This is a genomic window from Streptomyces sp. NPDC006207 (assembly GCF_040613835.1).
In the GTDB taxonomy this organism is placed as follows: Bacteria; Actinomycetota; Actinomycetes; order Streptomycetales; family Streptomycetaceae; genus Actinacidiphila.
Map to the genome: position 1 here is coordinate 169,235 of NZ_JBEXSX010000004.1, position 56,739 is coordinate 225,973.

Here is a 56,739-nt window from a genome sequence, read left to right on the forward strand (position 1 = left end):
ATAACTCCTTCTAAGGGACCGTGGGGGTGCTCACACGGCCCGAAAACGAATGGGTCCCGGTCCAACATCGCGCCCCCTGGTCGAAGGGGGCGTGCCGTCACTTGCCGAGAAGCTTCTTGATCTTCTTGGCGTCGGGCTTGGCCAGGACGACAGTGCCGGTGAGGGCACGGGTCTTCGTCGACGGCTTGTGCTCAAGCAGGTGGCGCTTGCCGGCGCGCTCGCGGATCACCTTGCCGGAGCCGGTGATCTTGAATCGCTTGCTCGCACCGCTGTGGGTCTTGTTCTTCGGCATGCGCCGTAGTCTCCTCGTCGCTGGCCCTCCCGTCCGCCCTGGAGCGGACGGAGAGCGTCAGTCCTTCATTGCGTTACCCGGAGCGGAACTCCGGGTCCTGGCGAACGCCGTCAGACGGCGTCAGCTGGCGTCGGCGGGAGCGTCCTGCACGTGCTCCTCCTCCGACTCCTGCTCCTGATCATCGGGGTCCCTCGGCAGGCGACCGGCCTTGCGGGCGGCCTGCGCCTCGCGGGCTTCGGCCATCGCCTCGGTCTTCTTCTTGTGCGGACCGAGAACCATGATCATGTTGCGGCCGTCCTGCTTCGGCGAGGACTCCACGAAGCCCAGGTCCTGGACGTCGTCGGCGAGCCGCTGCAGCAGTCGGAAGCCCAGTTCCGGGCGCGACTGCTCACGACCGCGGAACATGATCGTGATCTTGACCTTGTCGCCCTGCTTGAGGAACCGGACGACATGACCCTTCTTGGTGTCATAGTCGTGCGGATCGATCTTCGGCCGGAGCTTCATCTCCTTGATGACCGTGTGCGCCTGGTTCTTGCGCGCTTCACGGGCCTTCATGGCCGACTCGTACTTGAACTTGCCGTAGTCCATGAGCTTGCAGACCGGCGGGCGTGCGGTCGCCGCCACCTCGACCAGGTCGAGGTCGTACTCCTGCGCAAGCTCCAGTGCCTTGGCAAGCGGCACGATGCCGACCTGCTCGCCACTGGGACCGACGAGTCGCACCTCGGGGACGCGAATCCGGTCGTTGATGCGGGGCTCGGCGCTGATGGGGCCTCCTCGGTAGCACCACGCGTCTGACTGGATTGACAGCCGCGTAACGTCTGAAACTTGGTCCGGCCCGTGAGGAGACGTCAAAAAACGCCCCATACGGGTCACAGGCGGATGCTCCAACAACCGGGAGCACCGCCGCGGAATTCCCCGCGGGGCGCATCGGGCGCCCTGTCCTCATCCGGGGACACGGCACCTGACCGGTGACCCGCCGCCCTTGAAGAGTCGGCAAGGTGGGAGATCGGAGCCTCCACTTGTGGGCTGGAACGCTCCGTTTCCATGACGTCCACGGGGTGTCCAGCCGGTCGATCGTCAAGCATACCAGCGTCCGACCGCAGACCGTAATCGGCCGACGTGGCCCTATCGTGTGAGGCATGAGTGACGCCAGCCCCCAGCACGAGTCCCCCTCCGCGGACCGCCCCGACTTCGACACGCTGACCCGCGACATCGCGGACGTCCCGGCGGTCGAGGTGATCACCACGGTCGCGGTGCACCTGATGAGCGCGGCGGCGGTGAACCTCGGCCTCGCGGAGGACGGCGAGCGGCACAAGGACCTCGACGAGGCACGCAAGCTGATCACCGCGCTGGCCGGCCTGGTCACCGCCGGCGCGACCGAGATCGGCTCCTACCACGCCGCTCCGCTGCGGGACGGCCTGAAGTCGCTGCAGCTCGCCTTCCGCGAGGAGTCCGTCGTCCCCGACGCGCCGGGCGAGGGCCCGGGCGAGAAGTTCACCGGCCCCGTCCACGGCTAGTCCCCGCACCGCCCCCGCACCCCGCGCTCACGACGGCGTCGCCCCCGGTGGGGCGGCGCCGTCAGCGCGTGAAGAGCGGTTCGCCGGTTAGCCTGGTGTCGGCGGGGAGCAGCGCCAGCTCGATGCCGCGCACGAGCGCGCCGCGGAGCACCTCGTCCGCCGCGAGCGTCGTCGAGACGCGTTGGGCGACCTGACGCACGTCGGCGCCCGGGTCCAGGACCAGTCCCAGCGTGCCGTCGGAACCGGCGGAGGGGACCAGGTGCGCGCGGACCACCTCCGGCGCCGCGCCCACCGCGGCCCGCAGGGCCGCACGGACCGCCGGGTCGGCCAGCGGGTCCGCGCCCGCGCGGCCCGAGGCGACGGCACGCAGCGCGGCACCGGTCAGGGCGTACGGCACGGGCCCGGCCATGTCGATCAGCAGGGTGTCGGCCTTCTCGTGCGCCAGCGCCTGCAGCGCCTGGCCCAGCGGCACGGCCACCGGCCGCGCGTCCGGCCGCCAGCGCGCGAGGGCCTCGGTGGAGGTGAAGGCCGGCAGCGCCCTGCGCCCGTCGGCCGCCTGGATGGTGGGCACCGCCATGTCGCTGGTCTTCTCGCGGCGCAGCCCCCCGGGACCCTCCTCGACCTCCCCGAGCAGTGCCACCACCGGCACCAGGAAGCGCGCGCCCGGGAGGGCGGCGAGCACCTCGGGTTCGGCCGACGGGTCGGCGTCGTATGCGGCGAGCGCCGCCGCGAGCCGGGGGTCGGCGGTGCCGTCGTCGTCGGAGAAACCGGGGTCGGGGATGTTCTTGAGAGCCACCTCCCGAGGGTATCCGGGGTGCCGGGCGGAGATTTCTTACGCCCCCTTCATCCGCCTCTCACGGACCGCGCAGTTTCGGTCCCTAGCTTCCGTGGGCATGGCTTCCGACGAACCCGCCGCACGGCGTCCCGGCCGTGCGGGCGCAACTGCCCGTGTCCCCCGCGCCCCGCGCGGCATCGTGCGCGGTGTGACCGCGACCGCCTTCCTGGCGTGCGCCGTGCTCGGCACGGTGACGTACGGGTCGGCGTCGCCGCCGCGCACGGCGGCGCTCACCGCGGCCGGGACCGGCGGGGCGGCGGCGAACGTGATGATCGTGAAGGCGAGCGTGGAGCCCCAGGTGGTGTGGAGCGAGGTGCTGGAGACGGCGCTGCGGGACGTGTCGGGGGACCCGCGGGCGCACTGCTCCGTGGCGGTCCTGGACACCGCCTCGGGCGCCCGGGCGGTGCACGGGGACGGGCTGTACGACACGGCGAGCATCGTCAAGGTCGACATCCTGGCGGCGCTGCTGCTCCAGGCGCAGGACGCGGGGCGGGACCTGACGGCGCAGGAGGAGGCCCGGGCCGAGGTGATGATCGAGAACAGCGACAACGCCGCGGCCACCGCGCTGTGGCGGGCGATAGGCCAGGGCCCCGGGCTGGACGCCGCCAACCGCCGCCTCGGGCTCACCTCGACCACGGCGGGCAGCGGGCTGCTGTGGGGGCTGACCCAGACCACGGCGGCCGACCAGCTCACCTTGCTGCAGCGGGTGTTCGGCACCGACGGCGCCCTCGACGCGACGTCCCGCGCGTACGTGCGGCGGCTGATGGGCCGCGTCCCGGCCGCGCAGGCCTGGGGCGTGCCGACCGCGGCGGACGGCTCGTTCGAGGTCAAGAACGGCTGGCTGCAACGGAGTACGACCGGGCTGTGGGACATCAACAGCATCGGGCGGGTCCGGGCGGGCGGCCGGACCTACCTGGTCGCCGTGGTCTCCCGCGGCAGTACGACCCAGGCCTCGGGCATCACGCTGGTGGAACGGGCCGCGCGGGCGGCGGTGGACGCGTTCAGCCGCGCCGCCCGCCGTTCCCGGACGTCGTGAGCCGGGGCCGCAGCCACAACAGGGCGGCAGCCGCAACCAGTCCGGTGCCGGCGATCGCGAAGGCCACGGCGATGCCGTCGCCCAGGGCGTCCCCGTCGGCGGCCGCGGCCGCCTTCGCCGCGTCGGGGCCGGCGCCGAAGTACTTGCGCGCGTAGGGGGCGGCGCTCGGCACGGCGCCCTCGGGCTTGAGCTTCGCCGCCGCCTTCAGCGCCGCCGCGGGGTCGACCAGTCCGTACCCGACGGCGTCGTCGCGGCCCTCCGCCGGGGTGTTCCGCGCCGACTCCTCCAGCAGCCGCTTCACCTGGGCGGGGCTGAGCCGGGGGTAGGCGGAGCGGACGAGTGCGGCGGTGCCCGACACATAGGCGGAGGCGGTGCTGGTGCCCCAGCCCTCGTAGTAGCGGCGGTTGGGGTCGGCGATCACGACGTCGACACCGGGTGCGGCGACCGTCGCGTACCAGCGGCGGGTGGAGAAGGCGGCGCGGGAGCCGTAGCGGTCGACGGCGGCCACCGCGATGACGCCCGGGTACGCCGCGGGGTAGGAGGCCCGGTTGCCCTGCTCGCCCCCGTTCCCCGAGGAGGCGACGACGACCACGCCCTTGCGGAGGGCGTACTGGATCGCATCGTCCTCCTGCGCCTCGGGGTGGGCGGTGCGGCTGTCGTCGCCGAGGGAGAGGTTGATGACGTCGGCACCGTGGTCGGCGGCCCACCGGATGCCGTCGGCGAGGGCGCTGCCGCGCGTGGTGCGGGCCTTCTTCCGCTGCGGGTCCTTGTCCTCCAGGATCACCCGGACCGGCAGGATCCTGGCCTCCGGGGCGATGCCCAGCACGCCGTCCGAACCGCCGGGGCCGTGGCCGTGGCCGGCGATGATCCCGGCCATGCCGGTGCCGTGCCGGGCCCAGGCGCTGTCGCCGCGGCGGGCCCCGAAGCCGACCATGTCCTTGCCCTTGAGGACCTGCCCGGTCAGGTCCGGGTGGGTACCGTCCACGCCCGTGTCGAGGACGGCGACGGTGACGCCCGCGCCCTTCGTCCGCTGCCAGGCCTCCTGTGCGTGCAGCGCGTCCAGCGCCCAGTCCGCGTCGCGTACGGCGTCGGCGTGGGCCGGGACGACGGGCATCAGGGCGAGGGCCGCGGCGGCCATCCCGGTGGCCAGTCGCCTCATCCGGAACCTCCCGTCGGGGTGGCGGTCAGCGAGCGTGCGGCACGACGGGCCCGGCCGTCGACGGCATCGGCCAGGGCATCGGCCTCGTGGCCGAGTCCGGCCTGGGCGGGCGCGGCCGTGGCGCCCGCGGTGACGGCCGAGGCGGCGGGCTGCGGGGTCGCGATCTCGCGGTCGTCGGCGAAGCCGCTCACCGCGTACACGACGACGGGGAGGTCGGCGGCGACCATGACCGTCCAGCTGGCGCGCTGGCGGTCGCCGAAGCCGGCCGAGACGGTGCCCGGGAAGGCGACCGGACGGGGCATCAGATCCACGCGGGAGCCCAGGCGTTCGGCGGACCAGCGGTCGCGCAGGCTGCGCATCGCGGGGGCGTCCGCCCTGGTGACGAGCAGTCCGACCGTGGTCACGGCGCTCGACGTCGCGTCGGTGTACGTGGCGCGCAGCAGCTTCACGCAGCCCGCGGGGCGCAGCACCTTCGCCAGCTGCGGGTCGAAGGCCTCCTGGCAGTTGCCGGCGGGCGCCACGCCGATCCGCGTCCAGGTGCGTTCGGCGCCGCCCGGGCCGAGGCCCTTGCCGTGCAGGGTGGGCGGGAAGAGCGTGTCGACGGGCGTGCTGTGCCACAGGCCGCGGGCGAGGGCGAAATCGCGCTTGCTCGCCTCCGCCGCCGTGGGCGTGGGCGCGGCCGGGTCGTGGTTGATCCACATCCCGGCGCCGGCGCCGCCGAGGAGGCCGAGGCCCAGCACCAGGCACAGCGCGGCGGCGGCCGTACGAGGCCGGGCCCGGTCGGCGTGCGAGGGCGCGTGCGGCGGCCGGGGAGGGTGCGGCGGCGGTGCGGAGGGCGGGACGGGCGAGGACCAGGCCGCGGCCGGGGGATGCCCGGGCACGGGCGGCGCACCGGGCACGGCCGGGGGCGGCACGGGGCCGGCCGGGTAGGCAACGCCGACGGGGCCCCGCTCGCCTGCGGGCCACGGGTACGGGGGCGCCGGCGCGGGGGTCGTACCGTACAGCTCCTGGGGCAGCCCGCCCTCCGGCTCGCCGGTCGCGGCGGGGCCCGCGGCGGCCCACGGCGCGGACGCCCGGCCGGCGGCGGCGGAGGCGGCCCAGTGGGCCGGGGCGGAGGTGTGGGGGGCGGTGCCCGGGGACGGCGGTATGGGGCCCGGAGGGGACCAGCTCGGCCGGGGGGTCGCTCCCCCGCTGTCGAAACCGGCGCTCACCCGGTGCCCCCTCACGGCCGCACGGCGGTCGGCCCGTTCACACGATGGACTGCGGCGTCACTCTACTGGGCGCGGCGACGTCACGAGGCGTCAGTACGGATCACTTGCCCCTACCGCTCGGTAGGGGCATTCTGGCAAGCTTCGCGCATGTCTGATCGCGGAGCAGCTCGCGCCCGGTACGACCGGGCCACCGCCCACCTCGACGCGCCGGTGGCGATCGTGGACCTGGAGGCGTTCGACGCCAACGCGGACGACCTGGTCCGCAGGGCGGGCGGCAAGCCGATCCGGGTGGCGTCCAAGTCGGTCCGCTGCCGCGCGCTCCTGGAGCGGGTGCTGGAGCGGGACGGCTTCGAGGGGATCATGTCGTTCACCCTCGCCGAGTCGCTGTGGCTGGCGCGGTCGGGCTTCGACGACGTCCTGCTGGCGTACCCGTCGGCGGATCGTTCCGGCTACGCGGAGCTGGCCGCGGACCCGAAGCTGGCGGCCGCGGTGACCGTCATGGTCGACGACGCGGCGCAGCTCGACCTCATCGACTCCTCGCGCGCGGGCGGCTCCGAGATCGTCCGGGTCTGCCTGGAGCTGGACACCTCGCTGAAGATGCTGGGGGGCCGACTCCGCATCGGGGCGCTGCGCTCCCCGCTCCACCAGCCCGAGCAGATGGCCGCGCTGGCCCGCGAGGTGTCCCGGCGGCCCGGGTTCAGGCTGGTGGGGATCATGGCGTACGAGGGCCATGTGGCCGGCGTCGGCGACTCGGTCAGCGGCCGGCCGCTGCGCTCGCGCGCGGTGCGGCTGATGCAGGCGACGGCACGCCGGGAGCTGGCGGCGCGGCGCGCGGAGGTCGTCCGGGCGGTGCGGGAGGTGGCGCCCGGGCTGGAGTTCGTCAACGGCGGCGGGACGGGCAGCGTGCAGAGCACGGCCGCCGAGGACGCGGTGACGGAGATCGCCGCCGGGTCGGGCCTGTACGTGCCGCGGCTGTTCGACAACTACACCTCCTTCCGGGGACGTCCGGCGGCGCTGTTCGCGCAGCCCGTGGTGCGCCGCCCGGGTGTGGGCGTCGTCACCGTCCTCGGCGGCGGCTACCCGGCATCGGGCGCGGCGGGCCGGGACCGGCTGCCGGTGCCCCACCTGCCGCAGGGGCTGCGCTACGACCCCCAGGAGGGGCCGGGCGAGGTGCAGACGCCGCTGATCGGGACGGCCGCCGACGACCTGCTCATCGGCGACAAGGTGTGGTTCCGGCACGCCAAGGCGGGCGAGCTGTGCGAGCGCTTCGACACGCTGCACCTGGTCGAGGGCGACCGGGTGGTGCGGGCGGTGCCGACCTACCGCGGCGAGGGCAAGACGTTCCTGTGACACCCGGACGCCCGGACGCCCCGGCCGGACGGACCGGACCGGGGCGCCCGCGCCCGGGGGCGGCGGTCAGACGCCGGTGCCGCCGCCGGAGCCCGAAGCCTTGATGCCCTTGGTGATCTCGTCCATCACGGCGAGGCCGGGCGCCTTGGGGTTGACGTCGAAGCCGTAGCGGACCAGGACGAGCCTGTCGGGGTCCGACGGCGAGGGGAACACCAGCGACTGGACGTAGCCGTCGTCGCCCCTCTCGGTCACGACCTTCCAGCGCACCAGGTAGCCCTGCTCGCCGGCGACCGTGACCTTCTTCGACAGCAGCTGCGTGTGCGAGGTGATGTCGCCGTAGACCTTGCCGCCGTAGGCCCCCTCGGCGTTGCCGGCGATGTCCTCCTTGGCCGCGGCCTCGGCGGTGGTGGACTTCAGCTTCACCGACGCGGCGGGCATGGAGAAGACGCCGCCGCGCAGGCAGGTGTTCGAGGCGTCGCCGGGGCAGGCGTACTCGCCCACGGTGAGCTCCGCGAGCCCGTACCGGCTGGTGGAGCCGGTCCAGCCGTCGGGAACGGGCAGGCTGACGCCGTCGACGGCGTCCAGGGCGAAGCCGGGCTCGCTCTTGGGCACGTCCTGCGGGCCGCCGCCGTCCGGACCCCCACCGCCCGGACCGCCGTCGTCGCCCTCCGGGCCCTGCCCGGGGGCCGTGAACGAGGGGGCGGGCCGGGCGGAGTCCGCACCGTCGCCGCCGCTCCTGCCGAGGGCGACGACGCCTCCGATCACCGCGCCGGCCACCACGACCGCGGCGACGACGGCGATCGCTATCAGACCGCCGCGCCGCTTGCGGGGGGCGGCGGGGAACGCGCCGGGGTAGCCGGGGTACTGCGGATGGCCCGGCGCCCCGGCGCCGAACGCCTGGGCGGGGGGCGGGGCCGTGCGGGTGTACTCGGTCCACGCGGTCCCGTCCCACCAGCGCTCCAGAGCGGGCCCGTTGCCTGTCTGCCCGGGCTCTGGGTACCAGCCGGGCGGGGTCGTCATGGTCACGGCGTCACCCTAAGGCCCGGCCCTTAAGATTCCCGTCAGTCACCCGGTCACAGAGGGGTCACGTACGCCCCCGCGATGCCCCCGTCCACCAGGAACTCCGCTCCGGTGATGAAGGACGCGTCGTCGCTGGCGAGGAAGGCCACGGCGGCGGCGATCTCCTCCGCCTCCGCGAAGCGGCCCACCGGGATGTGCACCAGGCGGCGCGCGGCGCGCTCCGGGTCCTTGGCGAACAGCTCCCGCAGCAGTGGGGTGTTGACCGGTCCCGGGCACAGCGCGTTGACACGGATGCCCTCCCGGGCGAACTGCACGCCCAGCTCGCGGGACATCGCCAGCACGCCGCCCTTGGAGGCGGTGTACGAGATCTGCGAGGTCGCCGCACCCATGACGGCGACGAAGCTCGCGGTGTTGATGATCGAGCCCTTGCCCTGGCGCTGCATGTACGGCAGCGCCGCCTTGCAGCACAGGTACACCGACGTGAGGTTGACCTCCTGGACGCGGCGCCACGCGTCGATGCCGGTGGTCAGGATCGAGTCGTCGTCGGGGGGCGAGATGCCGGCGTTGTTGAAGGCGACGTCGACCGAGCCGTAGGTGTCGTACGCCGCCTTGAACAGCGCCTCCACCTGCCCGGCGTCGGTGACGTCGACCTGGACGAACAGCCCGCCGACCTCCTCGGCGGCCGCCTTGCCCGCGGCCTCGTCGATGTCGGCGCACACCACGTGCGCGCCCTCGGAGGCCAGCCGGCGCGCCGAGGCGAGCCCGATGCCGCTGCCGGCGCCGGTGACCACCGCCGTCCGGCCCACCAGGCGGCGGCACACCACTGCTTCTGCTTCCGTCATTGCCGGGATCACTCCTCCGTGCTGATGAAGACGTTCTTGGTCTCGGTGAAGGCGGCCAGCGCGTCCGGGCCGAGCTCGCGGCCGAGCCCCGACTGCTTGAACCCGCCGAACGGTGTCCAGTAGCGCACCGAGCTGTGGGAGTTCACCGACAGGTTGCCGGCGGCGGTGCCCCGGGCCAGCCGCAGGGCGCGGCCGACGTCCCGGGTCCAGATCGAGCCCGACAGTCCGTACGGGGTGGCGTTGGCCAGACGCAGCGCGTCGGTCTCGTCCTCGAAGGGCAGCACGACGGCCACCGGGCCGAAGACCTCCTCCACCGCGACGCGCCCGGCCGGGTGGGCGGGGGTCAGCACGGTCGGCGGGTACCAGAAGCCCTTGCCCTCCGGGGCCGTGCCGCGGATCGCGACGGGCGCGTCGGGGGACACGTACGAGCGGACGCGGTCGCGCTGCACGGCGGAGATGAGCGGGCCCATGCCGGTCGCCGGATCAGCCGGGTCGCCGACCCCCACGGCCAGGACGGCGGGCTCCAGCAGTTCCATGAAGCGGTCGTGCACCTGGCGCTGGACCAGGATCCGGGTGCGGGCGCAGCAGTCCTGCCCGGCGTTGTCGAGGAAGGCCATCGGGGCGGTCGCCGCGGCCTTCTCGAGGTCCGCGTCGGCGAAGACGATGTTCGGCGACTTGCCGCCGAGCTCCAGGGTGACCCGCTTGAGGGTGCCGGCGCACGTGGCCATGATCTGCTTGCCGACGCGGGTCGACCCGGTGAAGACGATCTTCGCGACGCCCGGGTGCTCGACGAGGGCCGCCCCCGCGACCGGGCCCCGGCCGGGCAGCACCTGGAAGAGGTGCTCGGGCAGTCCCGCCTCCAGTGCCAGGTCCGCCAGGCGCAGCGCGGTCAGCGGGGTGGTCTCGGCGGGCTTGAGGATCACCGCGTTGCCCGCCGCGAGCGCCGGGGCGGTCCCCCAGGCGGCGATGGGCATGGGGAAGTTCCAGGGCGCGATGACGCCGACGACGCCGAGCGGCTCCAGGAAGGTGACGTCGATGCCGCCGGGCACCGGGATCTGCCGGCCGCTGAGCCGCTCGACGCCGCCCGCCGCGTAGTCGAGCAGGTCGCGGACGTTGCCGGCCTCCCAGCGGGCGTTGCCCACCGTGTGGCCCGCCTCTCGCACCTCCAGGGCGGCCAGTTCCTCCACGTGCGCGTCGACCACGGCCGCGAAACGCCGCAGCAGCCGCGCGCGGTCGGCCGGGGCCAGGGCCGCCCAGGCGGTCTGGGCGCGGGCCGCGCGGGTGACGGCGGCGTCGACGTCCTCCCGGCGGGCCGCGGGGACAGTGGCGATCACCTCCTCGGTGGCCGGGTTGAGCACGTCCAGCGCTTCGAGCGGTTCGGGTGCTTCGGGCACTCGCTGCCTCACATGCGTTCGAAGGAGCGGTAGCGCTCCCAGTCGGTCACGGCGGTGTCGTACGCGTCCTGCTCGACGCGGGCCATGTTCAGGTAGTGCTCGACGACCTCGTCGCCGAAGGCCGCCCGGGCGATCGGGCTGGACTCCCACAGTTCGGCGGCCTCGCGCAGCGTGGCCGGCACGTGCGCCACGCCGTCGCTGGCGTAGGCGTTGCCCGTGACGGGCTCGGGGAGGGTGAGCTTCTGCTCCACGCCGTGCAGGCCGGCGGCGATCATCCCGGCGACGGCGAGGTAGGGGTTGACGTCACCGCCCGGCACGCGGTTCTCCAGGCGCAGCGCGGACGGGGAGTGCCCGACCACGCGCAGGGCGCAGGTGCGGTTGTCGGGGCCCCAGGCGACGGCGGTGGGGGCGAAGGAGCCGGGCCGGAACCGCTTGTAGGAGTTGATGTTGGGCGCGTACAGCAGGGAGAAGTCGCGGAGCGCGGCGAGCTGCCCGGCCAGGAAGTGGCGCATCGTCTCCGACATGCCGCCCGGCTCGTCGCCCGCGAAGACCGGCCGCCCGTCCTCGTCGCGCAGCGAGAGGTGGATGTGGCAGGAGTTGCCCTCGCGTTCGTTGTACTTCGCCATGAAGGTGAGGGAGTACCCCTCCTGCGCGGCGATCGACTTGGCGCCGGTCTTGTAGACGCTGTGCTGGTCGCAGGTGACCAGGGCCTCGTCGTAGCGGAAGGCGATCTCGTGCTGGCCGAGGTTGCACTCGCCCTTGGCGGACTCCACGCGCATCCCGGCGGCGCCCATCTCGTTGCGGATGCGCCGCAGCAGCGGCTCCACGCGGCCGGTGCCGAGCAGGGAGTAGTCGACGTTGTACTGGTTGGCGGGGGTCAGGTCGCGGTAGCCGTTCGTCCAGGCCTGCTCGTAGGTGTCCTTGAAGACGATGAACTCCAGTTCCGTGCCCGCGTACGCCGACCAGCCGCGCTCGGCGAGCCGCTCGGTCTGGCGGCGCAGGATCTGGCGGGGCGAGGGGGCCACCGGCGTGGAGCCGTGATCCAGCAGCCGCAGGTCGGCGACGACGAGCGCGGTGGCGGCGTCCCAGGGGGTGATCCGCAGGGTGCCGAGGTCGGGGTGCATGGCGAAGTCGCCGTAGCCCCGTTCCCAGGAGGACAGGGCGTAGCCGTCCACGGTGTTCATGTCGGCGTCGACGGCGAGCAGGTAGTTGCACCCCTCGGTGCCGTGCTCCAGGACGTCGTCGAGGAAGTGCCGCGCGGCGAAGCGCTTGCCCTGCAGCCGGCCCTGCATGTCGGTGAAGGCGACGACCACCGTGTCGATCTCTCCGGAGTCGACACGTCGTCGCAGGTCGTCGGTGCTGAGCGGGGCTGTTCGGTGCACCACGGGTGATCACCTCTCCTACCGGCCGACAGGTGATCCAAAAGTACGGGCCCGGGGCCCAGTTGGGTACGGTGCAAGGAGAAATCCGCGCGTCGCAGGGAGGCTCCCGTGGCCCGTCCGCTGATCGGTGTCAGCACCTACTGGGTCGACTCGGCCCGCTGGGGCGGCTGGGACCTGCCCGCCGCCCTGCTCCCCGCCGGGTACCCGCTGCTCGTACGGCGTTCCGGCGGCCTCGCCGCGCTGCTCCCGCCGGACGACCCCGCCCACGCCGCGGACGCCGTGGCCCGGCTGGACGGGTTGGTGATCGCGGGCGGCCCGGACGTCGAGCCCGCGCGGTACGGCGCCGAGCCCGACCCGCGCACCGACCCGCCCGCGCGGGAGCGGGACGCCTGGGAGCTCGCCCTCCTCCACGCCGCCCTCGCCGCCGGGGTGCCCCTGCTGGGCATCTGCCGGGGCATGCAACTGCTCAACGTCGCCCTCGGCGGCACGCTCGTGCAGCACATCGACGGTCACCGCGGCCCCCGGGTGGGCGCGTTCGGCGGCCACACCGTCAAGCCCGTCCCCGGCACGCGCTACGCGGAGGCGGTGCCGGAGGCCATGACGGTGCCCACGTACCACCACCAGGCGGTGGACACCCTGGGCCGGGGCCTGGTGGTCGGCGCCCACGCCGAGGACGGCACGCCGGAGGCCGTGGAGCTGCCGGGCGACCGCTTCGTGCTGGGGGTGCAGTGGCACCCCGAGATGGACGAGGACGAGCGGGTGATGCGGGCGCTGGTCGCCGCGGCGGTCGGAGCTACTGCCTGAAGCGGTCAGAGCTGCCGCTCGAAGGGGTCAGAGCTGCCGCTTGAAGCCGACGTGCGAGGCGGTGAAGCCGAGGCGCTCGTAGAAGCGGTGCGCGTCGGCGCGGGCCCGGTCCGAGGTCAGCTGCACCAGCGTGCACCCCAGGCGGCGGGACTCCTCGACCGCCCACTCGATCATCAGCGTCCCCAGGCCGCCGCCGCGGGCGTCGCGGTGCACGCGGACCGCCTCGATGACGGAGCGCGTCGTGCCGCGCCGTGACAGCCCCGGTATCACCGACAGCTGCAGCACCCCGACGAGCGTGCCGTCCCGCTCGGCGACGACCACGTGCTGGCCGGGGTCGGCGACGACGCGTTCGTACGCCGCGTAGTAGGGCTCCAGGTCGTCCGGGGTCTCGCGGCCGCGGCCGAGGCCGTCGTCGGCGAACATCGCCACGACGGCGGGGATGTCGTGGCGGGTGACGGGGCGGAAGTGGGGGTCGCTCATGCGTGCAGCGTAGATCTTCTGCGGGGGGTGTCCCTTGGGGCCGGTTGTTGTGTGCGGGTTGTTTGCGCCTGCGGGCGGCTGCGCCGGGCTGCCCGCAACCACAACGGCGCCGCACACGAAGGGGCGTTGACAGCGCAACGGCGCCCTGCCTAGGCTCACCCCGGTCACAGGATTGAAACGTATCAATAACATACGCCCGCGGATTGAAACGTTCTAACCCCGCCGAGAGGTGTCCATGAAACGACGTCCGCCCCTCCCCCGCCGCCGCCTCACCCTCCTCGCCCTCTCCCTCGGCCTGACGCTCGCCGCGGCCACGCCCCAGGCCTACGCCGACCACGCACACGCGCCCCGCAACCACGCCCCGGGCGCCCCCGGTGGCCTGACGGTCGACGACCGCACCGAGCCGCTCGCCGTCGACGCCGCGCCGCGCTTCGGCTGGCTGCCCCGCGACAGCGACTCCGACGAGGTCCAGACCGCCTACCAGGTCGTCGTGCGCGTCCCCGGCGGCCGCACCGTCTGGGACAGCGGCAAGGTCCGCAGTTCCGAGCAGTCCTGGGTGCCGTACGGCGGGCCCGCGCTGGCGCCGGGGACGGCGTACCAGTGGAAGGTGCGGACGTGGGACCGTGCGGGGGAGGCCTCCCCCTACTCGGCCGGCGCCTCCTTCGGCACGGGCCTGACGGACCAGGACTGGTCCGGCGCCCAGTGGATCCGCCGTCCCGCCACCGGGAACGACGCGAGCAACGAGTGGACGGCGGCCCGCAAGGTCGTCCGGGTGTCCGCGGGCAGCCCCGTGGTCGGCACCCGGGTGTACGTCGCGGCCTCCGGCGACTGGCAGGTCGACGTCAACGGCAAGACCGTGCAGCGCAGTTCGTCCTACGAGTACGCCGGTGAGGGCTTCTACGACGTCGCCGCCGTCAAGGGCGTCAAGGCGGGCCGGGACCTGGCCGTGGGCGTGCTGACGCACTACTGGTCCTGCAAGTGCCAGGGCCGGGCCAACGGCCCGAACGCCCCCGAGGGCCCCTCCGGGCTGCTGGTCAAGGTGGTGGTCGAGCACGCGGACGGCACCCGCGACGTGGCGGTCTCCGACGGCACCTGGAAGGTCCACCGCTACGAGCCGCAGCGGGTCGACACCCTGACCTACCGCAACGGCGACGCCGGCGACCGCGTCGAGTACTACGACGCCACGGTCGAGCCCGCCGGCTGGAACACCCCCGGCTACGACGACTCCGGCTGGGCCGCGGCCACCGTCATCGGCGCCCACCCGCGGCCGAACCCGGACAACTGCGCTCCCTACGAGGGAAGTTCGTCCCCCTGCGCCTTCACCCACCTGTCGGCGCTGCAGGCCCACCTCACGCAGGAGACCGTCCACCCGGTCTCGCTGCTGCACCTGCCCGACGGCACCGTCCTCGCCGACTTCGGCAAGGTGTACGCCGCGGTGCCCTCGGTGCGGCTGCGTTCCGGCACCGCCGGCCGGCAGCTGACGTTCACCACCAGCTACCGGCGCAGCAACTCCACGCTGACCGCCGCCGTGCGGGCCGGGGACGCCTCCGTGACGCTGGCGAACGCGGCGAACGTCCACGCGGGCGACGAGATCGTGGTGGACCCGCCCGCCACGGGGTACGGCGCCGGGCACCCCGAGACCCGCACCGTGAGCGCGGTGGACGGCACGACGGTGACCCTGGACCGTCCTCTGGGCAAGGACCACGCCGCGGCGAGCTGGGTGGAGAACTCCCGCGCGGGTACGTCGGGTCTGGACACCCAGGGCAGCAACATGCGCTTCCACTACACCGAGAAGGACGGTGCGCAGACCGCCCGGGCCTTCACCTACTGGGGCTGGCGCTACCTGCAGATCAGCGACCCGGGCGAGAAGCTGACCACGCGGGACGTCACCGCCGTCGTCCAGAACACCGACGCGGCCCACCCCGCGACGTTCCGCAGCAGCGACGGCACCTTGGACCAGGTCTTCTCGCTGATGCAGCGTTCGGCGCTGCAATCCGCGCAGAACGTCTTCCTGGACACCCCGACCCGTGAGAAGGGCCAGTTCCTCGGCGACACCGTGGACGAGTCGTTCGCGACGATGGCCGCGTCGGGCGAGCGCAGCCTGACCCGTCAGGCCATCGAGTCCTTCATGAAATCCCAGGCTCGCTATTGGCCCAATGGCGCCCTGAACTCCGTCTACCCCAACGGGGACGCCAAGCGGGACATCCCCGACTACACCGAGATGTTCCCCGAGTGGGTGATGCGCTACTACCGCACGACGGGCGACCGCGAACTGCTCGCCCGGGCCATGCCCGTGATGCGCAACGTCGCGGACTACATCTCCTCGGCGGTGGACGACCGCGGTCTGGTCGCCGACCTGCCCGGCGGCAGCGGCGCCTACCTGCACGGCATCATCGACTGGCCCGCCCCGATGCGGTACGGCTACGTCACCGACGGCAACGTGAACCGCACCGTCGTCAACGCCCTCGGGGTGGGCGCGATGCGGTCGGTGGCCGAGGCCGCCGACGCGCTCGGCGACCACGCCACCCGCGACGTCTACGCCGGCCGCGCGGACGAGCTGACGGCGGCGATGCGGGAGCGGCTGCGGGACGGCGGCACCGGACTGTGGTCGGACGGTCTGTCCTCGGACGGCGCCCTGATCGCGCATCAGGGCGAGCACGCGCAGAGCTTCCCGGTCGCCTACGGCGTCGCGGAACCCTCGGAGTACGCCGCGCTGGGCGCGGAGCTGTCCCGGCAGGGGATGCGGCAGGGGCCGATGACGCTGCGGACCCTGCTGGAGGCGCTGCGGGTCGTCGACCGGCCGGACACGCTGGTGCGGATCCTCACCGATCCCTCCGCCGACGGGCCCGCGCAGGTCCTGGCCGAGGGCGGCACCTTCCTGTGGGAGCAGTGGACTCCGGGGTGTGCGAGCAGTGACTGCGCGCCGGGCCAGGTCTCGCAGAGCAGCAGCGAGAGCATGTCGCACGGCTGGGGCGGCGCGGGTGTCGTCGGGGTGCTGGAGGGTGTGCTCGGGCTCACGGTGACCAGCCCGGGCGGCGCGTCGGTGCGGATCGCCCCGGCGGATTCGGGCGTGAGCCACGCCTCGGGCAGCCAGTGGACCGAGCGCGGCACCGTCGGCGTCGACTGGCGCCGGAACCGGCACGGGGTGGACACGACGGTCGAGGTGCCGGTCAACGTGACGGCGACGGTCGCCCTGCCCGTGGTGGCGGGCGGCCGTTACACCGCCGCCGGGAGCCACGCCACGTACCTGGGTGTCCAGGACGGCCGGGCCGTCTACCGGGTCGGGTCCGGGCGCACGGTCCTCACGGCCGTGGCGCGCGGCTGACCGAGGTCCCTCCCCGGCGCACGCGACGGCCACGGGCCCGCGTACGCCGGGGGGCTTCCACGGCGCGGGCGCCCCGGGTCAGCCGCCGCGCCGGGCGGGGGCGGGGCCGGCGGGGGCCGGCGGGGCGAGGGCGGCGGCGAGCACGGCCGGCGCCTCGGCCAGGGACGGGCCGTACCAGGTGAGGTGACGGCCGCTGACCAGGGCCGCGGGTATGTCCGGGAACGCCTCGGGCCCGTCGTCCGCGGTGAACCGGTACGGCTCGTCCGGGAGCACGACGAGGTCCGCCCCGCTGCCGGTGAGCTCGTCGACCGGCACCCGCGGATACCGCTCCTGGTGGGTCCCGTAAACGTTCTCGACGCCCAGCCGGGCCAGCAGGTCGCCGGCGAAGGTGTCCCGGCCGAGCACCATCCACGGCCGGCGCCAGACGGGCACGACGGCCCTGCGGGGGTGGGCCGCGGGCTGCAGCGACGCCCAGGTCTTCTCCGCGGCGTCGAGCCAGGCCGGGCGCGGCAGGCCGCAGGCCTCGACGACGACGCGGTGCAGTTCCCGGAAGGCCTGCGGAAGGCTGCGCACCTCCGTGACCAGCACCGTCAGCCCCGCCGCGCGCAGCGCCGCGAGGTCGGGCTCGCGGTTCTCCTCCTCGTTGGCGATCACCAGGTCGGGAGCGAGCCGCACGATCTCCGCGATGTCGGGATTCTTCGTGCCCCGTACCCGCGTGACGCGCAGGTCGGCCGGCTGGTTGCACCAGTCGGTCGCGCCCACGAGCAGGGCGGGCGCCGTGGTCGCCACCGCCTCGGTGAGCGAGGGGACGAGGGAGACCACACGCCGTGCGGGGCCGGAGTCGCGACGGGTCATGTCCCCCACCGTATCCATCCCCGCGGGACGGGGAGGGCCGGACGGCGCGGCTCCGGCACGAGGGAGGGGAAGTGCCGGGTGCCGCGCCGTCCGGGGTCGGGGTCCGGTCAGCCGACGGGGGCGAGCCGCTCCGTGAGACCGGGGTGGGCGTCGAGCCAGTCGCGGACGCCGTCCTGCTCGTGGCCCTGGCCGGCCTTGTGGACGGCGCCCTCCAGCCCGGTCAGCTCCTTCTCGCTCAGCTTGAAGTCCTGGAGCCACTTCGCGACCTTCGGCTCCTCGCCGGCGAAGCCGCCTCGGGCGAGGGTGTGGATGCCGTCGCCCTTGCCCCAGGCGCCGAGCGGGTCCTTCAGCTTCTTCAGGCTGTGCTCGTCGTAGGCCCAGTGCGGGGACCACAGGGTGACCACGACGGGCTCCTTCGCCTTGATGGAGCGGTCGAGCTGGGCGAGCATGCTGGCGGTCGAGCCGGTGGTGACCTCGTACTCGCCCTCCAGGCCGTACCGGTCCAGGACGGTGTCGTTGAGCATCTTCATCATCCCGGCGCCCGGCTCGATGCCGATGATCCGGCCGCCGAACTGCTTGCCCTTGCCCTTGAGGTCGGCCAGCGAGTCGATGCCCTTGACGTAGGACGGCACCGTCAGTTCGAGCGAGGTGGGGCCGTACCAGGAGCCGTAGTCGTCCAGCTCGTTCTTGTACTTCTCCCAGTACGACCGGTGCGTCACGGGCAGCCAGGAGTCGGTCTCGAAGTCGACCCGCCCCGCGGACATGCCGGTGTACAGGGCGCCGACGTCGTACTGGGTGACCTTCGGCTCGTACCCGCGGCGTTCCAGCAGCTCCTTCCACAGATAGGTGGAGGCGACGCCCTCGTCCCAGGGGATGTAGCCGATGTCGACCTGACGGCCCTTGCCGACGTCGTCGGCCTCGGGGACGGCGGTCCCCTCGTCGGCGGCGCCGAAGACGTTCACCCCGCCGGCGACCAGGGCGAGGGCGACGATGCCGACGACGGCGACGGAGGTCTGCGGGCGGTACTTCCACAGCTGCAGGCCGCGCGGGGAGGCGGCCGCGGCCATCGCGCGCCGGCCCAGCGGGGAGACCCGGGTGCCGAGGGCGCCGGTGACGCGGTCCAGGTACATGGCGAGGATGACCACGGACAGGCCCGCCTCGAAGCCGAGGCCGATGTCGACCTGGCTGATGGCGGTGAAGACCGAGGCGCCCAGACCGCCGCCGCCGACCATGCCGGAGATGACGACCATGGACAGCGCCAGCATGATCACCTGGTTGACGCCCGCCATGATCGTGGGGAGCGCAAGCGGCAGCTGCACCCGCAGCAGCGTGCTGCGCGGAGCGGTGCCGAAGGCCTCCGCGGCCTCGACGAGCTCGCCGTCGACCTGCCGGATGCCGAGCTCGGTCATGCGCACGCCCGGCGGCAGGGAGAAGACGATGGTGGCGATGATGCCGGGCACCTGGCCGACGCCGAAGAAGAAGATGCCGGGGATCAGGTAGACGAAGGCGGGCATCGTCTGCATGAAGTCCAGCACCGGGCGCAGGGCGGCGGAGACGGTGCGGTTGCGCGCCGACCAGATGCCGAGCGGCACGGCGAGCACGATGGTGATCACGGTGGCGACCAGCACCAGGGACAGGGTGTCCATGGCCTCGTCCCACTGCTGAACGGAGACGACGACTGCCAGGCCCGCGAAGGAGAGCACGCCCGCGGTCAGACCGCGCAGCCACAGCGCGAGGACCGCGAGGATGCCGGCGAGCAGCAGCGGTGCGGGGGCCTGCAGGACGGCGTCCAGGCCGTCGTACATGCCGGAGACGACGGCGCTGATGAGGTCGAAGAGCGGACCGAAGTGGTCGCGCAGGTAGGTGACGGCGCTGTCGGTCCAGTCGCCGAGGGGCAGCCTAGGCACGCGCCGCCTCCTTCCGCGGCCGGCCCGGCACCCTGGGCGCGGCGTTCTGCGGCCCGGCGGCCTCGGCGTGCGGGACGGCCGCCTGCGCCGTGTCGTCGGTGCACGGCGTCACCGGTCCGTCGTGGTCGCCGAGCGCGGCCAGCAGCCGGTCCTTGGCGATCACGCCGACCACGTCGCCGGCCTCGTCGCGGACGGCCACGGGGTGCGGGACCCGCGCGCTGACCGGCAGGACGTCGGCCAGCGCGGTGCGCGGGGTGACCGTCTCGCAGCGGCAGTCGCCCGCGTCGGGGCGGTGCGGAGGCTCCATGACGGTGCCGGCGGTCAGCACGCGGGAGCGGTCGACGTCGTGCACGAAGGAACTGACGTACTCGTCGGCGGGGCGCAGCAGGATGTCCTCGGGGGAACCGATCTGGACGATGCGCCCGTCGCGCATGACGGCGACGCGGTCGCCGAGGCGCATGGCCTCGTTGAGGTCGTGGGTGATGAAGACGATGGTCTTCTTCAGGCTGCGCTGCAGCTCGATCAGCTGGTCCTGCATGTCACGGCGGATCAGCGGGTCCAGGGCGCTGAAGGACTCGTCCATGAGGAGCACGTCGGCGTCGGTGGCCAGGGCGCGGGCCAGGCCCACGCGCTGCTGCATGCCGCCGGACAGTTCGTCGGGCCAGGAGTCGCCCCAGCCGGACAGGCCGGTGAGTTCCAGGGCCCGCGCGGCGCGCTCCTCGCGTTCCTTGCGGCCCACGCCCTGCACCTCAAGGCCGTACGCGGCGTTCTGGAGCACGCTGCGGTGCGGGAAGAGCGCGAAGTGCTGGAAGACCATGCTGATGCCGTGCGAGCGCACGCGGCGCAGTTCGCGGGCGCTGAGTGCGGTGAGGTCCCGGCCGTCGAAGAGCACCCGCCCCGCGGTGGGGGGATTCAGCCCGTTGAGCGTGCGCAGCAGCGTGGACTTGCCCGATCCGGACAGGCCCATGACGACGAAGATCTCGCCCTCGCGGACGTCGAAGCTCGCGTCGATCACCGCGGCGGTCGTACCGCTCCCGCGCAGTTCGTCGCGTCCGGCTCCGGCCTCCAGACGGCGCACGCCGTCCTCGGGGTCGGCACCGAACACCTTGTACAGATGCTCTGCCTGCAGCCTGTACACATACACCTCACGTGTCGTAGGGAGGACGACCGGCTGCCCCCGCACGCAGGTCGCGGAGCGCTCCTGTCCCGCTCCGGGACGGCGGCTGCCCCGACCCAAGCGGAGCAAACCGTTCCGTGACGGAGGTCACGGTGTCGGCGGCGTGCGGCATCATCGGCGTGTGACTCGACGCCTGATGCTCCTGGACACCGCCAGCCTCTACTTCCGCGCGTACTTCGGCGTGCCCGACTCGGTGCGCGCGCCGGACGGCACGCCGGTCAACGCCGTGCGCGGGCTGCTGGACTTCATCGCCCGCCTGGTCGCCGACCACTCCCCCGACGACCTGGTGGCCTGCATGGACGCGGACTGGCGGCCGCAGTGGCGGGTGGACCTGATCCCCTCGTACAAGGCGCACCGCGTCGCCGAGGAGGTCCCCGGCGGCTCGGACGTCGAGGAGGTCCCGGACACCCTGTCGCCGCAGGTCCCGGTGATCGAGGCGGTGCTGGACGCGCTGGGCATCGCCCGGGTGGGTGTCGCCGGCTACGAGGCGGACGACGTGATCGGCACCCTGACGGGCCGGGCACCCGGCCCGGTGGACATCGTGACGGGTGACCGCGACCTGTTCCAGCTGGTGGACGACGCGCGCGGGGTGCGGGTGCTGTACCCGGTCAAGGGCGTCGGCTCGCTGGACGTGGTGGACGAGGCCTGGCTGCGCGCCAAGTACGGCGTGGACGGTCCCGGTTACGCGGACCTGGCGCTGCTGCGCGGCGACCCGAGCGACGGCCTGCCGGGCGTGCCGGGCATCGGCGAGAAGACGGCGGCGAAGCTGCTGGAGGCGTACGGCGACCTGGCCGGGATCATGGCCGCCGCCCACGACCCCGCCTCGAAGGTCACCCCGGCGCAGCGCAAGCGGCTGCAGGAGGCGGGGGACTACGTGGCCGTCGCGCCCAAGGTGGTGCGGGTGGCCTCCGACGTGCCGCTGCCGGAGTTCACCCCGCAGCTGCCGCGGGAGCCGCACCGGCCCCAGGAGCTGGCCGCGCTGGCCGAGCGCTGGGGGCTGGGCGGCTCGCTGCAGCGGCTGCTCAGCGTGCTGGGGCCGGAACGGGCCGGGTGACGGCGAGGACGTCCCGGTCGGGCTGGAGGGTGAGGCCGACGGTGGGGCGGATCTCCTCGTCGCCGGTGTCCAGGTGGAAGCGGCTGCCGAGGGTGGCCAGCACGATCACCGCCTCGACCATCGCGAAGCGCGCCCCGAGGCAGGCCCGGGTGCCCCCGCCGAAGGGGAACCAGGTGTGGTCGGTGACCGGGTCGGGCGCCCCGTCGAGCCAGCGCTCCGGGCGGAACTCCTCGGGCTCCGGCCACCAGCGCGGGTCACGGTGGGTGGCCCAGGGGCTGATCCAGACCTGGGTGCCCGCCGGGACGGGCTCACCGCCCAGGGCGGCGCCCTCCTCGGCGACGGCCAGGTTGAGCCAGACCGTGGGGCGCACGCGCAGGGTCTCCTTCACGACGGCCTCGGTCCAGCGCAGTTCCGCGTAGTCGTCGAAGCCCGGGGTGCGGCCGCCGAGCACCCGCTCCAGTTCCTCGGTGAGCGCCTCACGCGCCTGAGGGTTGCGGGACAGCAGGTGCCAGGCCCAGGTCAAGGTGGTGGCGGTGGTCTCGTGGCCCGCGTTGTAGAGGGTGACGGTCTCGTCCCTGATCTCCCTGTCGGTGAGCCGGACACCGTGTTCGTCGACGGCGGCCAGCAACCGGCTGAGCAGGTCGTCGCGTTCGCCGCCGGCCTCACGGCGGACGGCGACGATCCGGGCGACCTCGGCGTCGAGGGTGTCGACGGCGGTCTTGAAGCGGATCCGCCCCGGGGTGCGGACCCAGTCGGGCAGCATCGCGCCCAGTCCGCGGAACTCGGCGCCCATCTGCTGCTGGGCGGCGTCCATGCAGCGGCCGATGACCTCCTCGCGGACGGCGGCGTCGGTGCCGAACACGGTCCGTACGGCGATGCGCTGGGTCAGCCCGGTCATCTCGCGGCGTACGTCGATCCGTTCGCCCCCGTTCCAGCGGTCGGCGACCTCCCGTGCGCAGTCGGCCATGGTCGCCGCGTACGCGCGCACCTGCTTGGGCCGTACCGAGGGCTGGACGAGGGAGCGCTTGCGGCGCCAGTCGGCGCCCTTGGCCACCACGACCCCCTCGCCCATCAGGTAGCGGAAGGACCAGCCGAGGTCGGGCAGCGAGAAGGTGGACTCGCGGGCCGAGAGCAGTTCCCCGATGAGCGCGGGATCATTGAGGAAGCGCGCGGGGGTGCGGCCCATGGCCCAGGTGACCTGCCCGGACCCGCACTCGCGGAGCGCGGTGAAGAAGGCGAGCGGGTCCTTGGCGAACTGCGGGAGGTTCCCCAGCAGCGGCACCCCGCGCGGTCCTGCGGTGATCGCGGTGGCGGTGTCGGAACCCATGTGCGCCGGCCTCCCGGGTAGCGTCGGATCGCGTCCGTCCCATCAAAATCGGAGAACGGCGGATCGGAACCGGCGTTCGAAGATCTCGTGATCTTTCCGAGACCGGGCTGCACAGGACCGGCCCGATGGGTTAGGCTTGCCTAACTTAGTGCGAGGAGTGTGCTCATGGCAGACCGTCCGGTGCGCAGGAAGCCGCAGCTCAACCGCGCGCGGGTGCAGCACGTGGAACGGCTGACCCCGCACATGATCCGCGTGGTGCTCGGCGGTGAGGGCCTGGCGGGATTCCCCGTGGGCGAGTACAGCGACCACTACATCAAGCTGCTGTTCCCGGTCGAGGGCGTGCGCTACCCCGAGCCGTTCGACATCCAGCGGATCCGCGCCGAGTTCCCCCGCGACCAGTGGCCGCGCATCCGGACGTACACCGTGCGCCGGTGGAACGCGGAGGCGCGCGAGCTGACCGTCGACTTCGTGTACCACGGCGACGAGGGCCTGGCCGGCCCGTGGGCCGCGCGCGTCCAGCCCGGCGAGGAGGTGCTCTTCCTCGGCCCCGGCGGCGCCTACGTTCCCGGCTCCGCGGCCGACTGGCATCTGCTCGTGGGCGACGAGAGCGCGCTGCCGGCGATCGCCGCCTCCCTGGAGCGGCTGCCCGAGGGCGCTCCCGCCCGGGTGTTCGTCGAGGTTTCCGGCCCGGAGGAGGAGCAGAAGCTCGCCACGCCCGGCAACGCCGAGGTCACCTGGGTGCACCGCGGCTCCCGGCCGGTGGGCGAGGCCCTGCTCCACGTCGTGTCCGGGCTGGAGTTCCCGCCGGGTGACGTGCAGGCCTTCGTCCATGGCGAGGCGGGCTTCGTCAAGCAGCTGCGTCGTCTGCTGCGCGTCGAACTGGGCGTGCCGCGTGAGCGGCTGTCGATCTCGGGGTACTGGCGCACCGGCCACGACGAGGACGGCTGGCAGGCCTCCAAGCCCGAGTGGAACCGCCGCATCGAGGAGGAGCAGGAGCCGCCGCGGGCGCTCGCTTCCTGACGTCGCGTACGCACCAGGCGTGACCCCGCCGTGGGGTCACGCCTGGTCGTGGTACCGGCCGGGTCTCAGACCGACTTCTGGTACGAGCGGAAGGTGCGGGTCGACAGCCCGACCGCGGCGACCGCCACCACCAGCAGCGCGCCGCCGCGGGTGAGCACCGCACCCCAGTCGGGGCTGTCGGCCATCGCGGAACGGCTCGCGACGAGCGCCCAGTTCATCGGGTTGACGTCGGCGAGGTGCCGCATCCAGGACGGCATCAGCGCGGGCGCCATGAAGGCGGAGGACAGGAAGGTCAGCGGCAGCAGCAGGAAGGTGTTGATGCCGATGATGCTCTCGCGCTGCCGTACCAGCATGCCCATGGCGTTGGAGAACGCCCCGACCAGCGTGCCGAGCAGCACCGACGCCGCGACGAGCACCAGCAGCCCGACGGCCCCGCCGGGGTAGTCGGCGCCGCCGAGCTTGCCGAGGGCGACGATGACGACGGACTGCAGGGCGGTGCTGAGCCCCTGGGAGACGACGTTGCCGTTGATGAGCGCGGCGCGGCTGACCGGGGTGGTGAGGAAGCGGTTGAGGGTGCCGCGCTCGATCTCCTCCAGCGTGCCCATGCCGGCCCACATGCTGGAGGACAGCGCGCTCATCACGACCACGCCCGGGACGAGGTAGTCCAGGTACGATCCGCCGCCGAAGCCGGGCAGCTCCACCACGCGGCGGAAGAGCGCGCCGAACAGGAAGAGCCAGATCACCGGCTGCACCAGGGTGATGAGCAGGTACGCGGGCTGGCGCCAGAACGCCATGAGATGACGCTGCGTCATGTACCAGGTCTGGGTGAGCGCGACGGTCATCGGGCACCTCCGGCGGGGACGGTCGCGGACCCGGCCGCGGGGGTGGCGGTGTCGGCGTCGGCGAACCGGCGCCCGGCGTAGCGGAGGTACACGTCGTCCAGCGAGGGCCGGGCGACGGTGACGGAGGCGACGGCGGCGCCCTCGCGCTCCAGGACGGCGAGCACGTGCGGCACGGCCGCGGCGCCGTCGTCGGCGCGGGCGCTGAGCCGGCGGCCGTCCAGCCGGGCCTCGCGCACGCCGGCGAACTCGCCGAGCGCCGTCTCCAGGAGGTGGGCGTCGACCGGGCCGGCCGGCTCGCGCAGTTCCACGTGCACGGCGTCGCCGCGCAGTTCGCCCTTGAGCCCGTCGGGGGTGCCCTCGGCGACGACCCGGCCGCGGTCGACGATCGCGATGCGCTCGGCGAGCCGGTCGGCCTCCTCCAGGTAGTGCGTGGTGAGCAGGATGGTCAGGCCGTCGTCGCCCGCCAGGCGCGCGATCTCCTCCCACATCGCGGTGCGCGCCTCGGGGTCGAGGCCGGTGGTCGGCTCGTCGAGGAACAGCACCTCGGGGCGGTGGACCAGGCCGAGCGCGACGTCCAGGCGCCGCTGCATGCCGCCGGAGTAGGTCTTCACCGGCCGCCCCGCGGCGTCGGCCAGGTCGAAGCGGGTGAGGAGCTCCTCGACGCGGCGGTCGAGCGCGGCGCCGCGCAGCCCGTACAGCCGGCCCTGCAGCCGCAGGTTCTCCGCGCCGGTGGCGACCGGGTCGGCGCCCGACCTCTGGGCGACGACACCGATGGCCCGGCGCACCCGGTCGGGGTGGCGCAGGGCGTCGTGACCCGCGACGAGGGCGGTGCCGGAGTCGGGACGGGCCAGGGTGGTCAGGATCTTCACCGTGGTGGACTTCCCGGCGCCGTTGGGGCCGAGCAGCCCGAAGACGGTGCCGGTCTCCACGGTGACGCCCATCCCGTCGAGGGCGCGCACGTCTCCGGGATAGGTCTTGACGAGGTCGTGCGCCACGATCGCGGGCGCGCGTGTGCTCATGACAGATTCCTCCGCCTGCCAAGGGGGCCGTGCCTGCACGGCCCGGTGATCGGTCGGTTCGCGGGCCCGTGACGGGCCGCACGGTGGCCCTGGTGAACGGGCCTTCCACGAACGGCCGGACCGATCGGCGGAGGGGACTGCCGGGCTATCCTGGGTGTGCCGCACCTCGATCGCCTGGCGACTGTTCCCGCAGCCGTCCGGTCCGGGGTCACCGCCCCCGGCGCGCGCTGTTCCCGCAGCGAGCGCCGGGGGCGTTCCTCATGTCGGTGTCGCGTCGGGGCCGGCCCGCCTCCCCAGCTCCTCCCAGGAGTGCCGCGCGGTGGCCGATTCCCCGGCCCCCTCCTCGGACTCCGTCCAGGCTTCGGGCATCTCGCCGGTCTCATGCCAGCGCCGCCACTCGGCGGCTCCGGAGATGGTCCCCCTCTCGAGTTCGCCGAGGAAGCCGCGGATCCACTGCGCCTCGGCCTCGAGCATGTGGACCTGGTACTCGGTCTCGATCAGGAACATCCGCGGCAGGTCGTGCCGGAGCCTGGCGAGCACGCCGTGGACGCCGGCCGCCTGCACCTCCAGCTTCGCGACCCGCTCGGTGAGCAGGTCGACCACCTCGTCGGCGGGCAGCACGAGCAGCAGCGACAGCGCCGCCTCGAAGGCCGGGTACTCGCGCACCGGTACGGCGACCAGGTCGGCGAGCCAGTCGTGCAGCTCCTCCCGGCCGGCCCCGGTCAGCCCGTACAGCGTGCGCTCGGGGCGGTTGCCCTGCCGCTGCACGCCGGTGACCTCCACGAAGCCGTGCTTCTCGAGGTTCTGCACGACGGTGTAGAGCGAGCCGTAATTGATCTTGATGCTCTGCTCCTTGCCCCGCTGCCGAAGCACCTGGGCGATCTCGTACGGATGCATGGGGCGTTCGCCGAGCGTCGCCATGACGGCGAGGGCCAGCGGGTTGCCGAGCTTGCGGCGCTTGGCCATGCCCGAACACCTCCCTCACTCGCACCCGTATATCCGTGACCGAACATATCGCGAGTCATCCACCCTGACAAGCGCGATACATCGCGAATTGCGGGGAGGGTCGCACCGGCCCGACGGCGGTGAGCACCTTGGAGCGTCGCGGACATGAACGTGACACGCGGGCGAAATGGACCGCCCCTAATTTCTGTCACCCGACAGGAATCCAGCGACAGGGGTCCGCCATGACCACCACCGCACCGTCCGCGCCCTCCGCTCCCCCGCCGCCCCCGCCGGCCTCCGACGACGGCACCCTCGCCGGCTTCGGCTACCGCCAGGAACTGCACCGCAGCATGGGGCGCTACGCCTCCTTCGCCGCGGGCTTCTCCTTCATCTCCGTCCTGACGACGGTCTTCCAGTTCTTCGCCTTCGGCTTCTCCTCCGGCGGTGCCGCCTTCTTCTGGACCTGGCCCGCGGTGCTCGCCGGGCAGCTGCTGGTCGCCGCCTGCTTCGCCGAACTCGCCGCCCGCTACCCGCTGTCCGGGGCGATCTACCAGTGGTCGACCCGGCTCAGCACACCGACGTGGGGCTGGTTCGCCGGATGGATCATGGTGATCGGCCAGGTGGTGGTCGTGGCGGCCGCCGCGCTCGCCCTGCAGGTCGTCCTGCCCGCGATCTGGCCGGGCTTCCAGGTCCTCGGCGGCGATCCGGCGCCCACCACCGCGACCGGGGCGGCCAACGCGGCTCTGCTCGGCGTGGTGCTGCTGGCCCTCACGACCGTGGTCAACACGCTCGACAACCGGGTCATGTCGGCCGTCAACCGCGTCGGCGTCACCGCGGAGATCATCGGTGCGGGCCTCATCGTCGTCCTGCTGTTCACGCACGCCGAACGCGGTCCCGGCGTCACCCTCCACACCGGCGGCCAGGGCGGCGCCGTCGGTGCGCTCCTCGTCGGCTCCTTCACCGCCGCGTACGTCCTCATCGGTTTCGACAGCGCCGGCGAGATGAGCGAGGAGACCCGCTCGCCGCGCCGCACCGCCCCGCGCACCATCCTCACCGCCCTCGCCGCGGCCGGCGCCCTCGGCGGACTGCTCCTCCTCGGCGGACTGCTCGCCGCCCCCAGCCTCACCGACGGGCGGCTCGCGACGGAGGGCCTGAGCTACGTCCTCACCAGCAGCCTCGGCGCGGGCGTCGGGAAGGCGCTGCTCGCCGACGTCACCGTCGCCATCGCCGTGGCCACGCTGGCCATCCAGACCGCCGGCACCCGCATGCTCTTCTCCATGGCCCGCGACGGCGTCCTCCCGTTCTCCGCCCGCCTGTCCCGGGTCTCGCCCCGTACCGGCATGCCCGTCGCGCCCGCGCTCGTCGTCGGTGTCGCGGCGGCCGCGCTCTGCCTGCTCAACCTCCTGTCCCCGGACGCCTTCCTGGCCATCGGCACCACCTGCATCGCCATGCTGTACCTGGCCTACGCGATGGTCACCGGCCCGATGCTGCTGCGCCGGCTGCGCGGCGAGCGCTTCGGCGCCGGCGGGACGGACGAGCGGGGCCGCCCGCTGTTCTCCCTCGGCCGCTGGGGCCTGCCCGTCAACGCGCTGGCCCTGCTCTACGGGCTGGCCATGACGGTCAACCTCGCCTGGCCGCGGGCGGCGGTCTACGACCCGGCCGGCGGCCACTGGTACTTCCAGTGGTTCACCGTGCTGTTCCTGCTGGGCAGCGTGGGTGCGGGGGTCGCGTGGCGGCTGCTGAGGGCGCGTCCGGGGCGCTCGGCGGAGAACGCCCGCCTCGCCGAGGCCCTCCCGGAACCGACCCGGTAGCCACGGCAGTTCGGCGGCACGACGACCCTCCCCCTCTCGACCTCGGGGAGGGGCGTGCGGCACCGGTGTGGCACCGGCCACCGACAGCGCCCGGGGGTCGGCGCTGCCACACTGGCCGTATGGCCGTACCCGCACCCGAGCCGTCACCCCTTCCCGGCCTGTCGCCCGACGGGCAGCCGGCGCAGGAGCGCCCGACCGTCCTCTGCGCCGACTGCCACCGGCCCCTCACCGCGCACGACGCCCGGCTGTGGGGCCGGGGCCGCGGCTGCCGGCGCAAACACGGACTCGGCGCGGCACCGCGGACCGGGCGCTTCGACGTCGAGCAGGAACAGCTGCCGGGGACGTGAACACGCGCCCGGGCCACGCCACGTGAACGAACGGCTTCTTGCACACGAGGCAGATCATCTTCCGCTGCCACTCCTCGTTCACGCGCTTCGCGGCCTCCACCCTGCCCCGTTCCCGCAGACGCCACACGACGCCGGCGACGGCCACCAGCAGTCCGGCGAGGATCGCGCCCGACACGAGCAGCGCCATCCCCGACAGGAGCAGTCCCACCGGCCATGCGAAGGCACCCTCGGCCGGCAGCCGTCCGAGATCAGCCTTCACGGCGAACCCGGCTCGACCGTCTGCGGCTCACCGGCCCATGGTCACCATCCGTCGGGCGTGGGGGTGAGGCGGCTCACTATTCGTCGACAAACCGACAAGGCGCCTCCCCCGCCGAGCGCCGGGCGCTCGCGGCCCCAAGCACGTCCGCGGCCGACCCGATGCCCCGTCTGCCGTGGCGGACGCGTACGGTACAGCCGTGAAATCTGCGCACTGGACCGCCGCAGTCCTGGCCCTCGCCGCGCTCGGCATCGTCGTCGCCGTCGTCGTCGCCGTCGCCGAGGGCAATCACGCCCCGGTCGTCATGCCCTCACTGCCCATCACGGTGCTCCTGCCCGTCGGCCTCGGGCTCGGAGCCCGCCATGCGTGGCGGAGGGCGACCGGGCGCGGCGCGCCGTCCGTCGGCGTGGACCACCAGGCATGGCAGTCGCGCGGGCGCTGACAAGTGACGCACCGTGAGGAGCGCGCTGCGGGCGCGATCGTCGGATCGGCCGTCGGCGACGCGCTCGGCGCGCCCTTCGAGTTCGGCCCGGCGGGCGCGTTCAGCGCCCGCTTCCCCGCACCGGGCGCGGGTGACGAGATGTGCGGAGGCGGCGGCTGGGACCCCGGTGAGGCCACCGACGACACGCAGATGGCGGTGCTCGTGGCCGATTCCCTGCTGGAGTCGGGCACGCTCGACCTCCCCGACGTCTTCGCGCGGTTCGTACGGTGGGCGGCCGCCGACCCCAAGGACATCGGCCTGCAGACCGAGGCCGTCCTGACCTCCGGCGACCCCTGGGACCTGGCCGCGGCGGTGCACTTCCAGACGCATCACCGGGCGGCGGGCAACGGCGCCCTGATGCGGGCCGCCCCCGCCGCCGTCCACTTCGCCGGGCACGGACGCGCGGCCTCCCTCGACGCCGCACGCAGGATCGCCGCCCTCACCCACGGCGACCGCGCCGCCTGGGAGGGCAGCGCGATCCTCCACGACCTGGTACGCGTGGCCCTCGACGGCGGCGACCCGGTCGCCGCCGCGGTCGTGGCCGACGCGCTGGCACAGGTCCCCGAGCCCTTCCACGAGCGGTGGGCCGCCGTCCTCGCGCCCGGTTGGCACCCCGGCCTGGCCACGGAGTTCAACGGCGCCGTCTGGCCGTGCCTCGGCTCCGCGGTCTGGGCCGTGCGGACCACCGGCGGCTTCGAGGCCGCGCTGCGCGCCGCGGTCGACCTGGGCGGCGACACCGACACCGTCGCCGCCGTCACGGGGACCCTCGCCGGCGCGGTGTACGGCCTCGCGGCCGTACCCGAGCGCTGGACGGCCCACCTGCACGTGCCGGTACCGGGCTGGCCCGGCCGCGTCCTGCGCGTCGCCGACCTGATCGCCCTGGCGGCCCGGCTGACCGGGGACTGACCTGCAGGGGCCGCGTCACACCGCCAGCAGGGCCTCGCCCTCGCGGTGCAGGGCGGCCAGGCCGCCGTCCGGGCAGCCGGCGACGCGCAGCGCCGCGTCGGCGGTCGCGGAGGCGAAGGCCGGCCCGTCGGGGATCGGGTTGTCTCGCCTGATGAGGATGACGCCCTCGATGAGGCCGAAGACGAGGTCGGCGCGGACCGCGAGATCGGCGGCGCCGAGCGCGGCGCCCGGCACCGTCGCGGCCAGCAGGGCGGCGTAGACGGCCTTCAACTCGTCCCGGACGGCGCGGAAACCGGCGAAGCGCTCGGCACGGACCTCGGGGAGCAGGTAGAGCGCGCCGAGGTTGTGCGGCCCCCCGCACAACAGGGCGACGTCCGCCCGGCACAGCGCCCACAGCCGGGCCTCGGCAGGGGCGTCCGTGCGGGCGACGAGCGAGTGCGCGAGGTCCAGGGACGGGCGGACGGTGCCCTCCAGGAGCGCGGCGAGGAGGTCCTCCTTGCCGCTGAAGTAGTGGTACATCGAGGCCTGCCGCATCCCGGCGCGCTCGGCGACGGCGCGGGTCGTGGTGGCCGCGTAGCCCTGCGTGCTGAACAGTTCGGCCGCGGCGGCGAGGAGTTCCTCGCGGGCGGTCAGGCCGCTGTCCGGCCGCGTCTGCGCGCGCGGCCGCCCGACACGCCGTCCCGTGGTGCTCACGCCTCGATCCTCGCACAGCCGATCGGCCCCGTGGCGAGCCCCGAAGTGACCGGTGCCGCCCGGCGTCCGGGCGACGCCCCGGCACACCGGGCTCCGGTCCGGCGCCACCGGGATCACGCGCCGCGCGGGCGTGAGCACCCGGTAACCACCGGGAAACGCACGGGCAACGGCGCCGAATCCACCGCCACGTAATTTCTGTCGGACGACAGAAATTGGAGGTGGAACGCCGTGTCGACAGGGACGCCTCACGGAGCCCGTGACCACGCCCGCGCGCAGGAGGGGACGCGGGTGGACGCCATGCCCGTGCTGCCCGCCGCGCACTGGCCGGAGCGGCCGCCGCCCGGTGTCGAGCCGCGCGACCTGGTCTGGGCGGAGACCGTCGCGGGGGGCACCTACACGCACAAGGTGCTGGCCCGCGGCACCGAACTGCGGCTCACCGACCTGACGGGCGACGCCTGCGCCCACCTGCTGCTGTACGTCGCCGACCGTCCCTGGGAGCGGCTCAACACCGCCGACACCGTGAAGGTGCTGTGGAACGCCTACCTCGGTGCGGGCCACCTGCTCCTGTCCGACCAGGGCCGGGTGCTCGCCTCGGTCGTGGCCGACACCGGCGGCCGCCACGACGCGCTCTGCGGCACCTCGACCGCCATCCGCAACACCGCGCTGTACGGGGACGGTTCGGCGCACGGCCCCTCCCCCGCGGGCCGCGAGCTGCTGAAGCTGGCCGCGCTGAAGAACGGCCTGGAGCCGCGCGACCTGCCGCCGTCGGTCTCCTTCTTCCAGGGCGTCCGCGTCGTCGCCGACGGGAAGCTGGAGTTCACCGGCTCCGCGGGCCCCGGCGCGTCCGTCACCCTGCGGGCCGAGCAGCCGCTGACCGTGCTGATCGCGAACGTGCCGCACCCGCTGGACCCGCGGCCGGAGTACGTCTGCACGCCCCTGGAGGTGCTGGCCTGGCGCGCTACGCCGACCGCGCCCGGGGACCCGTTGTGGGACGCCACTCCCGAGGGCCGCCGCGCCTTCCTCAACACCGCCGACCACCTCGCCGCCAGGGGGCTGCAGTGACCAGCGAGACCACCGTCGTCCCCGCCCGCGCGCCCTGGTCCGCGGTGGTCCGCGCCGGGGAGCACCTGACCGTCACCGACCTCGGCGGCAACCAGGCCGTGGACTTCCTGGTGTACGACGCCCACGACACGGCCGTCCGCTACAGCGCGCCGGACACCCTCCAGGCCCAGGGCGGCATCTTCCTGACCACCGGCAGCGTGCTGCTCTCCAACGAGCACACCCCGCTGATGACCGTCGTGGAGGACACCTGCGGCCGCCACGACACCATCGGCGGCGCCTGCTCCAAAGAGTCCAACACCCTGCGCTACGGCCACCACACCTGGTCGCAGCACGCCTGCGTGGAGAACTTCCTCGCCGAGGGCGCCAGGTACGGCCTCGGCAAGCGCGACCTGGTGGGCAACGTCAACTGGTACATGAACGTGCCCGTCGAGCCCGACGGCACCCTCGGCATCGTCGACGGCATCTCCGCCCCAGGGCTCCGGATCGTGCTGCGGGCCGAGACCGACGTCCTCGTCCTGGTCTCCAACTGCCCTCAGGTCAACAACCCCTGCAACGGCTTCGACCCGACCCCGGTCGAGATGACGGTCTCCGGCGGCCGCGCATGACCCACGCCGTGAGCCACGCCGCCTTCGACACCCTCCTCGTCGCCAACCGCGGCGAGATCGCCGTCCGCGTCATCCGCACCGCCCGGCGCATGGGCCTGCGCACGGTCGCCGTCTTCTCCGACCCCGACCGCTCCGCCCCGCACGTGCGCCTCGCCGACCACGCCGTACGGCTCGGCCCGGCCCCGGCCAAGGCCAGCTACCTGGACGCCGACGCCGTCCTGGCCGCCGCCCGCGCCACCGGGGCGGGGGCGGTCCACCCCGGCTACGGGTTCCTCTCCGAGGACGCGGACTTCGCGCGCCGCTGCGAGGCCGCCGGCCTGGTCTTCGTCGGGCCGACGCCGGAGCAGCTGGCGCTCTTCGGCACCAAGCACACCGCGCGCGCCGCCGCCGAGGCCGCCGGGGTGCCCCTGCTGCCGGGCACCGGGCTGCTGGCGGACCTCGACGCCGCCCTGGAGGCGGCGCGGGCCCTCGGCTACCCGGTGATGCTCAAGGCCACCGGCGGAGGCGGCGGCATCGGCATGCGGGCCTGCCGCTCCGCCACCGAGCTGACCGAGGCCTGGGAGAGCGTGCGGCGCGTGGCCGCGGCCTCCTTCTCCTCCGCGGGCGTGTTCCTGGAACGCCTGGTGGAGCGGGCCCGCCACGTCGAGGTGCAGGTCTTCGGCGACGGGCGCGGCCGCGTCGTCGACTTCGGCGACCGCGACTGCTCCCTGCAGCGCCGCAACCAGAAGGTCCTGGAGGAGGCCCCCGCCCCCGGTCTGCCGGTCGCCGTGCGCCGCCGCCTCGCCGGCAGCGCCCGCGACCTGTGCGCCTCCGTCGGCTACCGCTCGGCGGGGACGGTGGAGTACGTGTACGACGCCGCCCGCGACGAGGCGTACTTCCTGGAGGTCAACACGCGCCTGCAGGTGGAGCACCCGGTGACGGAGGAGGTGTACGGCGTCGACCTCGTCGCGTGGATGCTGCGCCTCGCGCAGGGCGACACCGGCGTGGTCACGGAGCCGGGCCCGCCGCGCGGCCACGCCGTGGAGGCCCGCGTCTACGCCGAGGACCCCAGCCGCGGGCACCGGCCCGGCGCGGGCGTGCTGACCGAGGTCGCGTTCCCCGAGGGCGTCCGCGTGGACGCCTGGGTCGAGACCGGAACCGAGGTGACCACCGCGTACGACCCGATGCTGGCCAAGGTCATCGCCCACGGCACCGACCGCGAGGACGCCCTCGACCGGCTCGCCCGCGCGCTCACCGCGACCCGGGTGGGCGGCATCGAGACCAACCTCGGCCTGCTGCGCGCCGCCGTCGCCGAGCCGGCGCTGCGCGCGGCCGTGCACACCACGGCGACCCTGGAGGGCGTCGCCGACCCGACGCCACGCGTCGAGGTGCTGCGGCCGGGCACGCTGACCACCGTCCAGGACTGGCCCGGCCGCACCGGGCTCTGGCACGTCGGCGTGCCGCCCTGCGGGCCCATGGACGACCTGTCCTTCCGGCTCGGCAACGAGGCGCTGGGCAACGACGAGGGCGCCCCCGGCCTGGAGTGCACCCTGCTCGGCCCGCGGCTGCGCTTCACGCACCCGACGACCGTCTGCGTCACCGGCGCGCCCGTCGCCGTGTCCGTGGACGGCAGGCCGGTGCCGCAGTGGGAGCCGGTCACCGTACCGGCCGGCGGCGAGCTGGACGTACCGGCACCGCAGGGCCCGGGGCTGCGGACGTACGTGCTGTTCGGCGACGGCGGGCTCGACGTCCCCGCGTACCTGGGCAGCGCGGCAACCTTCACCCTGGGGCGGTTCGGCGGCCACGGCGGCCGGGCGCTGCGCTCCGGGGACGTGCTCCACGGGGGCGGGCCCTGCGGCGGCACCCCCGTGCCCGTGGACCGGCGACCGGACTTCACCACCGCGTGGCACGTCGCCGCCGTCGAAGGACCGCACGCCGCGCCCGAGTTCTTCACCGAGGACGACGTCCGCGACTTCTACGCGGCGCAGTGGAAGGTGCACTTCAACTCCGCGCGCACGGGCGTCCGCCTGGTCGGGCCCAAACCGCGCTGGGCCCGCGCCGACGGCGGTGAGGCGGGGCTGCACCCCTCCAACATCCACGACACCCCGTACGCGGTCGGCGCCGTCGACTACACCGGCGACATGCCCGTGCTGCTCGGCCCCGACGGGCCCTCGCTGGGCGGCTTCGTGTGCCCGGCGACCGTCGTCACCGGGCAGCGCTGGAAGCTGGGGCAGCTCCGTCCCGGCGACACCGTGCGGTTCGTGCCGGTCACCGAGGACACGGCGGCCGCCCTGCGGCGCTCCCCCGCCGTCGTGCCGCGCGCCTCGCGACCCGTGCTCGGCGACGGCGGCGTCCTCGGGCGCCTTCCGGAGGGCGAGGGCCGCCCGTCGGTGACCTACCGGCGCAGCGGCGACGACAACCTGCTCGTCGAGTACGGGCCGATGCAGCTCGACCTCGCCCTGCGGATGCGCGTCCACGCCCTCGCGGAGCACCTGGCCGCCGCCGGACTGCCGGGGGTCGTCGACCTCACGCCGGGCATCCGCTCGCTCCAGGTGCACGTCGACCCGGACGTGCTGTCCACGGCCAAGCTGCTGGACTGCGTGCGCGAGGCGGAGGGGCACCTGCCGCCCGCCGAGCGGCTGGTGGTGCCCAGCCGCACCGTCCACCTGCCGCTGTCCTGGGACGACCCCGCCACGCGCGAGGCCGTCGCCCGCTACATGGCGGGGGTGCGGGACGACGCGCCCTGGTGCCCCTGGAACATCGAGTTCATCCGCCGTGTCAACGGGCTGGAGTCGGTGGAGGACGTACGGCGCACCGTCTTCGACGCGGAGTACCTGGTGCTGGGGCTCGGTGACGTCTACCTGGGCGCGCCCGTCGCGACCCCGCTCGACCCACGGCACCGGCTGGTGACCACGAAGTACAACCCGGCGCGGACCTGGACCGCCGAGAACTCCGTCGGCATCGGCGGCGCCTACCTGTGCGTGTACGGCATGGAGGGGCCCGGCGGCTACCAGTTCGTGGGCCGCACCGTCCAGGTCTGGGGGCGGGGCGCGACGGCCGGGCGGCGGCCGTGGCTGCTGCGGTTCTTCGACCGGATCAGGTGGTTCCCGGTCGAGGCCGGCGAACTGCTGGAGATGCGGGCCGACATGGCCGCTGGGCGCCTGGAACTGCGGGTCGAGGAGGGCGAGTTCGCCCTCGCCGAGCACCAGGCCTTCCTCGACGCCAACGCCGCGTCCATCGGCGCCTTCCGGGCCCGGCAGGCGGCCGCGTTCGCCGCCGAGCGGGACGCGTGGGAGGCGGCCGGGGAGTTCGCCCGTGCGGAGGCGGCCGCGTCCCCGGCGGCGGGCGCGGCCACGGCGGGCGTCACGGTGCCCGAGGGCGGCAGCGCGGTCGAGGCGGAGTTCCCGGCGTCGGTGTGGCAGGTCGCGGTCCGTCCGGGTGACCGGGTACGGGCCGGGCAGCGGCTGCTGGCGCTGGAGGCCATGAAGATGGAGTCCCCGGTCGAAGCCCCCGTGGACGGCGTCGTGGACGCGGTCCTGGTCACCCCGGGGGACCAGGTCGACGCCGGCACGGTGCTGCTCACGCTGCGCCCCGTGTAGCCCGCCCCTGCTGCACCTGCCTCCGACCCTCGACGCCTGGGCGTCCCGCCCGCCCCACCGGTCGCCGCCGGTGCCCGCGACCGGGACACCCGCCCGGGCCGGCCGGACACCACCGGCCGCCATCCGACCGACCGCACCCGCCTCACCCGCCTCACCCGGGCGCCACACCCACGCCCTGATCGGCGCCGGTGCCGTGATCGCGGCGCCGTCCCGGGTAGGGGGTGACCGGGCGGGAAGACACCCGTGAAGGAGAACCCGACATGCCCACTCCGCCCCCCTCCGGCACCCCCGCCCTCGACCGGGTCCGGGCCGCGTACGCGCGCATCCGCGAAGTGGACCGCCCCGAGGTGTGGATCACGCTGCGGCCGCAGGCCGACGTGGAGGCCGAGGCCGCCGCCCTGGACGCCGCGGACCCGCTGCCGCTGGCCGGGACCGTGGTCGCCGTCAAGGGGAACATCGACGTCGCGGGGCTGCCCACGACCGCCGGCTGCCCCGCGTACGCGTACCTGCCGGACGCCGACGCGCCCGCCGTGGCCCGGCTGCGCGCCGCCGGTGCGGTGGTGCTGGGGACGACCAACCTGGACCAGTTCGCGACGGGCCTGGTCGGTACCAGGAGCCCGTACGGGGCGGTGCGCAACGCGTACGACCCGGCGCGGGTCAGCGGCGGTTCGAGTGCGGGCTCGGCGGTCGCCGTGGCGCTCGGGATCGTGGACGTCGCCCTCGGCACGGACACGGCAGGTTCGGGGCGGGTGCCCGCCGCGTTCAACGGGATCGTGGGGATCAAGCCGACCCGGGGGCTGGTGCCGACGGAGGGCGTGGTGCCCGCCTGCGCGAGCCTGGACTGCGTCACGGTGTTCGCCCGCACGCTCCCGGAGGCGCAGCGGGCGCTGGGTGTCGTCGCCGACGTGCCGCAGGCGCCGCCGCCCGCCCGCCGTCCGGGGCCGTGGCGCGTGGCGGTGCCGCCCCTGGAGCAGCTCGGGGAGCTCGACCCGGGGTGGGCGGAGGCCTTTTCCTGGACGGCAGGACGCCTGGCGGCCGCGGGCGTGGAGGTGCGCCCGGTGGACCTGACGCCGTTCTCCGCCGCTGCGGCGCTGCTCTACGAGGGCGCCTTCGTGGCGGAGCGCTACACCGCCGTGGGTGGCTTCATCGACAAACACACCGGGAGCCCGGACCTGGACCCGACCGTCGCGCGCATCATCACCGCCGCCCGCGACATCCCCGCGCACCGCCTCCTCGCCGACCGTGAGCGGCTGGCCGCGCTCACGGACCGCGCCATGGACGCACTCGGCGACGCCGACGCGCTGCTTCTGCCGACGGCCCCCGGGCACCCCACGCTCGCGGAGGTCGCCGCCGACCCGGAAGGGGCCAACGCCCGCCTGGGCCGGTTCACCAACTCCGCCAACCTCCTGGACATGTGCGGGGTCGCGGTGCCCGCCGGCGAGGTCGGCGTCCTGCCGTTCGGGGTGATGCTGCTGGGCCGCGCCCGTACCGAGGAGCGCCAGAGCGCCATCGCGGGCCTGCTGGGCCCCACCGTCCCCTTCACGGTCGTCGGCGCCCACCTGTCGGGCCAGCCGCTCAACGGCGAACTGCAGGCCCTGGGCGCCCGGTTGCTCCGTGCGACCACGACCGCCGCCGAGTACCGGCTGTACGCCCTGCCGACCACACCGCCCAAGCCCGGTCTGGTGCGCGTGCCACCGGACCAGGGCGCGACCGTGGAGTGCGAGGTGTGGGAATTCCCCGCCGAGGGCCTCGGCCGGCTCCTCGCCGCGCTCCCCCACCCGATGGCCCTCGGCCCGGTCCGTCTCGCGGACGGTACCGCCGTCCCGGGCTTCCTGTGCGAGCCGGCCGCGCTGACGGGCGCCCGGGACATCACGGAGCACGGCGGCTGGCGGGCGTACCTCGCGGCCGCCCGCCCGGCCCCGCGGTAGCGCAGCCCCGCGGCAGCTCAGCCCACCGAGGAGTAGGCCACGACGCCGCGCAGGAGTCCGTCGACGGCCTTGCGGGCGTTGCGCCGCACCGGGCTGCCCTCGGGGGCGGCGTCGGCGATCTGGCCGAGCACGTCGATGAGCTGCTTCGTCCAGCGCACGAAGTCGCCCGCCGGCATGTCGGCGTCGCGCAGCACCGCGTCCAGGCCGTGCCCGGAGGCCCAGCGGTGGGCGGCCCAGGCGAAGCCGAGGTCGGGTTCGCGCTGCCCGACGCCCTCGGCCTGGTTGATGCGGTGGTCCTCCTCCAGGGCGTCGAGGCGGCCCCAGATGCGGACCATCTCGCCGAGTGCCTGCTTGGCGCTGCCGGAGGGCAGCCGCGGCGGCAGGGCGTCGTCCGCGGAGCGGGACTCGTAGACCAGCGCGGAGGCGCAGGCGGCGAGGTCGGCGGGGCCGAGGCCGTCCCAGACCCCGTCACGGAGGCACTCGCTGGCCAGGAGGTCGAGCTCACCGTAGAGCCGGGCCAGCCGGCGGCCGTCGGCGGTGACCTTGTCGGCCTCGAGGTAGCCGAGGTCGGTGAGCAGGGCGCAGATCCGGTCGAAGGTGCGGGCGATGGTGTTGGTGCGGCCTTCGATACGGCGCTCGAGCTGCTTGGTGTCGCGCTGGAGCCGCTGGTAGCGCTCGGCCCAGCGGGCGTGGTCCTCGCGCTCGTCGCAGCCGTGGCAGGGGTGCGCGCGGATCTCGGTCCGCAGCCGGGCGATCTCGTTGTCGTCCGCGGCGGCCGAGCGCTGGCGGCGCTGCCGTTGCGGCGCTATGCCGGCCGTACCGGCCTTGGAGCGCATGGCGGAGGCCAGGTCGCGCCGGGACTGGGGGCTGCGCGGGTTGAAGGACTTGGGGATGCGCATCCGGTCCAGCGCCTCGACCGGCACCGGGAAGTCGATCTGCGCGAGCCGCTTGACCTGCCGCTCCGCGGTGAGCACCAGCGGGCGGGGGCCGTCGTGCTGGAACGGGTCGTGCCGGTTGTGGTGGCCGGGGCTGCGGCCGGCGGGCACGCCCGGGTCGAGGACCAGGGCCAGCCCCGCGAACTTGCCGGCGGGGACGTGGATGATGTCGCCCGGCCGGAGCTTCTCCAGCGCGTCCGCCACGGCCACCCGGCGCTGGTTCGCGCCCTGCCGGGACAGCTCGGCCTCGCGGTCCTTCAGCTGCCGGCGCAGCGACATGTACTCGTTGAAGTCACCGAGGTGGCAGGTCATGGAGGACCGGTAGCCCTCCAGGCCCTCCTCGTTGCGCTGCACCTGGCGGGAGATGCCGACCACCGAGCGGTCGGCCTGGAACTGCGCGAACGAGGTCTCCAGCAGCTCACGGGAGCGGTGCCGCCCGAACTGGCCGACGAGGTTGACGGCCATGTTGTACGAGGGCTTGAAGGAGGAGCGCAGCGGATAGGTGCGCGTACCGGCCAGACCCGCCAGGTGGACGGGGTCGAAGGCGCGCTGCCACAGCACGACCGCGTGGCCCTCGACGTCGATGCCACGGCGTCCGGCACGGCCGGTGAGCTGCGTGTACTCGCCGGGGGTGACGTCGGCGTGGGTCTCGCCGTTCCACTTGACGAGCTTCTCCAGGACCACGGAGCGCGCGGGCATGTTGATGCCCAGCGCCAGCGTCTCGGTGGCGAAGACGGCCTTGACCAGGCCCTTCACAAAGAGCTCCTCGACGACCTCCTTGAAGGTCGGCAGCATGCCGGCGTGGTGCGCGGCGATGCCGCGCTCCAGGCCCTCCAGCCACTCGAAGTAGCCGAGGACGTTCAGGTCCTCGTCGGGGATGGACTTGGTGCGCTCCTCGACGATGGCCCGGACCTTCGCCCGGTTCTCCTCGTTGTTGAGCCGCAGGCCCGCGTGCAGGCACTGCTGCACCGCCGACTCGCAGCCGGCGCGGCTGAAGATGAACGTGATCGCGGGCAGCAGCCCCTCCGCGTCCAGCCGCTCGATCACCTCGACCCGGCTGGGCGTCCAGATCCTGCGCTGCTGACGCCGCTCGCGCTCGCGGTCGGCCTCGCGCATCCTGCCGCCGCGCCGGTCGCGGCCGTTGAAGGCGCGCTGGTTCTCCGTGCGGGCCAGCCGCACCAGGTCGGGGTTGACGGCGGCGCGCTGCCCGCCCGTGCCGGAGCCCTGCTCCTCCTCGAACAGGTCGTACATCCGGCGGCCCGCCAGGACGTGCTGCCACAGCGGCACCGGGCGGTGCTCGGAGACGATGACCTGCGTGTCGCCGCGGACGGTGTCCAGCCAGTCGCCGAACTCCTCGGCGTTGGAGACGGTCGCGGAGAGCGACACCAGGGTCACGGACTGCGGGAGGTGGATGATGACCTCCTCCCAGACCGCGCCGCGGAAGCGGTCGGAGAGGTAGTGCACCTCGTCCATGACCACGTAGCCGAGGCCGTCGAGGGCCTGGGAGCCCGCGTACAGCATGTTGCGGAGCACCTCGGTGGTCATGACCACGATCGGCGCGTCCCCGTTGACGCTGTTGTCGCCGGTCAGCAGGCCGACCCGCTCGGCGCCGTAGCGCTTGACGAGGTCGGTGAACTTCTGGTTCGACAGCGCCTTGATGGGGGTGGTGTAGAAGCACTTGCGGCCCTCGCGGAGGGCCAGGTGGACCGCGAACTCGCCCACGATGGTCTTGCCGGAGCCGGTGGGTGCCGCCACCAGCACGCCCTTGCCGGCCTCGAGGGCCTGACAGGCCTCGATCTGGAAGGGGTCCAGGCCGAACTCGTACAGCTCGCGGAAGCCCGCGAGTGCGGTGGCCTGCTCGGCGGCGCGGAGCCGGGAAGCGGCGTACCGCTCGGCGGGAGACATCTCTTCGTTCATCTTGAAAACGAGACTACCGGGCCGCACTGACAGCCGACATGATCTTTTTGCCGAAGCAAAACCCGGGGCGCGGAGGCCGGGCGTGTCGCGCCCGCCCCACCTCCGCGCCCCGCGCCCGGGAAGCTCAGATGGTGGTGAGGTACTGCTCCACCAGCGGGACCTTGAAGGCGTCCTTCACCCCGGCCAGACCGCCGGGCACGCCCTGGTCCGGCTTGACGATGTAGCTCCGGGTGGCGCTGGGCCGCCACGGGTCGGAGAAGTCCAGGGCCGGGCCCAGCCCGGGGTCGAACCCCTTGAGCCGGCGGTGCGCCGCGATGATGCCCTCCCTGCTCAGGTCCTCCGCCTCGCAGGCCGACTTCAGGTCCTGGACGGCGACGGCCATCGTGTTGTGCCCGGTCTCCAGCCCCTGGTTCAGCGGGTCCCCCGGGTAGCGGCGCTTGTAGTCCGCGACGAGCTTCCTGACCTCGGGGGTGTCGCTGGTCATCGCCGGGGTGGGGGCGACGAGCTGCAGCATCTTCAGCAGCGCCGGCGCCGCCGGGGTCTTCAGCAGCTGCGGGTCATAGCCGACGGCGCTGCCGAGGAACGGCACGTCGAGCCCGCCCGCGGCGGCGGCACCGACCGCCGCGGCGGTCTGCGCGGGGCTGGTGCTGATCAGGACGGCCTTCACCCCGGCCTCGCCGAGCTCCCGCACCTCCTCGGACAGGTCCTTGCGCGCCGGCCCGACCTTCTTCTCGACGAGGGTCATGCCGCGCTTGTCGGCGACGAACCTGGCCCCGCGCCGCGCGTTGCTCCCGTAGTCGCCCTCGAGGTAGATGTAGCCGACCCGGTCGCCCGGCCCGAGGCCCTGGGTGTCCGCCAGGTACTCGAAGCCGTTGATCATGTCGACGTCGTAGGTGGCGTTGATGGTCGTCAGGGTGGGCTGGCCGAGCAGGGCCGAGGAGTAGCCGAGGGACGTCGTCATGACGTCGTCGACCTCGATGCTGTCGAGCAGGGCGTTGATGATCGTCGAACCGAGCAGGCCCGGCATCGCGGCGATCTTCGGCTCCATCTCGCCGTAGTGGACGACGGCCGTGTCGACGTCGTAGCCGTGGTCACGGACGAGCAGCTTGAGCTTGCGGCCGCACACGCCGCCTTCGGCGTTGACCTGGTCGGCGTAGAGCTTCTCCGCCTGCAGCACCGAGCGGCCCAGCGGGCCGTACGGGCCGGACAGGTCGGTGAGGACGCCCAGGGTGATGGTGGAGTCGGTGATGCCGGGCCCCGTCTTGACGCCGTTCGCGTCGACCGGACCGTCGACCGCGGCGGTGCCCTCGTCCCCGCCGCAGGCCGTGAGGACGCAGGTGAGGGCGGCGGTGAGGACGACGGTGGACCTGAGGCGCTGTTTCCGGGTCACGGTGTGCTTGCTCCTGGAGGGGTGGGCCGCGGGGGGCCGCCGCGGGCGCGGCCGGGGGGCCACCGTCCGGGGCCGGTGATGCGGGAGCTCCATGGGAAGAGATGGCGGGCGGTTCGGCGAGGGTCGGGGGCGTTTCTGGTCGCGGTTCCCAACGGCGGCCGGGCCCGGCTGTGCAGCGGCACCGCCCGAGCCGTCCCGTACGACCGCGTGTTCGGTGATGTGTGGGTTCTGTCCGGATGTCGGTCACGTTTGCGTCACCCGTCTTCCGGGGCCGGACTACCAGCCGGTAGGAATGCCGTGCGGGTGCCCGCCCACCCGGGCTCCGCGCCCGCAGAGCCGAGAGGAAGATCGGATGGCCACCCCCGCCACGACGCGTCCGATGTGCACCGCGGGCATCGCGGGCGCCTCCGGGCGGGAGCACCGCGAGATGCTGAGAGCCGCCGCGCTGCAGGTGCGCGCGCAGGTCGGACCGGTGGCGGCGGACATCGTCGAGCGGATCCGGGACCGGCACCCCGCCTACCGGGAGCCCGCGCTGGCACCGTCCGGACTGCTGGAGGAGACCGAGGGTTCGGTCGCCGCCGTCCTCGACTCGCTCGCCGACCCGGGGCGCTCCGCGGTGTCCGCCGCGTACCTGTCGTGGGTGGGGGAACGCCGGGCGTGGCAGGGGTTCCCCCTGGAGCCGATGATGGGCGCCTGCCGTACGGCCGGTGACGCGCTGTGGCTGGCGCTGGTCCGGGCCGGGGAGGGCCGGGGGCCTGAGGGGACGCAGCTGATCGCCCGCGCCGCCGCGGAGGTCTGGGACCTGTTCGAGCGGGACAGCCGGCTGATGGCCGACGCCTACCTGCGGGCCCGCGGCGAGGTGACGTTCCACCGGCAGCGCGGCCGCAGGGCGCTGGAGGGGCTCCTCGCCGGGCGGTTGGACACCCCGGGCCTCGCCGAGGCCGCGGACGCCCTCGGCCTGCCCGAACACGGCCGCTTCGCGGTCGCCGTCATGCGCGGCTCGACAGGGGCCCCTCCACCCGTACGGCGGCGGGCCGGGGTGCCCGCCGGGGTGCGGGTGCACCGGGCGTTCCCGGTCGGCGGCGAGGTGCTCCTGGCCGACCTGGGCGACCTGACGCTCGGCGACTTCGCGGCCGCGCTGGAGGTGCCCACCGGGACGCGGGCGGGCCTGAGCCCGGAGGTGGACCGGCTGGGCGCGGTCGGACACGCCAGGGAACTCGCCGAACTCGCGCTGCGCACCTGCACCCGGGACGGCGAGGTGGCCGTCCTCGACCGCCGCTACCCGGCCGGGCTGCTCGCCCGCCGCCCGGACGTCGCGAGCGAGGTCGCCGCCGGCGTCCTGGGCGGGCTGCGGGACGTGGAGGCCACGGAGGCCACGGTGCTCCTGGAGACCCTGGGGGCGTGGCTGGACACCGACGGTTCCGTCGAGAAGGCCGCGACCGCCCTGTTCTGCCACGCCAACACCGTGCGCAGGCGGCTGCGGCGGCTGGAGGAGCTCACCGGACGCTCCGTGGCGCGACCGCGCGACGTGGTGCACCTGGCGCTCGCCCTGGACGCCGAGCGGATCTCCGCGGCGCACGGCCCCGGAGCGCCCAGGTGACGGCGCGTCCGCAGGCGCAGGACGAGGCGGCCCGGGAGCTGCTGCGGACGGCGGCGCTGCGGATGAAGGAGCGGACCGGCGAGCTGTCGGAGCGGGTCATGGCCCGGCTGCACACCGAGGTCCCCGGCTTCGTGGACCACGCCGACGACCCCGACTGCTCCCTCGACGGCTTCGCGACGATGATCACCATGCACCTGGACCGGCTCGTCGACCCGGAGCGCGACGCGGACGCGTCCCGGCACATGCGGGAGGCCGGCCGCCGCCAGGCCGAGCGGGGCATGCCGCTGGAGCTGCTGGCGCACGTCTTCGGGGTGGGCGGCGCGGTCGTGTGGCAGGACCTCGTCGACACCGTCGCCGCGCACCATCCCGGCGACATCCCGCTCATGGTGCACATCGCCCCGCGGATGTGGGGGTTCCGCCGGCGCACGACCGCGATCCTGGCCGACGCCTACCGCGAGACGCTGGGCGACGGCGGGGCCGGCGGCAGCAGGCGGGCCGCCCGCGTGCTGGGCGCCCTGCTCGAAGGACGCACCGAGAGCCTCGGCGTGGGCGCCGCCGGCCAGGCCCTGGGCGTACCGGGCGACGGCCGTTTCGTGGTCGCGGTGACCAGCGTGCGGGCCTCGGCCTCCGGCACGCCCGGCGACGACGCCTTCCCGGTGGGCGCCGGCAGCCGGGTACTGCGGGCACCCCGCGGCACGGGCGAGGTCCTGGTCGTCCTGCTGGGCGACCGGTCCCCCGGGGCGCTCGCCGCGCTCCTGGGCGCCGTCCCCGGGCTGCGGGCGGGGGTCAGCCCGGTCGTCCACGGCCTGGCCCAGCTGCACCGGGCCCTGACGCTCGCCGAACTGGCGCTGCCCACGTGCGCCTCCGACGGCGAGGTGGCGCTGTGGGAGGAGCGGATGCCGACGGTCGTGGCCGCCTCGGACCGCCGGCTCGCGGGCGAGCTGGCCGAGCGTGTCCTCGGCCCGCTGCGGGGGCTCGCCGACGAGGAACGCGAGTCCCTGCTGGGCACCTTCGCCACGTGGATGGAGTGCGACGGCTCCCCCCGCGCCGCCGCCGAGCGCATGGACTGCCACCGCAACACGGTCCTCAACCGCCTGCGCCGCCTGGAACTGCTCACCGGCCGCCGCCTCACCCACCCCCGCGAGCTCGTCGACCTCACCCTCGCCGTCGACACCCTCCGCTCCGCCCCCGCCGCCTGAGCCCACGACGCCCTCGCCCACGGCTCCCCCGGACGTCCGGCGCTTCGGCCGCCAGGGGTGGCGGATGCCGTGGCCGCGTCCGGGGACGGCCAGCACACGATCGCCGACGTACGTGAGGTGACGGGACGCCGGCCTGTGCGGCGGCGGCCGGGGTCCCCCGCCGCCGAATGGGCGCCGGGGCAGGGGGACGCGGTGAGGGACTCCGGTCGGCGCGGCCGGTGGCGGGGGTGCGGCCGCCCGGGGTCTTCCGGGCCCGCCGGAGCGGTGCACGCCGGGCCGGGCGGCCGGCTGCGGCTGGACGTGCCCGCCGGGCGCGGCCCGGCAAACCTCGCCCCCGCGGCTCGGCACCGCGCTACCGCGGCGCCAGCAGGCGCAGCGCCCGCGGTACGGTGCGCGCGGTCAGGGGCAGGGGGCCCAGTGGCTCACCGTCGGCGTAGCCGGTGATGCCGTCGGCGGCGAGGGTGACCGCGGCCGCGCGGTGCACCGTCACCACCGGGTGGCCGAGGTGGGTGCCGCGGTAGACCCTCGGGAAGACGCGCAGCAGCGTGCTGCGGCTGCACGGCCCGACCACGCACACGTCGAAGCGCCCGTCGTCGAGTTCGGCTCCGGCGCAGATCCGCATGCCGCCGCCGTACGAGGTGCCGTTGCCGACGGCCACGAGGGTCGCCTCGATCTCCGTCTCGGCGCCGTCGTCGAGGGTGATCCGGTACGGGATCGGGCGCAGCGCGGCCAGTTCCGCCAGCATCGCCACGTCGTAGCGCAGCCGCCCGCTGGGCCAGCGCAGCCGGTTGCCGCGGTCGTTGACCCGGGAGTCGAAGCCGGAGGCGAGGACCGTGCCGAACCACCGTTCGCCGGCGCGGCCGAGGTCGATCTCGCGGACGGTCTCCTCCTTCAGCGCCCGCGCGATGGCCTCCCCGGCCGCGGCGGGCTCGCGTATCGGCAGTCCGGTCGCCCGCGCGAAGTCGTTGCCCGTGCCGACGGCGACGACGCCGAGCGGCGTGCCGGTCCCGGCCACGGCCTGCAGGGCCAGCGACACCATGCCGTCGCCGCCGACCGCGACCAGCGCGTCCGTGCCGTCCGCGACGGCCTCGCGGGCCCGCGCCAGGGCGTCGGCCGCGTCGGTGCCGACGACGGTGCGCACGCCGAAGCCCGCGCGGCGCAGTGCGTCCGCGGCCGGTCCGGCGGCGCGGGCGCCCCGTCCACGACCCGCGGTGGGGTTGGCGATGAGGGTGATCTCGCTGGTCACGCGCGGACCCTACCGTGCGGTAGTCCAACCGTCGAGATCACCGGCACCCCTTCTTCCGGCGGGGTCGTGATCATCCTCGGGGCCTACGGAGGGCCGTGTTCCGGCGGGGAGGATCGGGGGGGCGTCGCAGACCGGGCGACCATCGCGGGCACGGCCAACGCGCTGTTCAACAACAAGGGGTGCGCCGTCGTGGGCGCGGCGGCAGGGACCACACGGTGGCGTGGAACAGGCCCATGACCTTCGTCGCGTCGAGGGCGACCACTGCTGACGGCCTCCTGCGCGCCATGCCGACGGGGCCCCGCCCGGCTGGTCCGGGCGGGGCCCCGTCGGGGGTCACACGGCGTCAGGTCGCGTCGTCGAAGTCGCCGGAGCGGCGTCCGTCCTCGACGGGCCCGGCCTGCTCGGGCACGGAGGCCGTGACGCGCTCGCCGGTGTCGATCGACTCCGGGGTGAGGTCCAGCTCGGAGGCCTCGTCGTCGGAGAGTTCCGCGTCGGGGTTGCGCCAGCGCCGACGCCGGTCGTTGACCAGGCTGAAGGCGACCGCGCCGAAGTAGAGGACGACGATCGGACCGGACAGCGCGATCATGCTGACCGGGTCGGTGGTCGGCGTCGCGACGGCGCCGAAGACGAAGACGCCCATGACCACGGCCCGCCACCAGCCCGCCATGCGGCGGCCGCTGACCATGCCGACCAGGTTGAGCATGACCAGGAGCAGCGGCAGTTCGAAGGCGAGGCCGAAGACCAGCACCATGCGGATGGTGAAGTCCAGCACCCCGTCGAGCTTCAGGAGGTTGGACGAGCCCTCGGGCGTGAAGCTGATCAGCACCTTGATGCTGACCGGCATGATCTTGTACGCGAGGAAGGCACCGCCCAGGAAGAGCGGGAGCGCCGCGCCCACGAACATGTACGTGTACTTGCGCTCGTTGCGGTGCAGGCCGGGGGCGATGAAGGCCCACAGCTGGTACAGCCAGACCGGGCTGGCACCGATGACGCCGGCCATGAAGCAGACCTGCATCGTGAGCGCGAACGGCGCCGTCAGCGAGTCGAACGTGACGATGGCGCAGTTGCCGCCGCTGCTGACGACCCCGGGGCCGCACTTGGGTACCGGAGAGGCCAGGAACTCCAGGAGTTGCTGGCTGTAGAAGGCGGCCACGATCGCCACGACGACGATCGCGAGCACACTCTTGGCGAGCCGGTTGCGCAGCTCACGCAGGTGCTCCACCAGGGGCATGCGCCCCTCGGGGTCCTTCGTCGGCTTACTGCGGGCAGACTTGAGCAACCCAGGTCCTCATCTCACGCGGTGGCCGGCGTCCCCGCCGGCGGCCCGTACCTGTGTCGTCGTGTCAGCTCTGCGTCTGGCTGGGCTGCTGGGTCTCGGAGACCGGGCGGGCGCTGGCGACGTCACCGGGCGCGGCCTGGATGGTCTTCGGTGCGGCCTGGGCGTCGGCGGGCGCGTCGGCCGGCGCCTGCGGGGCGGCCGCGTCGTCCGACTTCATCGCCTTCGCCTCGCTCTTCAGGATGCGCATCGACTTCCCAAGGCCGCGGGCCATGTCCGGGAGGCGCTTGGCCCCGAACAGCAGCAGAACGACGACAAGGATGAGGATGATCTCAGGGGCGCCGAGCCTGCCGAACATAAGCTTTACCTTCTCACCGAGGCGGCATGGGTTCTTGAGCAGCGGGCTCCGGGTCCGTGGACACGGTGTCCGCTCTGCCAGCGATCGTAACCTGCGGGGGTAAACGCCTGGCAATCCCCCGGCGTCCTTGCCGTTGCCGCCCCCGCCGCGCTCTATCGGGGCCGCTTCAGCAGCGTACCTTCCTGGAGGGGGGAGGACGAGGGTGCCGCGGACGGCACCGACCCGGCGTCCGGGCACGGCCGGCGGGACGGCGTCGTCAGCGCGACAGTTCGCCGGCGCCGCGCGCCAGCGGCTCCGCGGCCCGCCGCAGGTCCTCGGAGGCCTGTCGCAGGCGGTCGCTGCTGCGCCCCACCTGACGGGCGAGGCCGCGCACCTCGGCGTACACACGCAAGCCGAGGACACCGAGCACGAGCAGGCCGGCGGTCGCGAGGCCGACGTACAGGTAGAGCCACCACATGGGAGCCGAGCGTAGCGGCTCAGCCGATGTGCAGCCGCATCGTGCGGACACCGCCGTCGGTGAGGAGCTCCACGATGCGGTCGCCCGCCGGCTTGCGGACGGAGGAGCCGCAGTCGGGGCAGGTGAAGGAGTAGAAGGTGGTCCGGTGGCTGCCGCCGATGGCCAGCCGCAGGGCGTCGGCCGACAGCTCGAAACTGGTCCGGCACTCCGGGCAGGAGGCCCTGAAGATCACCCCGGGCGGGGTCGTGCCGGGTTCGCCGACGGTACCGAGGGTGTCCAGGGTGTCGAGGTCGTCCATGCCGGCGCTCACCTCACTCGCCGTAGGCCGCGAGGGCCTGGGCGGCCGCGTCGCGGGCGCTGCCGGCGAGTCCGGCCGGGGAGACGATCCGCCCGTCGCGGCCGAGGCGCAGCGCGAGACGGCGCAGCGAGCCCGGGTCGGGGGTGCGCAGGGTGACCCGCAGGCCGCCGTCGGGGAGTTCCTCGGCGAGGTCGTACGGGTAGTACTCGGCGACCCAGCGGCCGCCGGGGCCGACCTCGATCACGACCTCCGGGTCGTCGCCGGCCGGCTGCACCAACCCCTGGGACAGGTCGCGCGGCTCGACGCGCGGCGGGTCGCTGGGCGTGTCCAGCAGCCGGATCTCGGCGACCCGGTCCAGCCGGAAGGTGCGCCGGTCCTCCGACAGGTAGCACCAGCCCTCGAAGTAGGTGTGGCCGACCGCGAACAGCCGGATCGGGTCGACCTCGCGCTCGGTGAGCTCGTCCCGGGACGGCGAGTAGTAGCGGATCCACAGCCGGCGCCGTTCGGCGATGGCGCGGTCGACGTCGGCGAAGACGCTGCCCTCGGACTCGAAGGTGACCGACAGCCGGGAGGACGCGCCGGCGGCCTCGCCGGCCGCGCCCTCGATCTTGGCGGTGGCGCGCAGCAGGGCCTGCCGGTCGCTCTCCCGCAGCCCGGGCAGGTTGGCGACGGCACGGGCGGCGACCAGCAGCGCGGCGGCCTCGTCGGCGGCCAGCCGCAGCGGCTGCGCGACGTCGTCCACGTTGTGCCACCAGATCCGCTCGCCGTCGGTGTCGATGTCGAGCAGGTCGCCGCCCCTGAAGCTCGTGCCGCACAGCGGCAGCACGTTCAGGTCGCCGATCAGCTCGGCCTCGGTGACCCCGAACGCCCGGGCGACGTCGCTCACCCGGGCGCCGGGGCGCTCGCGCAGATACGTCACCAGGGACAGCATCCGGCGCGTCTGGTCGATCGCGTTGGCCATCTCTCCGTACTCCCCCGCTCAGCCCTTGGCGACGGCGCGCAGCCGGTCCACGACGTCGGCCCGCAGCTCGTCGGGCCCCAGTACGACCACGTCCGGGCCGAACTCCACCAGCCAGGCGTCCAGTCCGTGCCCGTACGGGATCTCCAGCTCGTCCCAGTCGGCGTCGACCGGCAGTATCTCCACCGCGCGGGCCCGCAGCGGGTACCCGGAGTCGCGGCGCAGCCGGATCCTGGCGGTCGCGGTCGCGCCCTCCCCGGCCCAGCTGGCGACGGCGGCGCGCACGTCGACGTGGTCGGGCACCTCGGTGGTGAAGGCGCCGCCGCGGGTGCGGACCCGGCCGGTGATCCGGGAGAGCCGGAAGACGCGCACGGCGGACCGGTCGCGGTCCCAGCCGGCCAGGTACCAGTGGCCGCGCCAGCACTCCAGCGCCCAGGGCTCGACCTGGCGGGGCTCGGGGCGCACGGCGTTGGCCTTGCGGTAGTCGAAGGAGACGGGGCGGCGCTCACGGGTGGCGACCATCAGCGGCTCGAACGCCGGCTCGGGGGTGGGGATGCGGGGCTCCAGGGCACTGTGCCCGGCCGCCTCCCGCACGCCGTCGTCGCCCTCGTCGTGGAAGGGCACGCCCGCGGCCCGCAGCTTCTGCAGGGCTCCGCTGGCGGCCTCGGCGAAGCGTGCCTGCTGCCAGACCTTCGCGGCCAGGCTCAGCGCGGCGGCCTCCTCGGCGTCCAGGGCGATCTCGGGGAGGCGGTTGCGGTCACGGCGGGCGAGGTAGCCGATCTCACCGTCCAGGCTCTCCACCGTCTCGATGACCATGCCGAGCTCACGCAGGTCGTCCTTATCGCGCTCGAACATGCGGTTGAACGCCTCGTCGGAGCCGATCTCGTGGTACGCCTCGATGGACGCGCGCAGCTCCCGCTTGCTGACCGGGCGCCGGGTGTTCATCAGGCACAGCGCCAGGTTCATCAGCCGCTCGGCCTTGGCAATCGCCACTCGAAGCAACCTTCTTCCGTGTTCAGCTCTCCGTCGAGACCCTATCGCGACCGGGCCGCGTGGCTGAAGCGAAGGCCGGTTCCGGTGACCGCCCCTGCCGGCCCCCGTACGACGGAGCCCCCGCCGGGCCGGCGGTGCCGGTCGGCGGGGGCTACGGGCCGTGGTCGGGCCGGACGCCGCTCAGACGGACAGCAGGTCCACCACGAAGATCAGCGTCTCACCCGGCTTGATGAGCGGGCTCGGGCTCTGGTTGCCGTAGGCCAGGTGCGCGGGGATGGTCAGCTCACGACGGCCGCCGACCTTCATGCCCTGCACGCCCTGGTCCCAGCCCTTGATGACCCGGCCGCCGCCCAGCGGGAAGCTGAAGGGAGAGTTGCGGTTCCAGCTGGCGTCGAACTCCTCGCCGGTGCTGAAGGCCACGCCGACGTAGTGGACGGTGACGTTCTGACCCGCCTTCGCCTCGGCGCCCTCGCCCTCCCAGATGTCCCTGATCACCAGTTCGGCCGGCGGCTCACCGCCGGGGAAGTCGATCTCGGGCTTCTCGATGCTCACGTACGTGCTCCTAAAGAGGTGCGGACAACCTGCTTAGTCTTACATCACCGCGAGGATGTCGAGGCTGAACACCAGCGTGGACTTGGCCGGGATGCCCGGCTGCGCCTTGTCGCCGTAGCCCAGGTCCGGCGGCACCACGAGCATGACGCGGCTGCCGACCTTCTTGCCCACCAGGCCCTCCTGCCAGCCCTTGATCAGCTGCTGCAGCGGGAACTGGGCCAACTGGCCGTTCTTGTAGCTGGAGTCGAACTCCTTGCCGCCGTCCCACACCACGCCCTTGTACTGCAGCAGCAGGGTGTCGGTGGGCTTGACCGCCGCGCCGTCGCCCTCCAGCACGTAGTTGGCGACCAGCTTGGCCGGCGCGGCCGTCTTGGGGACCTCGATGGAGGGCGCCTTGCCGTCGGTGCCGGTGCCGACCTTGGGCAGCTTGGCGTCGGTCTGCGGGACGGCCTTGCCCTGGGCGGAGCTCTTGCCGTTGAAGGTGTCCACCACGTCGACGACGAAGACCAGCGTGTCGGTGCCCTTGATCCCGGCGTCCGGCTGCCCCTGCGCGCCGTAGCCCAGGTTCGGGGGGATCGCCAGCTCGACCCGGTCGCCGACCTTCTTGCCCACCAGGGCCTTGTCCCAGCCCTGGATGACCCGCCCGACGCCGATCGGGAAGATGGCCGGCGCGCCCCGGTCCCAGGAGTTGTCGAAGACCTTGGCCGTGTCCCAGATCTGGCCCAGGTAGTTCGCCTGGAGGTAGTCACCCGAGGCGACGGTGGTGCCGTTGCCCTGGATCACCGTCTTGACGGCCAGGTCCTTGCTCGGCTGGCCCGCGCCCTTGGCGACCGTCGGCTTCTCGCCGAACTTCGTACCGGCGGTGATGTCCGGCAGCGGGCCGTCCACGATCTTCACCGGCGCGGACGCGGACGCGGAACCCGACGGGGTGGCGCTGGTCGCGGACTTGCCGGACTTGTCGTCACCGCAGCCGGCGAGGGTGAGCAGGCCGGCAGGGACGGCGAGGAGAAGAGAGCGTCGGCGCACGGGGATCCCCATCAGGTCGATCTTGCGTTGTCTGGCGTGCGCGCCACTCTACGGCGTGGGCGGGGCCCCGTACGAACACGTACGGGGCCCCGCGTCGCCTGTGCCACCGCCGCTACATACCGGCGATGAGCTTCTCCACCCGGTCGTCCACCGACCGGAACGGGTCCTTGCACAGCACCGTGCGCTGCGCCTGGTCGTTGAGCTTCAGGTGCACCCAGTCGACGGTGAAGTCGCGCCGCTGCTCCTGGGCACGGCGGATGAAGTCGCCGCGCAGCCGCGCCCGCGTCGTCTGCGGGGGCACGGACTTGGCCTCGAAGATCTTCAGGTCGTTGCAGATCCGCTTGGCCTGACCCCGCTTCTCCAGCAGGTAGTACAACCCGCGGCGGCGGTGGATGTCGTGGTACGCGAGGTCTATCTGCGCGATGCGCGGGTGCGACATCGTGATGTTGTCCCGCGCCCGGTAACGCTCGATCAGGCGGTACTTCATCACCCAGTCGATCTCGGTACCGATCTTGTCCAGGTCACCGCTGCCGATCGACTCCAGGGTCCGGCCCCACAGTTCGAGGACCTGCTCGATGACACCGCTGCGGATGCCGCGCCGGTCGCAGAAGTCCACCGCCTTGGAGTAGTACTCCTCCTGGATCTCCAGGGCCGAGGCCTCCCGGCCCGAGGCGAGACGGACCTTGCGCTGGCCCGTTATGTCGTGCGACACCTCGCGGATCGCCCGGATCGGGTTCTCCAGCGTCAGGTCCCGCATCACGGTGCCCGCCTCGATCATGCGCAGCACCAGGTCGGTCGCGCCGACCTTCAGCAACATGGTCGTCTCGGACATGTTGGAGTCACCCACGATGACGTGCAGCCGCCGGTAGCGCTCGGCGTCCGCGTGCGGCTCGTCCCGGGTGTTGATGATGGGCCGGGAGCGGGTCGTGGCGGAACTGACGCCCTCCCAGATGTGCTCCGCGCGCTGACTGACGCAGTAGACCGCGCCGCGCGGGGTCTGCAGCACCTTGCCCGCGCCGCACAGCAGCTGCCGGGTGACCAGGAAGGGGATGAGGATGTCCGCGAGGCGGGAGAACTCCCCGTGCCGGGCGACGAGGTAGTTCTCGTGGCACCCGTAGGAGTTCCCCGCGGAGTCGGTGTTGTTCTTGAAGAGGTAGACGTCGCCCGCGATGCCCTCCTCGTGCAGGCGCCGTTCTGCGTCCACCAGGAGGCCCTCCAGGATGCGCTCCCCCGCCTTGTCGTGGGTGACCAGTTCCGTCACGTTGTCGCACTCGGGAGTGGCGTACTCCGGGTGCGAACCCACGTCGAGGTAGAGACGGGCGCCGTTGCGGAGGAAGACGTTGCTGCTGCGACCCCATGACACGACACGGCGGAAGAGGTACCGCGCCACCTCGTCCGGGGACAGACGCCGCTGTCCCCGGAACGTGCACGTGACGCCGTACTCGTTCTCCAGCCCGAAAATGCGGCGGTCCATGATGAGACCTTACGCCTGATGCGTGGACCTCAAACCGGGTTCGACCGCGGCGATTCGATCTTTTTCTGTCCCGCTTGCCGGGTTTGGAACAGTGAGGTAGCGCCCACTGGCCAGCAGCACCACCAGCGCCACCACCCCGCCGGCACCCGCCACGCCGAACGCCGCCGCGGTCCCGCCGTACTGCGCGGCCGGTCCCGCGACCGCCGTGCCGACCGCCGCACCCACCCCGAACGTGGTGACGATCCATGAGAACGCCTCGGTCACCGTGCCCACCGGGGCGTGCCGGTCGACCACCACGAACGCGCAGGCCAGCGAGGGCGCCAGGAACAACCCCGCCAGCACCGCCAGGCCCGACATCGCCGCGACGCCCGGCACCAGCACCAGCGGCAGGTAGCACACGGCCAGGCCCGCCATCAGCAGCCGCAGCCGCCGCTCGGGGACCCCGGCCCATTGCCGCGCCCCGTAGAACACCCCGCCGGCCAGCGCCCCGGCGCCGATCCCCGACAGCACGTAGCTGGAGACCATCCCGCCGCCGTGCTCGTCGGCGTACGCGACCGCGGCCACCGCGATCGAGCCCAGCGCCAGCCCCACGAAGAAGAACGAGCCGACCAGCGCCCGCAGGCCCGGCGCGCGCAGCGGCCCCAGCCAGTCCGGGGTGCGCGGCTGCGTCCGCCACGCCCGCGACGGCGGCGCGGTGACCACGCTCAGCGCCCCCGCCACACCGACCGCCGCGATCCACAGCAGCGCCGCCGTCTCCGAGAACGCCGCCACCAGCAGCGTCACCAGCAGCGGGCCGACCGCGAACATGACCTCCTGCGCGGCCGCGTCCAGCGCGTAGGCCGCGTGGATCCGGTCCTCGCGCTTGAGCACGCCCGGCCACAGCGCCCGCAGCCCGCCCTCCAGGGGCGGGGTGAAGAAGCCCGCGACCAGCATCGCGGCGTACGCCAGCGGCAGCGGCCGGGGCCCGGAGAGCGCGAAGACGGCCATGCCCACGGCCGAGACCACCGCCGCCGGGAACATCACCCTCGGCTGCCCCAGGCGGTCCACCGCCCGCCCCAGCAAAGGTTGCCCCACGGCGTTGGCGAGGCCGTAGACGGCCGACAGCGCCCCCGCCAGGGCGAAGTCGCCGCCCTGCGCACGGGTCAGCAGCACGATGCCCAGGGCCGCCGTCGCGTTCGGCAGCCGGCCGACCAGGGTGCCGGTCAGCAGCCGGACCGCGTGCCGGGCCCGCAGCAGGTCCGCGTAACCGGTCCCCATGCCCGCCCCTTCGCTAGTTGTACGTATAACGTCGTGGGTCATACGTACCATGAGCCCAGTCCACCGGTCCAGCCGCACACCCCGCCGCCACTCGCCCACCCAGCCGAAAGAGGCCCCCACGGTGACCGACACAGCGCGCCCGACCTCACGCGACGTCGCACGCGCCGCCGGCGTCTCCCAGGCCACCGTCTCCCTCGTCCTCGGCGACAAATGGCGCGGCCGGGTCTCCGAACGCACCGCCGACACCGTCCGCACCGCCGCCCGCGACCTCGGCTACCGGCCCAACCTCGCCGCCCGCAACCTCCGCCTCGGCCGCACCCGCACCGCGCTCCTGGTCGTGCCCACCCTCACCAACGAGTACTTCGCCCGCGTCTACACCGGCGCCGCCCGCGTCGCCGACGACCACGGCTTCGGCGTCGTCCTCTACCCCTCCCCCGAAGGCGTCGGCCCCGCCCGCGACCCCTTCGGCTCCGCCCGCGCCGCCCTCGACGGCATCATCGCCTCCTCCATGGCCGCCGACGCCCTCGCCGCCATCGGCGACGGCGGCCTCCCCCTCGTCATGCTCGACGCCGACCCCGCCGCACCCGGCCCCGCCGCCACCGTCAACCTCGCCATCGCCGACGGCATGCGCCAGATCACCCGGCACGTCCTCGGCCTCGGCCACCACCCCCGGGACGTCGCCCACCTCGCCGCCGACATCGACACCTGGACCTTCCACGAACGCGCCCAGGCCCTCGCCGACACCCTCGGCACCACCCCGCCCACCGAACGCTCCCCGCTCACCTACGAGGACGCCCGCCAGGCCACCGAACGCCTCCTCACCCGGCCCGGCCCACCCCCCACCGCCCTCATCTGCGACGACGACGTCCTCGCCGTCGGCGCCTGCAAGGCCCTGCGCCGCCACGGACTACGCGTCCCCCACGACGTCTCCGTCACCGGCTACGACGACTCCGCCCTCGCCACCGCCGTCGAACCCGAACTCACCACCGTCGCCCTCCCCGCCGACGCCGTCGGCGCCGGAGGCATGACCGCACTCCTCGACACCCTCGCCGACCGCCCCGCCACCGGCACCGAACTCCCCGTCCGGCTCGTCGTCCGCGGCTCCACCGCCCCACCACGCAACCCCTGAAACGACCGACGCCCCGGCCACCGCACAGGCGGGCCGGGGCGTCGGCAACGGGCCGGAACCCGTCACACGTCCTCGTCCAACTCCGGAAGGTCGTCGTCCCCCTCCACCGGAGCCGCAGGCGGAGCGGGCTTCTCCGACTTCTCCGCCTTCTCCACCGACGGCGCCGCCCCCTCCCCCTCCAGCAACCGCGACAACTGCCGGCCCAGGATCCGCT

The 56,739-nt window shown here is 73.9% G+C and carries 50 protein-coding genes (1 of these 50 running past the window's edge); 18 read left to right on the plus strand and 32 right to left on the minus strand.

Annotation, left to right across the window (positions count from 1 at the left end):
* Positions 1-97: 97 nt before the first annotated feature.
* Positions 98-292 (minus strand): 50S ribosomal protein L35, encoded by a 195-nt coding sequence (gene rpmI, locus ABZ312_RS04720; protein ID WP_018564306.1) that lies wholly within the window; start codon positions 290-292, stop codon positions 98-100.
* Between the two features lie 120 nt (positions 293-412).
* The gene (gene infC / locus ABZ312_RS04725; RefSeq protein WP_500330684.1) at positions 413-1,093 is read right to left on the minus strand and encodes a translation initiation factor IF-3; all 681 of its coding nucleotides are present in this window, start codon (positions 1,091-1,093) and stop codon (positions 413-415) included.
* 338 nt (positions 1,094-1,431) lie between these two features.
* Here infC and ABZ312_RS04730 point away from each other — a divergent pair, with 338 nt between their 5' ends.
* On the plus strand, positions 1,432-1,809 hold the full coding sequence (locus ABZ312_RS04730) for a DUF1844 domain-containing protein (protein ID WP_431960495.1): 378 nt from the start codon (positions 1,432-1,434) through the stop codon (positions 1,807-1,809).
* A gap of 61 nt (positions 1,810-1,870) precedes the next feature.
* On the opposite strand, the gene ABZ312_RS04735 is transcribed toward ABZ312_RS04730, so the two are convergent.
* On the minus strand, positions 1,871-2,605 hold the full coding sequence (locus tag ABZ312_RS04735; protein ID WP_500330602.1) for an SseB family protein: 735 nt from the start codon (positions 2,603-2,605) through the stop codon (positions 1,871-1,873).
* 187 nt (positions 2,606-2,792) lie between these two features.
* Between ABZ312_RS04735 and ABZ312_RS04740 the strand changes: the two genes are divergently transcribed.
* Positions 2,793-3,680, plus strand: a complete 888-nt coding sequence (locus ABZ312_RS04740; RefSeq protein ID WP_500330603.1) for a serine hydrolase — start codon at positions 2,793-2,795, stop codon at positions 3,678-3,680.
* On the opposite strand, the gene mycP is transcribed toward ABZ312_RS04740, so the two are convergent.
* Both mycP and ABZ312_RS04750 read right to left on the minus strand, forming a co-directional pair.
* Positions 3,646-4,839: a type VII secretion-associated serine protease mycosin gene (gene mycP / locus ABZ312_RS04745; protein ID WP_500330605.1), complete on the minus strand. Its 1,194-nt coding sequence runs from the start codon at positions 4,837-4,839 to the stop codon at positions 3,646-3,648. The genes ABZ312_RS04740 and mycP overlap by 35 nt on opposite strands.
* Positions 4,836-6,050, minus strand: a complete 1,215-nt coding sequence (locus ABZ312_RS04750) for a hypothetical protein (protein ID WP_500436468.1) — start codon at positions 6,048-6,050, stop codon at positions 4,836-4,838. Before ABZ312_RS04750 ends, mycP begins: the two co-directional genes overlap by 4 nt.
* A 147-nt stretch (positions 6,051-6,197) precedes the next feature.
* Between ABZ312_RS04750 and ABZ312_RS04755 the strand changes: the two genes are divergently transcribed.
* A complete protein-coding gene (locus ABZ312_RS04755) occupies positions 6,198-7,400 on the plus strand; it encodes an amino acid deaminase/aldolase (protein ID WP_500330609.1) in 1,203 nt (400 codons plus the stop codon).
* A gap of 66 nt (positions 7,401-7,466) precedes the next feature.
* Here the strand turns inward: ABZ312_RS04755 and ABZ312_RS04760 are convergent, their stop codons facing one another.
* Genes ABZ312_RS04760 through ABZ312_RS04775 form a run of 4 tightly spaced genes read right to left on the minus strand, consistent with a single transcriptional unit; the run spans position 7,467 to position 12,041 of the window.
* Positions 7,467-8,420, minus strand: coding sequence for a DUF2510 domain-containing protein (locus ABZ312_RS04760; protein WP_500436491.1), 954 nt, complete (start codon positions 8,418-8,420; stop codon positions 7,467-7,469).
* Positions 8,421-8,473: 53 nt separating this feature from the next.
* Positions 8,474-9,262: a 3-oxoacyl-ACP reductase gene (locus tag ABZ312_RS04765; RefSeq protein WP_500330611.1), complete on the minus strand. Its 789-nt coding sequence runs from the start codon at positions 9,260-9,262 to the stop codon at positions 8,474-8,476.
* A gap of 8 nt (positions 9,263-9,270) precedes the next feature.
* Positions 9,271-10,656, minus strand: coding sequence for an aldehyde dehydrogenase family protein (locus ABZ312_RS04770; RefSeq protein ID WP_500360615.1), 1,386 nt, complete (start codon positions 10,654-10,656; stop codon positions 9,271-9,273).
* A gap of 8 nt (positions 10,657-10,664) precedes the next feature.
* On the minus strand, positions 10,665-12,041 hold the full coding sequence (locus ABZ312_RS04775) for a glutamine synthetase family protein (RefSeq protein WP_500330615.1): 1,377 nt from the start codon (positions 12,039-12,041) through the stop codon (positions 10,665-10,667).
* 105 nt (positions 12,042-12,146) lie between these two features.
* On the opposite strand from ABZ312_RS04775, the gene ABZ312_RS04780 reads away from it, so the two are divergent.
* Positions 12,147-12,842, plus strand: a complete 696-nt coding sequence (locus ABZ312_RS04780) for a gamma-glutamyl-gamma-aminobutyrate hydrolase family protein (RefSeq protein WP_500330617.1) — start codon at positions 12,147-12,149, stop codon at positions 12,840-12,842.
* Between the two features lie 27 nt (positions 12,843-12,869).
* Here the strand turns inward: ABZ312_RS04780 and ABZ312_RS04785 are convergent, their stop codons facing one another.
* Complete coding sequence (locus tag ABZ312_RS04785; RefSeq protein ID WP_500330619.1) at positions 12,870-13,322, minus strand: GNAT family N-acetyltransferase; 453 nt, start codon at positions 13,320-13,322, stop codon at positions 12,870-12,872.
* A gap of 235 nt (positions 13,323-13,557) precedes the next feature.
* On the opposite strand from ABZ312_RS04785, the gene ABZ312_RS04790 reads away from it, so the two are divergent.
* Positions 13,558-16,647 carry a glycoside hydrolase family 78 protein gene (locus ABZ312_RS04790; protein WP_500436470.1) on the plus strand — a complete coding sequence of 1,030 codons (3,090 nt, stop codon included), beginning with the start codon at positions 13,558-13,560 and terminating at the stop codon, positions 16,645-16,647.
* Between the two features lie 78 nt (positions 16,648-16,725).
* Here ABZ312_RS04790 and ABZ312_RS04795 read toward each other — a convergent pair whose 3' ends face one another.
* From ABZ312_RS04795 to ABZ312_RS04805, 3 genes are all read right to left on the minus strand, one after another.
* The gene (locus ABZ312_RS04795) at positions 16,726-17,502 is read right to left on the minus strand and encodes a helical backbone metal receptor (RefSeq protein WP_500436472.1); all 777 of its coding nucleotides are present in this window, start codon (positions 17,500-17,502) and stop codon (positions 16,726-16,728) included.
* A 107-nt stretch (positions 17,503-17,609) separates the two neighbouring features.
* Complete coding sequence (locus tag ABZ312_RS04800; RefSeq protein ID WP_499510903.1) at positions 17,610-19,409, minus strand: ABC transporter permease/substrate binding protein; 1,800 nt, start codon at positions 19,407-19,409, stop codon at positions 17,610-17,612.
* Positions 19,402-20,547, minus strand: coding sequence for a quaternary amine ABC transporter ATP-binding protein (locus ABZ312_RS04805; RefSeq protein ID WP_500359717.1), 1,146 nt, complete (start codon positions 20,545-20,547; stop codon positions 19,402-19,404). Before ABZ312_RS04805 ends, ABZ312_RS04800 begins: the two co-directional genes overlap by 8 nt.
* A 175-nt stretch (positions 20,548-20,722) precedes the next feature.
* On the opposite strand from ABZ312_RS04805, the gene ABZ312_RS04810 reads away from it, so the two are divergent.
* Positions 20,723-21,640 (plus strand): 5'-3' exonuclease, encoded by a 918-nt coding sequence (locus tag ABZ312_RS04810; RefSeq protein WP_500436493.1) that lies wholly within the window; start codon positions 20,723-20,725, stop codon positions 21,638-21,640.
* Here ABZ312_RS04810 and ABZ312_RS04815 read toward each other — a convergent pair.
* Positions 21,609-22,967, minus strand: a complete 1,359-nt coding sequence (locus ABZ312_RS04815) for a cytochrome P450 (RefSeq protein WP_500330624.1) — start codon at positions 22,965-22,967, stop codon at positions 21,609-21,611. The genes ABZ312_RS04810 and ABZ312_RS04815 overlap by 32 nt on opposite strands.
* Positions 22,968-23,132: 165 nt before the next feature.
* Between ABZ312_RS04815 and ABZ312_RS04820 the strand changes: the two genes are divergently transcribed.
* Entirely contained in the window at positions 23,133-23,987 is an 855-nt protein-coding gene (locus ABZ312_RS04820) for a siderophore-interacting protein (RefSeq protein ID WP_500330625.1), read from the plus strand.
* Between the two features lie 65 nt (positions 23,988-24,052).
* Here the strand turns inward: ABZ312_RS04820 and ABZ312_RS04825 are convergent, their stop codons facing one another.
* From ABZ312_RS04825 to ABZ312_RS04835, 3 genes are all read right to left on the minus strand, one after another.
* Positions 24,053-24,829 carry an ABC transporter permease gene (locus ABZ312_RS04825; RefSeq protein ID WP_500436474.1) on the minus strand — a complete coding sequence of 259 codons (777 nt, stop codon included), beginning with the start codon at positions 24,827-24,829 and terminating at the stop codon, positions 24,053-24,055.
* Positions 24,826-25,848: an ATP-binding cassette domain-containing protein gene (locus ABZ312_RS04830; RefSeq protein ID WP_500359712.1), complete on the minus strand. Its 1,023-nt coding sequence runs from the start codon at positions 25,846-25,848 to the stop codon at positions 24,826-24,828. Before ABZ312_RS04830 ends, ABZ312_RS04825 begins: the two co-directional genes overlap by 4 nt.
* A gap of 258 nt (positions 25,849-26,106) precedes the next feature.
* Positions 26,107-26,814: a PadR family transcriptional regulator gene (locus tag ABZ312_RS04835; protein WP_500330631.1), complete on the minus strand. Its 708-nt coding sequence runs from the start codon at positions 26,812-26,814 to the stop codon at positions 26,107-26,109.
* Positions 26,815-27,035: 221 nt separating this feature from the next.
* Between ABZ312_RS04835 and ABZ312_RS04840 the strand changes: the two genes are divergently transcribed.
* The 4 genes from ABZ312_RS04840 to ABZ312_RS04855 all read left to right on the plus strand — a co-directional run bounded on the left by ABZ312_RS04840 (position 27,036) and on the right by ABZ312_RS04855 (position 30,594).
* Positions 27,036-28,604: an amino acid permease gene (locus ABZ312_RS04840; RefSeq protein WP_500359711.1), complete on the plus strand. Its 1,569-nt coding sequence runs from the start codon at positions 27,036-27,038 to the stop codon at positions 28,602-28,604.
* A 119-nt stretch (positions 28,605-28,723) separates the two neighbouring features.
* Positions 28,724-28,951 (plus strand): DUF6011 domain-containing protein, encoded by a 228-nt coding sequence (locus ABZ312_RS04845; RefSeq protein WP_500330634.1) that lies wholly within the window; start codon positions 28,724-28,726, stop codon positions 28,949-28,951.
* 455 nt (positions 28,952-29,406) lie between these two features.
* On the plus strand, positions 29,407-29,649 hold the full coding sequence (locus ABZ312_RS04850) for a hypothetical protein (protein ID WP_500330635.1): 243 nt from the start codon (positions 29,407-29,409) through the stop codon (positions 29,647-29,649).
* Between the two features lie 3 nt (positions 29,650-29,652).
* Positions 29,653-30,594, plus strand: coding sequence for an ADP-ribosylglycohydrolase family protein (locus ABZ312_RS04855; protein ID WP_500330637.1), 942 nt, complete (start codon positions 29,653-29,655; stop codon positions 30,592-30,594).
* A gap of 15 nt (positions 30,595-30,609) precedes the next feature.
* On the opposite strand, the gene ABZ312_RS04860 is transcribed toward ABZ312_RS04855, so the two are convergent.
* Positions 30,610-31,287, minus strand: a complete 678-nt coding sequence (locus ABZ312_RS04860) for a TetR/AcrR family transcriptional regulator (RefSeq protein WP_500330639.1) — start codon at positions 31,285-31,287, stop codon at positions 30,610-30,612.
* A gap of 297 nt (positions 31,288-31,584) precedes the next feature.
* Between ABZ312_RS04860 and ABZ312_RS04865 the strand changes: the two genes are divergently transcribed.
* The 4 genes from ABZ312_RS04865 to ABZ312_RS04880 all read left to right on the plus strand — a co-directional run bounded on the left by ABZ312_RS04865 (position 31,585) and on the right by ABZ312_RS04880 (position 38,460).
* On the plus strand, positions 31,585-32,349 hold the full coding sequence (locus tag ABZ312_RS04865; protein ID WP_500359715.1) for an urea amidolyase associated protein UAAP1: 765 nt from the start codon (positions 31,585-31,587) through the stop codon (positions 32,347-32,349).
* Positions 32,346-32,954, plus strand: coding sequence for an urea amidolyase associated protein UAAP2 (locus tag ABZ312_RS04870; protein ID WP_500330641.1), 609 nt, complete (start codon positions 32,346-32,348; stop codon positions 32,952-32,954). The genes ABZ312_RS04865 and ABZ312_RS04870 overlap by 4 nt, the downstream gene beginning before the upstream one ends.
* A complete protein-coding gene (gene uca / locus ABZ312_RS04875; RefSeq protein ID WP_500436476.1) occupies positions 32,951-36,532 on the plus strand; it encodes an urea carboxylase in 3,582 nt (1,193 codons plus the stop codon). Before ABZ312_RS04870 ends, uca begins: the two co-directional genes overlap by 4 nt.
* Positions 36,533-36,792: 260 nt before the next feature.
* The gene (locus ABZ312_RS04880) at positions 36,793-38,460 is read left to right on the plus strand and encodes an allophanate hydrolase (protein ID WP_500436478.1); all 1,668 of its coding nucleotides are present in this window, start codon (positions 36,793-36,795) and stop codon (positions 38,458-38,460) included.
* 17 nt (positions 38,461-38,477) lie between these two features.
* On the opposite strand, the gene ABZ312_RS04885 is transcribed toward ABZ312_RS04880, so the two are convergent.
* Together ABZ312_RS04885 and ABZ312_RS04890 are read right to left on the minus strand one after the other, a co-directional pair.
* Positions 38,478-41,312, minus strand: a complete 2,835-nt coding sequence (locus ABZ312_RS04885) for a DEAD/DEAH box helicase (RefSeq protein WP_500330646.1) — start codon at positions 41,310-41,312, stop codon at positions 38,478-38,480.
* Between the two features lie 124 nt (positions 41,313-41,436).
* Positions 41,437-42,702 carry an ABC transporter substrate-binding protein gene (locus ABZ312_RS04890; protein WP_500330647.1) on the minus strand — a complete coding sequence of 422 codons (1,266 nt, stop codon included), beginning with the start codon at positions 42,700-42,702 and terminating at the stop codon, positions 41,437-41,439.
* A 352-nt stretch (positions 42,703-43,054) separates the two neighbouring features.
* Between ABZ312_RS04890 and ABZ312_RS04895 the strand changes: the two genes are divergently transcribed.
* Positions 43,055-44,302, plus strand: coding sequence for a PucR family transcriptional regulator (locus ABZ312_RS04895; RefSeq protein ID WP_500330649.1), 1,248 nt, complete (start codon positions 43,055-43,057; stop codon positions 44,300-44,302).
* Entirely contained in the window at positions 44,299-45,501 is a 1,203-nt protein-coding gene (locus ABZ312_RS04900; RefSeq protein WP_500436480.1) for a PucR family transcriptional regulator, read from the plus strand. Before ABZ312_RS04895 ends, ABZ312_RS04900 begins: the two co-directional genes overlap by 4 nt.
* A gap of 352 nt (positions 45,502-45,853) precedes the next feature.
* Here the strand turns inward: ABZ312_RS04900 and ABZ312_RS04905 are convergent, their stop codons facing one another.
* The 11 genes from ABZ312_RS04905 to ABZ312_RS04955 form a co-directional block, all read right to left on the minus strand.
* Positions 45,854-46,747, minus strand: a complete 894-nt coding sequence (locus ABZ312_RS04905) for a diacylglycerol kinase (RefSeq protein ID WP_500330653.1) — start codon at positions 46,745-46,747, stop codon at positions 45,854-45,856.
* 343 nt (positions 46,748-47,090) lie between these two features.
* The gene (tatC, locus tag ABZ312_RS04910; RefSeq protein ID WP_500330655.1) at positions 47,091-47,978 is read right to left on the minus strand and encodes a twin-arginine translocase subunit TatC; all 888 of its coding nucleotides are present in this window, start codon (positions 47,976-47,978) and stop codon (positions 47,091-47,093) included.
* A gap of 112 nt (positions 47,979-48,090) precedes the next feature.
* Positions 48,091-48,381, minus strand: a complete 291-nt coding sequence (gene tatA / locus ABZ312_RS04915; protein WP_500330657.1) for a Sec-independent protein translocase subunit TatA — start codon at positions 48,379-48,381, stop codon at positions 48,091-48,093.
* A 256-nt stretch (positions 48,382-48,637) separates the two neighbouring features.
* A complete protein-coding gene (locus tag ABZ312_RS04920) occupies positions 48,638-48,838 on the minus strand; it encodes a hypothetical protein (protein WP_500330659.1) in 201 nt (66 codons plus the stop codon).
* Between the two features lie 19 nt (positions 48,839-48,857).
* Positions 48,858-49,136, minus strand: a complete 279-nt coding sequence (locus ABZ312_RS04925; RefSeq protein ID WP_500330660.1) for a hypothetical protein — start codon at positions 49,134-49,136, stop codon at positions 48,858-48,860.
* A 13-nt stretch (positions 49,137-49,149) separates the two neighbouring features.
* Positions 49,150-50,097, minus strand: coding sequence for a helix-turn-helix transcriptional regulator (locus tag ABZ312_RS04930; RefSeq protein ID WP_500436482.1), 948 nt, complete (start codon positions 50,095-50,097; stop codon positions 49,150-49,152).
* Positions 50,098-50,115: 18 nt separating this feature from the next.
* On the minus strand, positions 50,116-51,087 hold the full coding sequence (locus ABZ312_RS04935) for a helix-turn-helix transcriptional regulator (protein ID WP_499510928.1): 972 nt from the start codon (positions 51,085-51,087) through the stop codon (positions 50,116-50,118).
* 180 nt (positions 51,088-51,267) lie between these two features.
* Positions 51,268-51,639 (minus strand): FKBP-type peptidyl-prolyl cis-trans isomerase, encoded by a 372-nt coding sequence (locus ABZ312_RS04940; protein ID WP_499510929.1) that lies wholly within the window; start codon positions 51,637-51,639, stop codon positions 51,268-51,270.
* 39 nt (positions 51,640-51,678) lie between these two features.
* Positions 51,679-52,677 (minus strand): FKBP-type peptidyl-prolyl cis-trans isomerase, encoded by a 999-nt coding sequence (locus tag ABZ312_RS04945; RefSeq protein WP_500330663.1) that lies wholly within the window; start codon positions 52,675-52,677, stop codon positions 51,679-51,681.
* A 100-nt stretch (positions 52,678-52,777) separates the two neighbouring features.
* On the minus strand, positions 52,778-54,139 hold the full coding sequence (gene pafA / locus ABZ312_RS04950; RefSeq protein WP_499510930.1) for a Pup--protein ligase: 1,362 nt from the start codon (positions 54,137-54,139) through the stop codon (positions 52,778-52,780).
* Positions 54,140-54,148: 9 nt separating this feature from the next.
* Positions 54,149-55,396 (minus strand): MFS transporter, encoded by a 1,248-nt coding sequence (locus tag ABZ312_RS04955; RefSeq protein ID WP_500330665.1) that lies wholly within the window; start codon positions 55,394-55,396, stop codon positions 54,149-54,151.
* Between the two features lie 49 nt (positions 55,397-55,445).
* Between ABZ312_RS04955 and ABZ312_RS04960 the strand changes: the two genes are divergently transcribed.
* A complete protein-coding gene (locus ABZ312_RS04960; RefSeq protein WP_500330667.1) occupies positions 55,446-56,525 on the plus strand; it encodes a LacI family DNA-binding transcriptional regulator in 1,080 nt (359 codons plus the stop codon).
* 62 nt (positions 56,526-56,587) lie between these two features.
* Here ABZ312_RS04960 and prcA read toward each other — a convergent pair whose 3' ends face one another.
* Positions 56,588-56,739, minus strand: partial view of a proteasome subunit alpha gene (gene prcA, locus ABZ312_RS04965; protein ID WP_500330669.1) — the 3' end only. The gene runs 655 nt beyond the window's last position; the window shows 152 of its 807 coding nt (coding positions 656-807); its start codon lies off the right edge, out of view; its stop codon occupies positions 56,588-56,590.

Bases quoted from the DNA above. Each gene is read 5' to 3' on its own strand.
- rpmI (WP_018564306.1), bottom strand. From the start codon at position 292: ATGCCGAAGAACAAGACCCACAGCGGTGCGAGCAAGCGATTCAAGATC.
- ABZ312_RS04730 (WP_431960495.1), top strand. From the start codon at position 1,432: ATGAGTGACGCCAGCCCCCAGCACGAGTCCCCCTCCGCGGACCGCCCC.
- mycP (WP_500330605.1), bottom strand. From the start codon at position 4,839: ATGAGGCGACTGGCCACCGGGATGGCCGCCGCGGCCCTCGCCCTGATG.
- ABZ312_RS04755 (WP_500330609.1), top strand. From the start codon at position 6,198: ATGTCTGATCGCGGAGCAGCTCGCGCCCGGTACGACCGGGCCACCGCC.
- ABZ312_RS04760 (WP_500436491.1), bottom strand. From the start codon at position 8,420: ATGACGACCCCGCCCGGCTGGTACCCAGAGCCCGGGCAGACAGGCAAC.
- ABZ312_RS04765 (WP_500330611.1), bottom strand. From the start codon at position 9,262: ATGACGGAAGCAGAAGCAGTGGTGTGCCGCCGCCTGGTGGGCCGGACG.
- ABZ312_RS04785 (WP_500330619.1), bottom strand. From the start codon at position 13,322: ATGAGCGACCCCCACTTCCGCCCCGTCACCCGCCACGACATCCCCGCC.
- ABZ312_RS04790 (WP_500436470.1), top strand. From the start codon at position 13,558: ATGAAACGACGTCCGCCCCTCCCCCGCCGCCGCCTCACCCTCCTCGCC.
- ABZ312_RS04795 (WP_500436472.1), bottom strand. From the start codon at position 17,502: ATGACCCGTCGCGACTCCGGCCCCGCACGGCGTGTGGTCTCCCTCGTC.
- ABZ312_RS04810 (WP_500436493.1), top strand. From the start codon at position 20,723: ATGCTCCTGGACACCGCCAGCCTCTACTTCCGCGCGTACTTCGGCGTG.
- ABZ312_RS04815 (WP_500330624.1), bottom strand. From the start codon at position 22,967: ATGGGTTCCGACACCGCCACCGCGATCACCGCAGGACCGCGCGGGGTG.
- ABZ312_RS04820 (WP_500330625.1), top strand. From the start codon at position 23,133: ATGGCAGACCGTCCGGTGCGCAGGAAGCCGCAGCTCAACCGCGCGCGG.
- ABZ312_RS04825 (WP_500436474.1), bottom strand. From the start codon at position 24,829: ATGACCGTCGCGCTCACCCAGACCTGGTACATGACGCAGCGTCATCTC.
- ABZ312_RS04830 (WP_500359712.1), bottom strand. From the start codon at position 25,848: ATGAGCACACGCGCGCCCGCGATCGTGGCGCACGACCTCGTCAAGACC.
- ABZ312_RS04835 (WP_500330631.1), bottom strand. From the start codon at position 26,814: ATGGCCAAGCGCCGCAAGCTCGGCAACCCGCTGGCCCTCGCCGTCATG.
- ABZ312_RS04840 (WP_500359711.1), top strand. From the start codon at position 27,036: ATGACCACCACCGCACCGTCCGCGCCCTCCGCTCCCCCGCCGCCCCCG.
- ABZ312_RS04845 (WP_500330634.1), top strand. From the start codon at position 28,724: ATGGCCGTACCCGCACCCGAGCCGTCACCCCTTCCCGGCCTGTCGCCC.
- ABZ312_RS04865 (WP_500359715.1), top strand. From the start codon at position 31,585: ATGCCCGTGCTGCCCGCCGCGCACTGGCCGGAGCGGCCGCCGCCCGGT.
- uca (WP_500436476.1), top strand. From the start codon at position 32,951: ATGACCCACGCCGTGAGCCACGCCGCCTTCGACACCCTCCTCGTCGCC.
- ABZ312_RS04880 (WP_500436478.1), top strand. From the start codon at position 36,793: ATGCCCACTCCGCCCCCCTCCGGCACCCCCGCCCTCGACCGGGTCCGG.
- ABZ312_RS04885 (WP_500330646.1), bottom strand. From the start codon at position 41,312: ATGAACGAAGAGATGTCTCCCGCCGAGCGGTACGCCGCTTCCCGGCTC.
- ABZ312_RS04895 (WP_500330649.1), top strand. From the start codon at position 43,055: ATGGCCACCCCCGCCACGACGCGTCCGATGTGCACCGCGGGCATCGCG.
- tatC (WP_500330655.1), bottom strand. From the start codon at position 47,978: ATGCCCCTGGTGGAGCACCTGCGTGAGCTGCGCAACCGGCTCGCCAAG.
- tatA (WP_500330657.1), bottom strand. From the start codon at position 48,381: ATGTTCGGCAGGCTCGGCGCCCCTGAGATCATCCTCATCCTTGTCGTC.
- ABZ312_RS04920 (WP_500330659.1), bottom strand. From the start codon at position 48,838: ATGTGGTGGCTCTACCTGTACGTCGGCCTCGCGACCGCCGGCCTGCTC.
- ABZ312_RS04925 (WP_500330660.1), bottom strand. From the start codon at position 49,136: ATGGACGACCTCGACACCCTGGACACCCTCGGTACCGTCGGCGAACCC.
- ABZ312_RS04930 (WP_500436482.1), bottom strand. From the start codon at position 50,097: ATGGCCAACGCGATCGACCAGACGCGCCGGATGCTGTCCCTGGTGACG.
- ABZ312_RS04945 (WP_500330663.1), bottom strand. From the start codon at position 52,677: ATGGGGATCCCCGTGCGCCGACGCTCTCTTCTCCTCGCCGTCCCTGCC.
- pafA (WP_499510930.1), bottom strand. From the start codon at position 54,139: ATGGACCGCCGCATTTTCGGGCTGGAGAACGAGTACGGCGTCACGTGC.
- ABZ312_RS04955 (WP_500330665.1), bottom strand. From the start codon at position 55,396: ATGGGGACCGGTTACGCGGACCTGCTGCGGGCCCGGCACGCGGTCCGG.
- ABZ312_RS04960 (WP_500330667.1), top strand. From the start codon at position 55,446: ATGAGCCCAGTCCACCGGTCCAGCCGCACACCCCGCCGCCACTCGCCC.